The organism is Pseudomaricurvus sp. ABR4_320 (assembly GCF_056159445.1).
This window is the reverse complement of sequence record NZ_JBSWVF010000003.1, coordinates 519,044-575,840: the sequence shown is the minus strand read 5'-3', so window position 1 is coordinate 575,840 and position 56,797 is coordinate 519,044. Positions and strand designations below refer to the sequence as shown.

Annotated in this window: 56 protein-coding genes and 1 tRNA gene (1 of these 57 only partly in view); 29 read left to right on the top strand and 28 right to left on the bottom strand. The window is 50.3% G+C overall.

Annotated features, from left to right (window positions below):
- The 6 genes from ACXAFR_RS08730 to ACXAFR_RS08705 form a co-directional block, all read right to left on the bottom strand.
- A protein-coding gene (locus ACXAFR_RS08730) for a sulfotransferase domain-containing protein (RefSeq protein WP_475175678.1) crosses the window boundary here: on the bottom strand, positions 1-113 show its start. It extends 808 nt beyond the left edge of the window; only the first 113 of its 921 coding nucleotides appear in the window; its start codon is at positions 111-113; its stop codon lies beyond the left edge, outside the window.
- Positions 103-1,302 carry a glycosyltransferase gene (locus tag ACXAFR_RS08725; protein ID WP_475175675.1) on the bottom strand — a complete coding sequence of 400 codons (1,200 nt, stop codon included), beginning with the start codon at positions 1,300-1,302 and terminating at the stop codon, positions 103-105. The genes ACXAFR_RS08730 and ACXAFR_RS08725 overlap by 11 nt, the downstream gene beginning before the upstream one ends.
- On the bottom strand, positions 1,299-2,636 hold the full coding sequence (locus ACXAFR_RS08720) for a lipopolysaccharide biosynthesis protein (protein ID WP_475175673.1): 1,338 nt from the start codon (positions 2,634-2,636) through the stop codon (positions 1,299-1,301). The genes ACXAFR_RS08725 and ACXAFR_RS08720 overlap by 4 nt, the downstream gene beginning before the upstream one ends.
- A 10-nt stretch (positions 2,637-2,646) precedes the next feature.
- Positions 2,647-3,897, bottom strand: a complete 1,251-nt coding sequence (locus ACXAFR_RS08715; RefSeq protein ID WP_475175672.1) for a glycosyltransferase — start codon at positions 3,895-3,897, stop codon at positions 2,647-2,649.
- A gap of 59 nt (positions 3,898-3,956) precedes the next feature.
- A complete protein-coding gene (locus ACXAFR_RS08710) occupies positions 3,957-5,390 on the bottom strand; it encodes an undecaprenyl-phosphate glucose phosphotransferase (protein ID WP_475175669.1) in 1,434 nt (477 codons plus the stop codon).
- 654 nt (positions 5,391-6,044) lie between these two features.
- Positions 6,045-6,218, bottom strand: a complete 174-nt coding sequence (locus tag ACXAFR_RS08705; protein ID WP_475175666.1) for a hypothetical protein — start codon at positions 6,216-6,218, stop codon at positions 6,045-6,047.
- Between the two features lie 247 nt (positions 6,219-6,465).
- On the opposite strand from ACXAFR_RS08705, the gene ACXAFR_RS08700 reads away from it, so the two are divergent.
- Entirely contained in the window at positions 6,466-6,792 is a 327-nt protein-coding gene (locus ACXAFR_RS08700; protein ID WP_475175662.1) for a hypothetical protein, read from the top strand.
- 32 nt (positions 6,793-6,824) lie between these two features.
- Here ACXAFR_RS08700 and ACXAFR_RS08695 read toward each other — a convergent pair whose 3' ends face one another.
- Both ACXAFR_RS08695 and ACXAFR_RS08690 read right to left on the bottom strand, forming a co-directional pair.
- Positions 6,825-8,246, bottom strand: coding sequence for an MBL fold metallo-hydrolase RNA specificity domain-containing protein (locus ACXAFR_RS08695; RefSeq protein WP_475175659.1), 1,422 nt, complete (start codon positions 8,244-8,246; stop codon positions 6,825-6,827).
- Positions 8,247-8,310: 64 nt separating this feature from the next.
- Positions 8,311-9,120 (bottom strand): sulfotransferase family protein, encoded by an 810-nt coding sequence (locus tag ACXAFR_RS08690; RefSeq protein ID WP_475175656.1) that lies wholly within the window; start codon positions 9,118-9,120, stop codon positions 8,311-8,313.
- Between the two features lie 239 nt (positions 9,121-9,359).
- On the opposite strand from ACXAFR_RS08690, the gene ACXAFR_RS08685 reads away from it, so the two are divergent.
- Positions 9,360-9,797 carry a low molecular weight protein-tyrosine-phosphatase gene (locus tag ACXAFR_RS08685; RefSeq protein ID WP_475175652.1) on the top strand — a complete coding sequence of 146 codons (438 nt, stop codon included), beginning with the start codon at positions 9,360-9,362 and terminating at the stop codon, positions 9,795-9,797.
- Positions 9,798-9,886: 89 nt separating this feature from the next.
- Here ACXAFR_RS08685 and ACXAFR_RS08680 read toward each other — a convergent pair whose 3' ends face one another.
- Complete coding sequence (locus ACXAFR_RS08680) at positions 9,887-11,656, bottom strand: vanadium-dependent haloperoxidase (RefSeq protein ID WP_475175649.1); 1,770 nt, start codon at positions 11,654-11,656, stop codon at positions 9,887-9,889.
- 279 nt (positions 11,657-11,935) lie between these two features.
- Here ACXAFR_RS08680 and puuE point away from each other — a divergent pair, with 279 nt between their 5' ends.
- The 5 genes from puuE to ACXAFR_RS08655 all read left to right on the top strand — a co-directional run bounded on the left by puuE (position 11,936) and on the right by ACXAFR_RS08655 (position 16,531).
- Complete coding sequence (gene puuE / locus ACXAFR_RS08675; protein ID WP_475175645.1) at positions 11,936-12,847, top strand: allantoinase PuuE; 912 nt, start codon at positions 11,936-11,938, stop codon at positions 12,845-12,847.
- A gap of 117 nt (positions 12,848-12,964) precedes the next feature.
- On the top strand, positions 12,965-13,738 hold the full coding sequence (locus ACXAFR_RS08670) for a ferredoxin--NADP reductase (protein ID WP_475175641.1): 774 nt from the start codon (positions 12,965-12,967) through the stop codon (positions 13,736-13,738).
- A gap of 403 nt (positions 13,739-14,141) precedes the next feature.
- The gene (locus ACXAFR_RS08665; protein ID WP_475175638.1) at positions 14,142-14,957 is read left to right on the top strand and encodes a DUF1194 domain-containing protein; all 816 of its coding nucleotides are present in this window, start codon (positions 14,142-14,144) and stop codon (positions 14,955-14,957) included.
- A 296-nt stretch (positions 14,958-15,253) separates the two neighbouring features.
- Positions 15,254-15,745: an MOSC domain-containing protein gene (locus ACXAFR_RS08660; RefSeq protein ID WP_475175635.1), complete on the top strand. Its 492-nt coding sequence runs from the start codon at positions 15,254-15,256 to the stop codon at positions 15,743-15,745.
- Positions 15,746-15,844: 99 nt separating this feature from the next.
- Entirely contained in the window at positions 15,845-16,531 is a 687-nt protein-coding gene (locus ACXAFR_RS08655; protein ID WP_475175632.1) for a TetR/AcrR family transcriptional regulator, read from the top strand.
- Positions 16,532-16,543: 12 nt separating this feature from the next.
- On the opposite strand, the gene ACXAFR_RS08650 is transcribed toward ACXAFR_RS08655, so the two are convergent.
- Positions 16,544-16,840 (bottom strand): hypothetical protein, encoded by a 297-nt coding sequence (locus tag ACXAFR_RS08650; RefSeq protein ID WP_475175629.1) that lies wholly within the window; start codon positions 16,838-16,840, stop codon positions 16,544-16,546.
- Between the two features lie 14 nt (positions 16,841-16,854).
- Complete coding sequence (locus ACXAFR_RS08645; protein WP_475175626.1) at positions 16,855-17,754, bottom strand: DMT family transporter; 900 nt, start codon at positions 17,752-17,754, stop codon at positions 16,855-16,857.
- A gap of 207 nt (positions 17,755-17,961) precedes the next feature.
- On the opposite strand from ACXAFR_RS08645, the gene yghU reads away from it, so the two are divergent.
- Positions 17,962-18,870 carry a glutathione-dependent disulfide-bond oxidoreductase gene (gene yghU, locus ACXAFR_RS08640; RefSeq protein ID WP_475175625.1) on the top strand — a complete coding sequence of 303 codons (909 nt, stop codon included), beginning with the start codon at positions 17,962-17,964 and terminating at the stop codon, positions 18,868-18,870.
- 67 nt (positions 18,871-18,937) lie between these two features.
- On the opposite strand, the gene ACXAFR_RS08635 is transcribed toward yghU, so the two are convergent.
- Positions 18,938-21,040 (bottom strand): TonB-dependent siderophore receptor, encoded by a 2,103-nt coding sequence (locus ACXAFR_RS08635; RefSeq protein ID WP_475175622.1) that lies wholly within the window; start codon positions 21,038-21,040, stop codon positions 18,938-18,940.
- Between the two features lie 803 nt (positions 21,041-21,843).
- A tRNA-Leu gene (locus ACXAFR_RS08630) sits at positions 21,844-21,930 on the bottom strand.
- Between the two features lie 236 nt (positions 21,931-22,166).
- On the opposite strand from ACXAFR_RS08630, the gene gspC reads away from it, so the two are divergent.
- The 13 genes from gspC to ACXAFR_RS08565 all read left to right on the top strand — a co-directional run bounded on the left by gspC (position 22,167) and on the right by ACXAFR_RS08565 (position 34,518).
- On the top strand, positions 22,167-23,102 hold the full coding sequence (gene gspC, locus ACXAFR_RS08625; RefSeq protein WP_475175621.1) for a type II secretion system protein GspC: 936 nt from the start codon (positions 22,167-22,169) through the stop codon (positions 23,100-23,102).
- Entirely contained in the window at positions 23,102-25,114 is a 2,013-nt protein-coding gene (gene gspD / locus ACXAFR_RS08620; RefSeq protein WP_475175620.1) for a type II secretion system secretin GspD, read from the top strand. Before gspC ends, gspD begins: the two co-directional genes overlap by 1 nt.
- Complete coding sequence (gspE, locus tag ACXAFR_RS08615; RefSeq protein ID WP_475175846.1) at positions 25,104-26,663, top strand: type II secretion system ATPase GspE; 1,560 nt, start codon at positions 25,104-25,106, stop codon at positions 26,661-26,663. Before gspD ends, gspE begins: the two co-directional genes overlap by 11 nt.
- Before the next feature lie 17 nt (positions 26,664-26,680).
- Positions 26,681-27,913, top strand: a complete 1,233-nt coding sequence (gene gspF / locus ACXAFR_RS08610; protein ID WP_475175617.1) for a type II secretion system inner membrane protein GspF — start codon at positions 26,681-26,683, stop codon at positions 27,911-27,913.
- Positions 27,914-28,017: 104 nt separating this feature from the next.
- The gene (gspG, locus tag ACXAFR_RS08605) at positions 28,018-28,497 is read left to right on the top strand and encodes a type II secretion system major pseudopilin GspG (RefSeq protein WP_475175614.1); all 480 of its coding nucleotides are present in this window, start codon (positions 28,018-28,020) and stop codon (positions 28,495-28,497) included.
- 33 nt (positions 28,498-28,530) lie between these two features.
- Positions 28,531-29,118, top strand: a complete 588-nt coding sequence (gspH, locus tag ACXAFR_RS08600; RefSeq protein WP_475175611.1) for a type II secretion system minor pseudopilin GspH — start codon at positions 28,531-28,533, stop codon at positions 29,116-29,118.
- Entirely contained in the window at positions 29,115-29,507 is a 393-nt protein-coding gene (gspI, locus tag ACXAFR_RS08595) for a type II secretion system minor pseudopilin GspI (protein WP_475175608.1), read from the top strand. The genes gspH and gspI overlap by 4 nt, the downstream gene beginning before the upstream one ends.
- Entirely contained in the window at positions 29,488-30,321 is an 834-nt protein-coding gene (gspJ, locus tag ACXAFR_RS08590) for a type II secretion system minor pseudopilin GspJ (protein WP_475175607.1), read from the top strand. Before gspI ends, gspJ begins: the two co-directional genes overlap by 20 nt.
- Positions 30,321-31,361: a type II secretion system minor pseudopilin GspK gene (gene gspK, locus ACXAFR_RS08585; RefSeq protein ID WP_475175605.1), complete on the top strand. Its 1,041-nt coding sequence runs from the start codon at positions 30,321-30,323 to the stop codon at positions 31,359-31,361. Before gspJ ends, gspK begins: the two co-directional genes overlap by 1 nt.
- Before the next feature lie 47 nt (positions 31,362-31,408).
- Positions 31,409-32,659 carry a type II secretion system protein GspL gene (gene gspL / locus ACXAFR_RS08580; RefSeq protein ID WP_475175601.1) on the top strand — a complete coding sequence of 417 codons (1,251 nt, stop codon included), beginning with the start codon at positions 31,409-31,411 and terminating at the stop codon, positions 32,657-32,659.
- Between the two features lie 15 nt (positions 32,660-32,674).
- On the top strand, positions 32,675-33,163 hold the full coding sequence (gspM, locus tag ACXAFR_RS08575; RefSeq protein ID WP_475175598.1) for a type II secretion system protein GspM: 489 nt from the start codon (positions 32,675-32,677) through the stop codon (positions 33,161-33,163).
- A 47-nt stretch (positions 33,164-33,210) separates the two neighbouring features.
- A complete protein-coding gene (gene gspN, locus ACXAFR_RS08570; RefSeq protein WP_475175595.1) occupies positions 33,211-33,966 on the top strand; it encodes a type II secretion system protein N in 756 nt (251 codons plus the stop codon).
- Between the two features lie 18 nt (positions 33,967-33,984).
- On the top strand, positions 33,985-34,518 hold the full coding sequence (locus ACXAFR_RS08565) for an O-acetyl-ADP-ribose deacetylase (protein ID WP_475175590.1): 534 nt from the start codon (positions 33,985-33,987) through the stop codon (positions 34,516-34,518).
- A gap of 150 nt (positions 34,519-34,668) precedes the next feature.
- Here the strand turns inward: ACXAFR_RS08565 and ACXAFR_RS08560 are convergent, their stop codons facing one another.
- Positions 34,669-35,070 (bottom strand): hypothetical protein, encoded by a 402-nt coding sequence (locus ACXAFR_RS08560; RefSeq protein ID WP_475175585.1) that lies wholly within the window; start codon positions 35,068-35,070, stop codon positions 34,669-34,671.
- Positions 35,071-35,191: 121 nt separating this feature from the next.
- Between ACXAFR_RS08560 and ACXAFR_RS08555 the strand changes: the two genes are divergently transcribed.
- The 5 genes from ACXAFR_RS08555 to ACXAFR_RS08535 all read left to right on the top strand — a co-directional run bounded on the left by ACXAFR_RS08555 (position 35,192) and on the right by ACXAFR_RS08535 (position 40,325).
- On the top strand, positions 35,192-35,371 hold the full coding sequence (locus ACXAFR_RS08555) for a hypothetical protein (protein ID WP_475175582.1): 180 nt from the start codon (positions 35,192-35,194) through the stop codon (positions 35,369-35,371).
- A gap of 84 nt (positions 35,372-35,455) precedes the next feature.
- Positions 35,456-36,103 carry an MBL fold metallo-hydrolase gene (locus tag ACXAFR_RS08550; RefSeq protein WP_475175576.1) on the top strand — a complete coding sequence of 216 codons (648 nt, stop codon included), beginning with the start codon at positions 35,456-35,458 and terminating at the stop codon, positions 36,101-36,103.
- 199 nt (positions 36,104-36,302) lie between these two features.
- Positions 36,303-37,187, top strand: coding sequence for a lysophospholipase (locus ACXAFR_RS08545; protein ID WP_475175573.1), 885 nt, complete (start codon positions 36,303-36,305; stop codon positions 37,185-37,187).
- 105 nt (positions 37,188-37,292) lie between these two features.
- The gene (gene pdsR / locus ACXAFR_RS08540; RefSeq protein ID WP_475175570.1) at positions 37,293-38,006 is read left to right on the top strand and encodes a proteobacterial dedicated sortase system response regulator; all 714 of its coding nucleotides are present in this window, start codon (positions 37,293-37,295) and stop codon (positions 38,004-38,006) included.
- 33 nt (positions 38,007-38,039) lie between these two features.
- Positions 38,040-40,325 carry an ATP-binding protein gene (locus ACXAFR_RS08535; protein ID WP_475175566.1) on the top strand — a complete coding sequence of 762 codons (2,286 nt, stop codon included), beginning with the start codon at positions 38,040-38,042 and terminating at the stop codon, positions 40,323-40,325.
- A 20-nt stretch (positions 40,326-40,345) separates the two neighbouring features.
- Here the strand turns inward: ACXAFR_RS08535 and panB are convergent, their stop codons facing one another.
- The 9 genes from panB to dksA form a co-directional block, all read right to left on the bottom strand.
- Positions 40,346-41,173: a 3-methyl-2-oxobutanoate hydroxymethyltransferase gene (gene panB / locus ACXAFR_RS08530; protein ID WP_475175562.1), complete on the bottom strand. Its 828-nt coding sequence runs from the start codon at positions 41,171-41,173 to the stop codon at positions 40,346-40,348.
- 94 nt (positions 41,174-41,267) lie between these two features.
- A complete protein-coding gene (locus ACXAFR_RS08525) occupies positions 41,268-41,939 on the bottom strand; it encodes a deoxynucleoside kinase (protein WP_475175559.1) in 672 nt (223 codons plus the stop codon).
- A 24-nt stretch (positions 41,940-41,963) separates the two neighbouring features.
- Positions 41,964-42,446: a 2-amino-4-hydroxy-6-hydroxymethyldihydropteridine diphosphokinase gene (folK, locus tag ACXAFR_RS08520; RefSeq protein ID WP_475175554.1), complete on the bottom strand. Its 483-nt coding sequence runs from the start codon at positions 42,444-42,446 to the stop codon at positions 41,964-41,966.
- A 3-nt stretch (positions 42,447-42,449) separates the two neighbouring features.
- Positions 42,450-43,748 (bottom strand): polynucleotide adenylyltransferase PcnB, encoded by a 1,299-nt coding sequence (gene pcnB / locus ACXAFR_RS08515; RefSeq protein WP_475175550.1) that lies wholly within the window; start codon positions 43,746-43,748, stop codon positions 42,450-42,452.
- 935 nt (positions 43,749-44,683) lie between these two features.
- Positions 44,684-46,111: a sigma-54-dependent transcriptional regulator gene (locus tag ACXAFR_RS08510; protein WP_475175545.1), complete on the bottom strand. Its 1,428-nt coding sequence runs from the start codon at positions 46,109-46,111 to the stop codon at positions 44,684-44,686.
- A complete protein-coding gene (locus ACXAFR_RS08505; RefSeq protein ID WP_475175541.1) occupies positions 46,104-49,121 on the bottom strand; it encodes an ATP-binding protein in 3,018 nt (1,005 codons plus the stop codon). Before ACXAFR_RS08505 ends, ACXAFR_RS08510 begins: the two co-directional genes overlap by 8 nt.
- Positions 49,111-49,287 carry a hypothetical protein gene (locus ACXAFR_RS08500; RefSeq protein ID WP_475175535.1) on the bottom strand — a complete coding sequence of 59 codons (177 nt, stop codon included), beginning with the start codon at positions 49,285-49,287 and terminating at the stop codon, positions 49,111-49,113. Before ACXAFR_RS08500 ends, ACXAFR_RS08505 begins: the two co-directional genes overlap by 11 nt.
- A 50-nt stretch (positions 49,288-49,337) precedes the next feature.
- Positions 49,338-50,237, bottom strand: a complete 900-nt coding sequence (gene gluQRS, locus ACXAFR_RS08495; protein ID WP_475175529.1) for a tRNA glutamyl-Q(34) synthetase GluQRS — start codon at positions 50,235-50,237, stop codon at positions 49,338-49,340.
- A gap of 17 nt (positions 50,238-50,254) precedes the next feature.
- A complete protein-coding gene (gene dksA, locus ACXAFR_RS08490; protein WP_475175526.1) occupies positions 50,255-50,698 on the bottom strand; it encodes an RNA polymerase-binding protein DksA in 444 nt (147 codons plus the stop codon).
- 261 nt (positions 50,699-50,959) lie between these two features.
- On the opposite strand from dksA, the gene sfsA reads away from it, so the two are divergent.
- Positions 50,960-51,670 (top strand): DNA/RNA nuclease SfsA, encoded by a 711-nt coding sequence (gene sfsA, locus ACXAFR_RS08485; RefSeq protein ID WP_475175522.1) that lies wholly within the window; start codon positions 50,960-50,962, stop codon positions 51,668-51,670.
- A gap of 5 nt (positions 51,671-51,675) precedes the next feature.
- Here sfsA and ACXAFR_RS08480 read toward each other — a convergent pair whose 3' ends face one another.
- The 4 genes from ACXAFR_RS08480 to ACXAFR_RS08465 all read right to left on the bottom strand — a co-directional run bounded on the left by ACXAFR_RS08480 (position 51,676) and on the right by ACXAFR_RS08465 (position 54,570).
- On the bottom strand, positions 51,676-51,993 hold the full coding sequence (locus ACXAFR_RS08480; protein WP_475175519.1) for a Rieske (2Fe-2S) protein: 318 nt from the start codon (positions 51,991-51,993) through the stop codon (positions 51,676-51,678).
- A 26-nt stretch (positions 51,994-52,019) separates the two neighbouring features.
- Entirely contained in the window at positions 52,020-53,096 is a 1,077-nt protein-coding gene (locus ACXAFR_RS08475) for a S1C family serine protease (RefSeq protein WP_475175517.1), read from the bottom strand.
- The gene (gene htpX / locus ACXAFR_RS08470; RefSeq protein ID WP_475175515.1) at positions 53,093-53,992 is read right to left on the bottom strand and encodes a protease HtpX; all 900 of its coding nucleotides are present in this window, start codon (positions 53,990-53,992) and stop codon (positions 53,093-53,095) included. Before htpX ends, ACXAFR_RS08475 begins: the two co-directional genes overlap by 4 nt.
- A 278-nt stretch (positions 53,993-54,270) precedes the next feature.
- Positions 54,271-54,570, bottom strand: coding sequence for a TfoX/Sxy family protein (locus ACXAFR_RS08465; protein ID WP_475175514.1), 300 nt, complete (start codon positions 54,568-54,570; stop codon positions 54,271-54,273).
- A 127-nt stretch (positions 54,571-54,697) separates the two neighbouring features.
- Here ACXAFR_RS08465 and ACXAFR_RS08460 point away from each other — a divergent pair, with 127 nt between their 5' ends.
- Positions 54,698-55,381 (top strand): M15 family metallopeptidase, encoded by a 684-nt coding sequence (locus ACXAFR_RS08460; protein ID WP_475175511.1) that lies wholly within the window; start codon positions 54,698-54,700, stop codon positions 55,379-55,381.
- A gap of 103 nt (positions 55,382-55,484) precedes the next feature.
- On the top strand, positions 55,485-56,309 hold the full coding sequence (gene cysE / locus ACXAFR_RS08455; RefSeq protein ID WP_475175508.1) for a serine O-acetyltransferase: 825 nt from the start codon (positions 55,485-55,487) through the stop codon (positions 56,307-56,309).
- 56 nt (positions 56,310-56,365) lie between these two features.
- On the opposite strand, the gene ACXAFR_RS08450 is transcribed toward cysE, so the two are convergent.
- Entirely contained in the window at positions 56,366-56,578 is a 213-nt protein-coding gene (locus ACXAFR_RS08450) for a hypothetical protein (protein ID WP_475175505.1), read from the bottom strand.
- Between the last annotated feature and the right edge of the window lie 219 nt (positions 56,579-56,797).

The following is a 56,797-nucleotide window of genomic DNA, read 5'->3' as shown; positions in this document are numbered from 1 at the left end:
CGCTTTCCTTCGACGATATTTGGATGATAGGTCAACCAAGTGTGCAGAGAGCTTGTGGCACACTTGGTAAATCCACAAATAAATAGTTTTGGAACTTTTCCGCTATATTCCATTAATTTCTTCCTCTGCCACACTATTATATTTATGCATCATATTCTCATAGCTATAGTTTCCCATATAATTATCAATCGCTTGGGGTGACATATTCTTTACTATTTTACTGGCATTATTTGAGAAATTTTCTAGAGTTGAGGCAATTTGTTTAGGAGTTATAGTTTCCAAAGTTTCACCAAAAGGAAATTTGATTAGTTCTTTCATAGCTCCTTGGGAAGAACCTATTACATAAGTTCCTCTGCTAATCGCCTCTATAATACTACGGCCAAATGGTTCAGCCCATGTGGATGTCACTAGTAATACATCGATATTATCCAAAAATTCTATTGCTTTTTTGTGGCCGAGGTATTCAATATTTAAGTCTTTCTTTAAAAAGTAATCTATAGAAATGCCTTGATTTTCCCCTGCTAGCTTTAACGTATGGCCCTTACTATATAGGTGTGAAAGCTCCCACCCTTTAAGAATTTCGTTGATTCCTTTGATAGGATGTAGTCTCCCCAAATAGCCGAATCTAATTCTACTTGAATTCTGAAGTTTGGGTTTTCTTGGGAGATTTATAAACTCGTCGGGTACGGAGTTGTATATTAATGTGACTTTATTGGGGTTGTAGTCAACGAAGTCCAGCGTAAGCTTTTTTGTGAAATCACTTATTGCGATAATTCTATGTGCTTTTGATATAACTTTTCTTCTAAGTTTGAAAAGTATTTTGCAGTCAGAACATAGTCCATTACATATTTTATTTTTTTTGAACATCACGCCATAAGTACAAAACCAGCCGTAATCTCTAATAATAGGTATATAAGGCACTCCGAATGACTGCGCTGCCATCATCATCATTGAGCCATGACCAGCGGGATTGTTAAAAAAAATGATATCTGGCTTATATTTCCGTAATAGATGAGTCGTTCGATGATAAATACTGAAGTCAACTTCGCCACGTAAATTCCACGTTGCCCTTTGGATAAAACTTCTATCTTTTGTTAGAGGGCTTTTTCCTATCTTAAGTCCCTCTAAAACCTCTATTGGAATATCGTCGCATTTTTCAGGGTATGGTTTGCTGCCATCGGAAACAATTATTCGAACGTCGTGGCCTAGTGATTTGAAACCCTTTGCTAATTGTCGAGCGGACCGCTCGGAGCCCCCTAGCTCATTAGGGTAATAGTTAAAGCATTGTATCCAAATTTTCATGATTTACTTTTCAATCGGAAGACGCAAAATAAGCTTGGATCTATATTTAGTTCTCTTTTACAGTAAATAACCGCTAGAAAATTCCATAAAGAAGTAGATAGTGCAATACATATTGCTGCGCCAATCTGTCCGAACTCTGTTGTTAGTAAGGGAAGCATTGCAATAGAGATTATGTTTGATATTAGTAATAATTTAAAAGCGTTTGATGATTGTCCGGTCATTTCCATTAATGCTAGGGTTGGGCCGCAGACTACATTTACTATATATCCTGCTGCGATAATAAGAAGAGCGCTATAGGACTTAGAGAACTCCTCGTTAAACATTTGTAAGAAATCCTTTCCAAATACCACTAAGATCAAGAAGACTAAAGTGGTAGCAGCGCTAGAAATGCATGTTATTAAAAAACAAATTTTTTGCGTTTCATTATAATCTTTATTGTTGTAAGTTTTAGATATAAGCGGTCCAGCAATTACTGTTGATGCAAGTAGGAAAATGTTTAGTAGCATTGCTATCTTCATCGCAGAAAAAAAGCTACCAGATTCAATTTCAGAAAAATAGAAGCCGAGGACAATCGGGGCTAAATTAGGCGTGGCTATTTGCGTGATAGACACCCCCCAAAGTGAAAGCGATTCAGAGATAATCGATTTATTTGGTAAGATCTTAGGTGTAAGAAGAAGGCTCGAGATTGAAAATAGGTTTTGCTTGAAAAGTTGGATGATGCAAGCGGCAATAGCAAGTAGGGCAACCATGTAGGTCGCATGTTCAAGGGAAAGCTCGTTGCCTATTAGATATATATATACACCACAGTAAATAACAATTGAGGATCTCCATAACACATCTCTTGGGATTTGGGAGAGTGCTATATTTTCTGATGATCTTAAGTAAAAAGATTGATACTCTAATAGAGATATGGATATGGATATAATAAATAATATCTGAAAATTCATCCATGTCAGATTTCCTTGATTTACGTAGATCACTCCAGAGGTTGCGATTGTAGTTATTAACGTTCCAAGAATAATAATAACGTAGCCTGAAGAAATTATTTTAAGTAGATTTTCGGTTTTGTTTTCAGATACAAAGATAGAAGCATGTCGCAGTGATAATGATCGTTGACCAAAACTACCTATTACTGATATCAACGTCGCTGTTGAAAATAAAATGCTGAAATTTCCATAGCCTGTAGCGCTCATGCTTCGCGCCAGAAAGAAAAACATAAAGAAAGACAGGGCTGCTCCTGCAAGTTTTATAGATATTCCTAAGAAAGCAGCCTTTTTTATTTTCTCTGAAGTTGATTTCTTCGTTAATTTTAGTTTGGTATTTTTGTTTGGCATGGTAAATAGTTTAGTAGTTTTTTACTAAAGCGTGTTTTCCTTGCAATTTTATAGGCTCAATTTTTGCCAGATCCGATTCTCTTTTTGTGGAAGAGTATATTGCTTCAGACCCCCACTTATTTTTAATTTCCTTCGTCAACAAATTGGAAAATTTTGATTTAAATTCCTCAGGCGAGAACTTTAAAGAATGCTCTCTACAATTAAGAGAGGATATGTTGCAAGCAATATTTTCAAATTTAATAACCGCATTTAGAATTGAGTCTGGAGTTTGTTCTTCGAAGAATATGCCCGTTGATTTTTTTCTGTTAGAGTCATGGTTAACGACCGTTTCTAGTGCTCCACCAGCCCCGAAAGCAATTACGGGGGTTCCACAGGCTTGTGCTTCAAGCGGGATTATTCCAAAGTCTTCTTCGGCTGCAAAAATAAATGCCTTTGCCCTTCCCATATAATCAATTAGTACCTCATCTGATTGATACCCAAGTACCTCTATGTTGTCATGGCCAGAAACGATGTTGTTGATTTTGGTCTCTTCAGGACCTTTTCCAATAATGACAAGTTTTTTGTTTGGTGTTTTGGTGAATGCTTCGGCTATCGCATCAATTCTTTTATAAGGAACAAGGCGTGAAGCGGTTAAGTAAAATTCTTCTTTTTCAGATCTATAAGTGAATTTATTGAGATCAACCGGCGGATATATCACTTCGGCAGTTCTTCTATAAGTTTTCCATATTCGTTTTGCAATGAAATTTGAGTTTGCTGAAAAACAATCAACGCCATTTGATGTTCGATAGTCCCATACTCTAAATTTACCTAGAAGATACCTGGCTAGATGCCCTTTTAGACCTTTATTTAATCCTGTTTGCCTTAGATATTGGTGTGTTAAATCCCACGCATATCTTGCAGGGCTGTGAACATAAGAAATATGAAGCTGATCTGCGTGTGTAATAACCCCTTTTGCTACCGAATAGCTTGATGAGATTATGAGATCATATTTTTCTAGGTCGAATGACTCTATAGCACCGGGATATAATGGTAAGAGATTTCTATAGTACTTATTAACATATGGTAAACTGTTTAGATAGCTGGTGAAAATTTTACAAGATCCAAAGAGCTCTTTTTGTTCTTTGCTCGGCAAGAAATTGATTAATGTGTAGATGTCTGCATTTGGGACCAGCTCTATAATTTTTTGAAGAACTTTCTCTGCGCCACCTATTACAGGTAGGCAATCGTGAACAACTGCGACTCTTAAATTGCTTAAGCTCATTTCTTTGCCCTATTTAGAGGAGCGGTAAATCGCTCCTGTGTGATTATTTTAGGTTGCAACTAGTATGCATTTTTACCTGTGAATCCTTTGGTAAAGGTTTTCATAATGATGAGTATGTCCCACCAAAAGCTCCAGTTGTTTATATATTCCAAATCACACTCAACGCGCTTTTCCATTTTTTCAAGTGTGTCGGTTTCGCCGCGATAACCATTGATCTGTGCCCATCCAGTTATTCCTGGTTTTACTTTGTGTCGACGCATGTAGCTTTTAACTATTGAGCGAAATTCTTCATTGTGGGCTACGGCGTGAGGCCTGGGGCCAACGATAGACATTGTGCCCTGGAGTACATTAATAAACTGAGGGAGTTCATCTAAGGAGGTCCTTCTCAAGATTCGACCAATGCGAGTAATTCGGTCGTCATCTTTTGTCGCTTGACGGAAGCTTTTTCCATTTTCCATCACTTTCATGGTTCTGAATTTCCAAACCTCTATTGGTTTGCCGTCCATGCCATACCGATGTTGTTTAAAAATGACCGGACCATCAGATGTGATTTTTACCAAGTAAGCAATCATCAGCATCAAAGGGGATATTAAAGTGAGAATTATGCTCGATAATATAATGTCTTCTAGGCGCTTTAGAATGCCATTCAAGCCTCGGTTAGGTTCACCAATCAAGCTGATGGCGGGTAGACCATTTAGATCTATGCAGCGGGCATAGAGTAGATCAAATACAAAGAGATTTGGGACCACATAAACAGTCGCTGAGGAGTTTGATAGGCGAGTTACTAACTCTTTGATGCGCTTTTCAGCTCTCATGGGCATCGCAATATAGATGCTGTCGAGCTCTCCCTTTTCGGCGCGGTCAATAAGTTTGCTAAGATTTCCTGCAGGCTTTACGGTGCTTTGTTCGCTACCAGGATCTCGTTGGTCTATTTCAGATATCTTTTTTTCACTGCGATCGTCGTAGAAGCCCTGGAATTCATGCCCGGCCCAGGTTGATTGCTGTAGTCGTTCAGCAACCATTTGCGCAAGGTCACCTGTACCTATTACTGCTGCTGTGCGCGTATGAAAACCGTTGCGACGGCATAAGCGAAGTCCTGTGCGAACGATAATTCGCCAAATAAGCATAAGGGCCAATGCGGATACGAACCACTGAGCGAACATTGGCCAGGCAAAAAGCGTTTCTGATGTGGGGCCAAATTGGCCAACGAGGAAGACAGGGAAGAAGCTGGCAAGCCAGCAGATACAGACTTGGCGCGCTTCTGCCCATGGGGTTTCTGCGCGCCAAGAGCGATATATGTCAGTAAAGTCTGCGAAAATTTGATGCAGCATTCCGGCCGCCAAGCCTCCAACCCAATAGTTGCTATTGAGGTTGCTGCCCGAGTACCAGCCTACGATCGCAACGCCTGCTACGATCAGCAGGCAGTCCATGCATCGTGAAATGAATGCAAATTGTGACGCGTGGGGTTTAATCAATCCCTGACGCAATAACATCGCTGCGGCTCCCAAATTTAGGAAGTTGGCTCCATGCTCTTAGTAAAACAGGGTACCAGCTTCGAGGGATGACGATCCCTCATATGATTTTTTAAGCACAGCTCAACACGCTCTTGGCTGTCGGCTGATGCTAATAAAGCAGCGTTGTTGGAATTTTTATGTGGACAAGCCAGCGAAGAAAAGCGTGATCACTGATGCGTGTTCCTGCGAGATAGACAGCTCGCTGTTGAATGAATGTGAGCAATAAATACACCAATCATCAACATCGAAAAATTACCTACATTTAGTTCTTCAGTAGTTAATTTTGATAAAGCCTATGCCCCATGTATGAAACTTTAATGTCTGCAAGGAAATCTTGGCAATAGTGTGCTACGCAAAAAGTTCCCTTTTACGAATAAAGTATTGCCGGGTGCTATTTGAGTGTCGCTAAAACAAGTCCTTCTGCCGCATAAATCGTTTTTCTGTAAAGTTAGGTTGTGTACGATTCTGGTGCCTGGTAAGAATTAATGTGCGGCGCTGGTGCGTAAAAATGACAGCATGATGGATTAGGCGACAGGGTGCTGGCTATGATCGGCGTGGCGCGGTTTTCAGTCGTGGAAATAAAAAACGCGGCAGGCGCCGCGTTTTGAGGTTTGAATAAGGGCGTGGTGTTGCTTATTCAGTAGAGGTCGTCGATGTGGTTGTTGTTGTCGTGGTGCCCGTGGTGCTGGTTGTGCCAGCCGCACCTGTGTCGAGTGTGCTCGGAACCTTCTCCGTTTGTGCCAGTGTAGTGCCAGATAGCGACGCCAACAGCAGAGCGGCTGACGCGATGGCTGCATAATGTTTCATAAGCCTGTCTCCTTCGGGTGCGTCCTGCGCTTGGCCGGGACGATTGGATAATGTTCGTCTCTGGATACTATCACTGGTTGTTTATTGTTCATAGGTCAAGGTTTATTCGGGTGCCAAAAACTCTTGGTTTTTGAGTAAAGCTTCTGGTGGGCGCCCAGAGCTTGAACTATGTTTTCTCTGTTCTTTGGGTTTTGACAGTAGGCAGTCGTTGTACCTCATTTGGTGTTTACGCATAAAGGGAGGCAGTATGCGGGTCTTGGTGGTTTTGTTGTTTGGTTTTTGGGGGGCCGCATATGCGCATGCGGATGAGTGGACCGGGGAGGATAAAGAAAAGCATTTTTTGGTGTCGGCGGCGCTGGGTACGGCAGCCTATGCCTATACCGAGAATCGGACACAGGCGTTTATGATCGCCTTGGTGCCTGGAATTCTGAAAGAGGTTTATGACAGTCAGCAGGATGATAATGTGTTTAGTGGCAAGGACTTAGTGGTTGATGCCCTTGGCGCCGCGGTCGGCGTGCAGATTGGTCATTGGACGATTGGGCCAGATCGCATTACCTTTTTTGCACAATTTTAGCGGCCTGCTCAATTAGATCTTAATTTGGTTTTCTATTTTTCCGGAATGAGCACTCGTTTAATTCCCATGTGTTTGTACAGGTTGGCGAGTGTCTTCTTCGCCTTATCGTCGCCGTGAACAATTCGAATTTCTTGGGGCTTGTGGCGCATGCGCCTGACGAAGTTGATTAATCCGTTCTGATCGGCGTGGGCGGAGTAGCCGCCCAGTGTATCGATCTTGGCTTTTATGGTGTATTTCTTGTCGTCGAGCATCACGTAGCCTCCCCGTGGTCCCCAGGTTTGTATGTCTCTGCCGGGTGTTCCCGCGGCTTGATAACCAATAAAGAGGATGTTGGTGCGTGAATCTTCAATGAGTGCTTTTAGATAATTGGTGATGCGCCCACCGGCGCACATTCCGCTGGCGGCAATCACGATACACGGATGGCCAGTGCTCTTGATGTAGTTGACGGCCGTAATGTGTTGGTCGTGGTTTTCAACGGTGTAGAGCTGTTCAAAACTGAGTGGGTGGCGGCCTCGTCTCAGCCGCTGCAGAGCTTCTTTATCCCAATGCTGCTGGAGCTCTCGATATTGTTCGGTAAAGCGGGCAGCCAGTGGAGAATCTACAATGATTTCTAGCGTATTCCAGAGGTTGGTCTTCTTGCTTTTTGACGCTCTGTCGGTGTGGCTTTCATGTATCAGGGTTTCCAATTCGTAGAGAATTTCCTGGGTGCGCCCTATGCTGAAGGCGGGTATGAGAATGGCACCTCGATCTTCCAGCGACCGTTCAATGACTTGCTTGAGTCTTTGTCGCCGTAGCCGTCTGCCTTCATGCTGGCGGTCGCCGTAGGTGCTTTCGATGATGAGGGTATCTGCCTGATAGGGCGCTCTGGGGGCTGGCAGCAGAGGTGCGTGAGGGGCGCCCAAGTCGCCAGAAAAGACAATTCTGTGTTTTTGCTTAAATCGCCGAATGTCGCATTCTGCATAGGCAGAACCAAGTATATGCCCGGCAGGTTGCAGTTTGATACGCAGGTTGCTGTCGTTGTCAGAAATAATCGTTTGCCAGTGCTTGTAGGCAATCGGTCGCAGTTGTTGGTGAATCTTCCCCATAAACTGGCGGATCAACCGTTTGTTGCGTGTAACGCCAATCTTAAGGGCGTCTTCAAGAACGAGGGGTAGAAGCGCGGCAGAGGCTTCGCTGGTATAGATGGGGCCGTTGAACCCGGCAGCAAGCAGCCAGGGTATGCGGCCAACGTGATCAATGTGGACGTGTGTGACGATCAGAGCCTGAATATGTGCGATGTCGAAGTCGATGTGCAGCTGGTCGGCGCCCGCCTTGTTGGCAGAGGTTTCTGCGCCTTGGAACAACCCGCAATCGATCAGTATGCCGGGGCCTTTGTTGAACCTTAGTTCGTGGCAGGAGCCGGTCACACCGTTTATAGCTCCATGATGGTGTATGGAATAAAAGGTGTTGTCCAAGAGGGCCTTCCTGCGAAAACGTTGTTGGTTATAACAGGTTTAGCACAGGCTGAATTGAATGGCTTTAGGTGGAGCGCTGCAGGTAGATTTCTTTGTTGAGTCGCATCCGATTGCCGTTGAAGATGTATCCCGGATCGAGCGGTTGATTCTTTTCTAGTTTGGCGATGCATTCGTTTACAGGCAGGCCGCAATGTTCCTGTATTCGGTGCAGTGTCGGAATCGGATCGGCCACCAATGCGTCATAGCTGACGGGCAGTACGATGTCGTTACCCAGGCGTCGGGATGCCTGACGGCAAAGAAAATGAACCCCTGAATAGTAGAGTCGGGCCGATACTGGGTTCTTTCGTGGTTGTGCCAGGCCGACTTTCGAGAAGGACGCGATGACATCTCGTCTGCGCCTGTGTAGGTAAATGACCCGCAGTTGGACATTCTCAAGGTATCGGCTTAGGTTCAGGGCTCGGCCTGGGTTTTTCGATGAATCGATTAAAAAGCGGCTACCTGAGTGCTGAAAGATTAAGGAAATCAGCGTGTTTAATGCGGTTTTATAGTGTGCAGCTTCGGTTTTTGAGCTGGGTATGTTGGCGAGCCAACGCCAGGCGCTGGCGTTATCTTCGAAGTGGTGGGTGAGCTTGTTGAAGTCATCGAAAGAGGCTGCCGGTAGAGACGCCTGCATATCGCTGGTCACCTTTTGCCAGAAGTGGTGATTGTCCGTATTTGGTCCGAAACCGTTCGGGCAGCCGTTGAATTCGCTGTAATACATCAGTTCGCCCGTATTGGTTACGCCGGAGTTATTGCCCAGCATAATGTCTAGCAGGGTTGAGCCGCTGCGGCAGCAGCCCATGATGTAAATGAGAGTCGGTTTTTTCTGTGTCACGGTATTTCTGTATTTGTGGTGACCTTTCAGGAGTTCGAGCGGATCAAGGTTCTAAGAGGCTGCGTCGCCAGCGTATGTCGGCGAAAGAAATATTGCATGCCAGCAGTCTCTATCGAGTGTCGATACCTGTCAATGGCGGGCCGTTGATGTTTGTTCATTATTTGTCGGTCGCTGTTTGCGATTAGCCGTGTCCTGGACGTATTATCATTAGGCCAAGAGCCTGGTTTTTGAGTTGTTCGATGTTTAACTCCATTCTTTTTGTTTGTATCGGCAATATCTGCCGCAGCCCTACGGCGGAATATCTGCTGCGGCACAAGCTCGCGGCCAAGCCGCAGTTGGTCGTTCGGTCGGCAGGTCTTGGGGCGCTGGTGGATCAACCGGTCGAGGCAACGGCAGCAGAGTTGCTGTTGGAGCAAGGCATTGATCCTTCTGGGCACAAGGCGCGTCAATTGCGTACTGATCATCTGGTTAAGGCTGACCTTGTGCTGGCGATGGAGCCGGAAATGGTGCGTAAGATTCATCGGCTTGCCCCTCAGGTCAGTGGCAAAACATTTTTATTGGGCAAGTGGCAAGATAGCAGTCCGGTGGCGGATCCCTATCGTAAAAGCCGCGAAGCTTTTGTGCATGTCTATCATCAGATAGATCGCTACACAGACGACTGGGTAAAGTATCTATAGCGGAAGAGGTTTGGCGGTTTGGCGTTTTCGCCAGGCAAAAAAATGGGGGCCTGGAGCCCCCGTGTGGTAACTGGTTAAACGGCTTCTGTTCAGATGATTTCGACTCCGCCTTCGAATAGCGAAACGGAAAGAGGAGTGTCCGCCAGGCGGTCGCGTTTCTGTTCGGTCAATAATTCCAGCGCTATGGCTTGACCCATGCGCATGGATTCTAAATAGTCACTGTAATAATTAACGCCTGCCCAGCAGCGGCCTAGAGCAACATTGCTGGCGAGTTTGTCCAGCTCGTCGCCAACCGTTAGGGGTTTCGGCAATGTAAGAATGTTCAGTTTGCCGCCGTCTTCGCTGGCGACGAGAGCTTTGTTCGGGTTGTAGCCTGCGATGTTCAACGGGGCGGTGTGATCGAAAAGTGCTTTTAGCACGGTGACACAGGCGCCTGCGACGGTGGCATGAGCTGAGCCATACGCCGGTGACATGGGCGCACCTTCTGGAAAGGCAAGGGGCAATAAGCGGTTTTCGGCTTCTTGTCCGTTGGCGCCTATCGGGTTGCCCCAATCGCCAAAGTGCCCGCTGTCACACAGTGCGCCGATCATGCGACTCAGTGGCTGAATCGCAGGGTAGATCTCACTGTATTTTTCCATGAGTCCGGCAGTCGCTTCGGGGCGTGGGCGCCGGTGGATATGAAACTTGTGGTAGCGAGCCGCTTTTAACGCTCGGTTTGCTGCTTGTGACAGAAGCGCGATGATGCGTGTGGCGCTGATGCGGCGTTTGCCCTGCAAGCTCGGATCGAGTGGCAGCTCGTTGGCGAGCAGGATCAAGTTAGCGTTGAGGTAGGCTTCGTAAAACGTATCGTTGTGAACGTGGGTCGCCAGATCTCTGGGGGTTGCCAGAAAACGGTAGGAGGGCTCCTGTTCATACATGCCTTCCTGGTCAACTTCGACACCGTTTTGAGCGTCAAACCAAGTATCCCAGTCGGTAAGGTAGTCGTGGCCGCGGATGGCGTAGCGAACTCGCTGATCGATACGCAGGCTGCCAAATTGAATAAAGCCATCCGTCGCTTCGTGGCTGCAACTGTCTACGCCACGGGTGCCAGCTAACAGAAATTGGGAAATGTAAGGGCCCTGCCAATCTCCCGGGCTCACGCCGCGAAAAACGGATTGTGCGTTTAAAGGGCCGCGCCGACGATGGGCTTCGTCGGTACTGTCTGCTTTTCCGGTGCTCTTCGTATTAAAGCCGTAGCGACTGCCAAACCACTCCAATTGGTTAAGGCGAACAATCTCTGCCTGAACCTTCTGGTGTTCAGCTGGGTTGGCTTCTACTTGGGCGGCGATACCGGAATCCATAAACGCCGTAAATGGAATGTCTCGGAGTTTTGCCTGGCTGTAGAGTTCAGCCATTTCTGCAATCAGCTCGGGGCTGCCCAGGCGCGGTGGAGGTGGCAGTTTGTGCCGGGCAGGGTTGGCCGCGAGTTCTGCGAGCTGGCCAGTATTGGCCAGGGCTGATTTGGGTTTTTCGGCAAGGCGGGTTTCGCCGTAGTCCCAATCTTTTACTCTTCGTCCAGCGTGGACGGCAGCCTTCCAGCTGGGGGAAATGCGGTTGCCTTCCGGACCCATTGGGGTGCTGCGAAAGTCGTCCCCGTTTCCTGAATCAATGGCAGTGACAAGTTGTTGAAAATTTTCTGGTTTCTTTAGCAGCCCGGTGTTGTAGTCGTGGGGAAGACCTTTGGTAAAGCTGGCCAGATAGCGTCCGCTCCAGGCGTAGATCAACTCTTCGCCATTGGTGGAGTGGCCGGCCGGAGACCGCTGCAGTAGGCGCGCCGCCGTGTCTATAATTTCGTCCGTGCGGCCGGGATTGGCTGCCATGGGAACTCCTTTAATACGCTGAAACTTAGCGGAGTCGACACCGCCAGCGGGGGGATTCTGGCGGTGTATCCTTGAGGAGGTCGGTAGAAACCGACGACGCAAACTTATGTTAAGCGGCGATCTGGTTTTAGAATGTGAATTAGTGCTCCAAAAAAATGTGAATTATTACCATTTTTTGGGGGCGGGCTGTGGTAGGAGGTTGCAGGGAGAAATTGTGTCGCCAGCCCGTTGGCGTTAGTGTGGTCGTAAATTTCAGACCTATTCCACTCGGGAGCGTCAATGACCACAACGGATTATCCTCGCGATCTTATCGGCTATGGCCGTCATACCCCTGCTGAGCCTTGGCCAAACAAAGCCCGCGTTGCCGTGCAGTTTGTCCTCAATTATGAAGAGGGTGGTGAAAACTGCGTGCTGCATGGGGACGCCGGCTCAGAGACGTTCCTCTCTGACATCATCGGCGCTCAATCTTATCCTGCGCGCCATATGAGTATGGAATCTATGTATGAGTATGGAAGCCGGGCGGGATTTTGGCGCATTTACCGTCTGTTTGAAAAGAAAAAAATTCCTGTCACGGTATACGGTGTTGCTATGGCGTTGGCTCGCAACCCGGAGGCGGTGGCCGCTATGCAGGCGGCACATTGGGAAATCGCTAGTCATGGCTACCGTTGGATTGATCATCAATTTATGCCCATTGACGAAGAGCGGCGTCAGATTCAGACGGCCATTGAGGTGCATGCTGAGGTGACGGGGCAGCGGCCGCTGGGTTGGTATACTGGGCGTGACAGTCCCAATACGCGCGCTCTTGTGGTTGAGGCGGGAGGGTTTCTATATGACTCCGACAACTATGGGGATGACCTACCATTTTGGGATTGCAGTTTTGATAAGCCTCATTTAGTGATCCCCTATACGCTGGAAGCGAATGACATGCGCTTCGCGACGCCCCAGGGATTTCATAATGCAGAGCAGTTTTTCGTTTATCTTCGTGATGCTTTTGATGTTTTGTATGAGGAGGGAGAGACGGCGCCCAAGTTGATGAACATCGGTTTGCATTGTCGAATTATCGGCCGGCCTGCACGTTTTCGTGCTCTGCAAATGTTCTTAGATTACATAGAGCCGTACGAAGATGTTTGGGTTTGCACGCGGGAGCAAATCGCTCGTCACTGGCATGAAAATTTCCATCCGGGAAAGTAGCGATTGGTGATACTTCTTAATTGATAATTATTATCATTTGTGGTAGTGTTTGGGGCGGTTGGTGCTTCGGAGTATCTCTCCTGGCGCCAGAAGTCCACGAGCCCAAAAGAGTTTGTCGTGTCCAAATTTATCAATGAAACCGTTACCCATGTACACCACTGGAATTCCTCATTGTTTAGCTTTCGCACCACGCGACAGCAGTCGCTGAGGTTCGAAAACGGCCATTTCATTATGATTGGTTTGGAGGTGGAAGGTCGTCCACTGATGCGAGCCTACAGTATCGCCAGTGCAAACTATCAGCCCGAGCTGGAATTTTTCAGCATTAAAGTCCCCAATGGTCCGCTGACATCTCGCTTGCAAAAGCTAAAAGTGGGGGATTCTGTCATTCTAAGTACCAAGCCGACAGGAACCTTGATCTCAGGGAACCTTCTTGATGGTAAACATCTGTATTTGCTGGGGACGGGGACAGGGCTTGCCCCGTTCATGAGCATTATCCGCGATCCCGACGTCTATGAGCAGTTCGAGAAAATAATACTGGTACATGGTGTGAGAGAGGTTTCTGACCTTGCGTATCAGGATTTTATCGAGCGTGAATTGCCCAACGACGAATTTCTGGGTGAAATGATTCAGAATCAGTTGATCTATTATCCCACGGTAACACGAGAAGATTTTCGCAATACCGGTCGTATTACGGATTTGATGGCGAGCGGTAAAATGTTTCGGGATATTGGATTGCCCGATCCAACAACAGCAGATGATCGCTTTATGCTGTGTGGTAGCCCGAGCATGCTGAAGGATACCTGTAACCTCTTGGATGCCTTGGGGTTTAAAGAGTCTCGCCACGGGCATCGGGCCGAGTATGTTATTGAACGGGCATTTGTAGAGCAGTAAGCTGCGGTTGGCTCGCTTGTTTTCAAGATTCGATTTTTGAGCGTCGGTGTCTTAAAGATTTCATAAAAACGTTATTGCGTTTCTTAAGTAACAAGTGTTACTTTTTGTTGTAAGTTAATACACAGATCGACGAATGGATTCGGAATAGATTTGACAGGGATGTCGCTTCTCTTTTTGCCTTCCTTTTCCTTCACGTTTTTCTATTCGACCAGAGTTGAATGCCGGGTGATGACTCTGCGTTTATATGCGTCGTAAAGTCGTATTATTGGTGCGCGCCTGCGTAATAGTTGCAGGCCTTGAAGCGTCGTCATCACCAGTCCGAATGCTGGTGCTCAAAATCTCTTTGAGCGTATCTCTGCGCCCTTGTAAGAGTGGCGTAACTTAAATTGGAGGGGGACTCCTGGTGATCATAAAAAATGTAAGGCGTTTGGGAAAAAGGGCTGGTTTGATAGCCGCAGTAGGTGCAGCTTTATCTGGTGCTCATGCCGGTGCAGCGGACTATGGGCTGGCGCTGGTGCTGGATGGCTCTAGTAGCATTTACTCTTCAGATTTTAGTTTGCAGACCGGAGCCTATCAAAGTATTTTTCAGGATGATTTTTACAGTAATTACATTGTTCCTGGTTTGGATTCTGGCGATACCTTTATGGTGAGTGCGTACCAATTTTCCACGGGTGTTGTTCAGGAGATTGGATATACACTGATTGATAGTGATGCATCTGCCTATGATTTTGGTTCTGAGTTTTCTAATATATCTCAGCAGTATGGCAGTACCAATACTGCAGATGCTGTAGAGGTCGCATCTGCAGATTTAGTGGCGAGTGATTATGATGCAATGATCATCGATATCTCTACGGATGGGTACCCCAATTCTCAAGCTGCTGCTATTGATGCTGCTGAAATCGCCTCGGATCAAGGGGTTGCCGTTAATGCGCTGGGTGTGGGATTTTCGAATAATGCATTCCTTGACGAATCTACATCGGCAGGCGGTGGTTTTTATCTTGAGGCGGATTCGTTCGATGAGTTTCAAGATACATTGGCAGCAAAGCTAGCAATAGAGACTGGTTCCGGCGGGTTGCCGCAAAACCCTATGCCGCCTGGAGTGGTCAATGCTGTGCCAGAAATAAACGGCGCCACCGCATCGGTTGGGGGCTCGCTGGTTGCAATCTTAATGCTTCTGTTGTCGGAGCGTCGTCGCTTTTCTTCTGATTTTTCTGCCTGATTATCAGCGCCGAGGTGATGTTTGTCTCCTCGGCTTCTCAACTGCGCTCATTTCGCCTTTCGTAATTTTCCTTCGCTCATAAGCTTGCTGGCTTATTGCCGCATATCTGTCTAAGTGTGCTCTGAATATCCCTTTCGTTGCCATCGTTGTTTTGCGGGTGCTGCAAGTGCATTATTTCTCCTTTGGATGCGAGAGACGGGTCCGCCGATGTCTGACCATTTTCGTCATAGGTTTGTTGCTTTGGCAACGTTATTTGAGGCATCGTTAGCTCACCCGTGTTAAAGGAGAGTATGTGTATGCGTGGAAACATAAAGGATTTGATGGCGACCTTGCCTCAGCAGGGGAGAGTGGTTGATATCCTATTGCGTCCGGCGAAAGGTGAAATGATGTTGTCTGTTGAGAAGGTTGAAGCGAAGCCGGGAGAGGGTTTGATTGGTGATCGTTTCAAAGGTCGGATCGACAGCAAGCGGCAGGTGACGATATTTCAATATGAAAATCTCGCGGTTTTGGCGTCGTTCCTGCAGCGCTCTTCAATTGATCCTCGTTTGCTGCGTCGCAATTTAATCATCGAAGGCATAAATTTGCATGCCCTATCGGGGCGCACATTCAAAGTTGGAAATGTTTTGCTGGAAGGGGCAGCACAATGTCATCCGTGTTCAAAAATGGAAGTGGCCTTGGGTGCTGGAGGTTTTAATGCGATGCGGGGAATTGGTGGACTTTGTGCTCGTATATTAGAGGGCGGTGATATCTGTCGTGGAAATTCTGTTGTTGCTTATGAGAAATCGTAAAAAGTTTCAAGTTTTGCGTCAAAAGAGATCAAAACTGAATATACAAAATGGCATTGGTTCTCTAAAATTCTTATAAAGAATTAATGAAGTGGTAATGACATGGTGGGGCGGTATTCACAACAGGAAAAAGGGGGGCGCCCAGCAGGGCGTGAGCGTGGAAGCGGTTGGCAGGCCGAGAAAAGCGCAATTACTCGAAACGCGATTATGGAGGCGGCCGTAGAGTGTTTGATTGAGTTAGGATATTCGCGCACAACAACAGCGCTGATTGCACAGTATGCTGGCGTTTCTCGCGGCGCGATGATGCATCATTTTCCTTCACGAATATCTGTGTTTAAAGCACTGATTGCACATTTGCAGGAAGCTCGTTTACGCGAATATGCGGCGTTGATGGAAAATATTGATCAGCCTGCGCAAAATCTGACTCGTGATGATGTTTATGCAGGTATTACTGCTGCCTGGAAGTACGTTAACTTACCTTCTTTTACCGCGTTTCAGGAGTTGGTCGGCGCGTCGCGGACAGATCAAGAGTTGCGAGCCATACTTGAGCCCGTCGAAAAGGCGTTTGAAAAGCAGTTCATTGAAGCTGTGCGAGAATTGTTTCCCCATTGGTCGGGGCACGAATTTCTGGAAACCGCTAATGATTTGGTGTTGTTTACCATGAAAGGCGTTGCCGCGAGCATTGTTGCTCAGCGCAAAACAACTCGAGCGAAAAGTCTGATGAATTATCTTACAGATATGATTTGGGCTGGTTATACGCAAGGGACTGAGCAGCGCGTCGCCAGCTAGGCGTGGTGCTTGTTATTCGCTTCTAACGCGTTGTCGAGCGACCCAGCGGACATGCCGTTGTATGGCGTCGTCTTGCTGTAGGGCTGTCAGCGAATTAAATTCGCTGGCAAGCGTTTGCTCATCATAAAGTTTGTGCAGGCCTTTATGGCACGGCTGGCAGATCCAAATACCTTGGCTTAACTCCTCGCGATTATAGTGCTTGGCAAAACGCTTGCGTCTGTGCATTTTGCGAGGAATCAGGTGGTGAAACGTCAGGCGGGTTTGTCGCTGACACAGTTCGCAATGGGTTGCGTTTGGCTTTTTGGCCACGGCAGAATTGAGGGCTAGTTAGTGACGCGTCGGGTGGGGCGCCACGTTGATATTAAGTTTTGATGGATCACGAGTCCTCCAATAATCATGGATGCGCCGAGAAGCAGTCTTATCGATAGGGTTTCTTGCGCAAAGGTGACGCCAATCGCCAGTGCGACCATTGGGATAATCAGTGGTATGAGTGATACCGTCGCAACAGGCAGTGATTTCAACGCCTGATAGTAGGCCATAAAGCCAGCTAACGATGCAATCAATGCCAGATAGATCAACGACAGCATGCTGATCGGGGTCATTAGTGGCGGGCTGATGCCATCCCAAAGTGCCCAACTCACGGTTAGAAAAGGCAGAGCGATAATCATGGCCCCGTTGGTTTGCTCCAACGGGTGCACGGACTTGCCTCGGCTGAAACGCTTTATGAACAGTGCGCTAATACTAAACAGTAAATTGGCGAGCACGAGCAGTAGTGCGCCCATAAACCCTTCGGGGCTCATTAAGCTGTCATCGCCAAAAATCAATAATAATCCTGCGAACGCCAGCAGCAGAGCGATCCATTGGCGCCGGGTCAATGAGGGTTCGCCGAGTATAGGGATGGCGAGCAGTGCCATGATAAAGGGTGATAATCCAAAAAAGAGAGCGATTACACCGGAGGGCACATACTCCGCGGCGATGTATACGAGCACCATGTTGGGAAACAGGCTGAACGAGGCGGCGCTGTAGATTTTCCAGTGCTGCCGCCATCGCAATGATGTGCTGCTGCCCAGTAGTCGCGAGATAAGAAATCCAAATGCCAGTGCAATGGCAACCCGCCAGGTTAAACCCTCCAAGGGGGTTAATTCCCTGGCGCCAAGGGTAATGGCGAGTGGTGTGGTGGACCAGATGAAAATCACAGCCCAGTAGCAGAGGGTATTTAGCATGGCGTTGTGCGTTATGGTGTAATGCGTTCAGTGTAACCTGTTGGTCTTGGTTAAAGAACCGAGCGCGGTTGGAACACGTAACGTCAAGTTTGGTTGGGTTCTGCCAGTTTTCACGCTGCATGAGGTCCAATACTATTCATATATATCACTGAGCTATGCATTCGCCACAGATTCGTGCGGTGTCAGCCCAATGACAAGGAGACAGCAATGGCAGACGATCAGGCTGCAAACAATAATCAGCCGCCGGGATATGTTCCCCCGGCCGTGTGGACTTGGGATCAGGAGAACGGTGGCGAATTCGCGAGTATTAATCGCCCCATTTCCGGTGCGACCCACGACAAGGTATTGCCCATTGGTGAGCATCCTATTCAGCTGTATTCCATGGGAACCCCCAACGGTGTGAAAGTTACTATCATGCTGGAAGAGCTGTTGGCGTTAGGGCATTCCGGTGCTGAATACGATGCTTGGCTGATTAAGATCGGTGATGGTGATCAGTTTGGTTCCGGGTTTGTCGAGATCAATCCCAACTCTAAAATTCCTGCGATGATGGATCATTCCGTTTCTCCTCCTTTGAGGCTTTTTGAGAGCGGTTCCATGTTGATCTATTTGGCGGAGAAGTTCGGTGCCTTTCTGCCTCAGGATCTTGTCGGTCGAACAGAAACCATTAATTGGCTGATGTGGCAGATGGGCTCTGCGCCCTTTGTCGGGGGTGGTTTCGGGCATTTCTATAATTATGCGCCGTTCAAAATTGAGTATGCGATAGATCGGTACGCGATGGAAACCAAGCGTCAATTGCACGTGCTCGATACCCACCTTGCTGAGCGCGACTATTTGGCTGGTGATGCCTACACCATAGCGGATATGGCGATTTGGCCCTGGTATGGTGCGATTATGCGTGAAGCCTATGGTGCGCAAGAGTTTTTAAATGTGAAAGAATACACTCACCTTGATCGCTGGGTGGAGCGTGTTGGATCTCGCCCTGCGGTTCAGCGTGGGCGGATGGTGAATAGAACCTTTGGTGATTTGTCTGAGCAATTGCGAGAGCGGCACAGCGCAAGCGATTTTGAGAATAATCGTGAGGATCAGGTGCAGGCTCGAGGTGGTGAGCGCCTCTAAAGTGCGCGGAAAGAGGCAGGCCTTTGGTTTGCCCCTGACTGCATGTCTGCTGTCGAGAGGCGCAAGTTCAGAAGCTGAATTGTGCCGAGACGCTGATTTCCCGTGGGTTACCTGGATAAAGCCGGTAGTCGCGATTACCTCCGACAAAGTAATCTTCGTCCGTGAGGTTGGACAAGTTTAGTGCGTATTTCACTTTATCTCTTTCATAGTAAAAGCCCGCGTCAACCAGCGTATAAGAGGGAAGGCGAACGCGCAGTGTTTCGTCTTCATCTGTGTAGCGCTCCGATTCGTAGTTGATGCCCAGGCTGGCTCCGATTAGCCCTCCCAGTATTGGAGATGGGTAGTTGTAGCGCATCCATACAAAACCGTTGGTTTCTGGTGCGAAGGCGGGTGGATTGTGGCGCGTGTTATCGTCCAGTGTTGCGCTGACCTCTGCATCCAGTTGGGTCAACCCCGCTTGCAGTTGGAGATTGTCTGTCACCATGTACTGTAAATCGGCTTCGACGCCGCGGCTGGTGATCTCGCCGACGGGCTCGTTGTAGTCGCCGTTGTTTTCAACCACATCTTCACGGGTAATATCAAAACCACTGATTTGTAGGTTCAGTCGCTCGTCGAGTGCTGTCAGTTTGAAGCCTATCTCGAATTGCTCACCCTGTTCTGGATCCAGTTGTTCGCCATTGCGATCATAGGTGGCCACGGTCTGTGGGTTGAAAGATTGTGCGTAGCTCGCATACAGGGATGCTTGGGGGGTAATCTGATACACAGCGCCGCCACTGAAATTCAGGCTGTCTGTATCTGTTTCGTCATCGTCTGTGGTGTCTTCGTCACGATAATAAAGGTGGTAGTCGCCTTCTTGAAAATCTGCCCTGAGTCCAGCGACCAGGGTCCACTGTTCGTTCAGGTGAATTCGGTCGAATGCGTATAAGCCGTAGTTGTACAGATTCCACCGGCGAAAGCTGCCAGGATCATCTTCCAGTACGCGCCCGGTATACTCGGGATTGTAGATCGCAATATTGGCTCCGCGGGTGTCAAAGGCAATACGGTCGTATTGGCGGTACTCGTAGCCACCGTTGACGCCAATCAAGAGGTCGTGTGTGATGCCAGTGTCAAAACTGTAGGTTAGATTGGCATCGATAAAGTGGTATTCCCGCTCATTATACTGGTGGCGGTTGCGGCGACGTATGGTGTCGTCTTGTACGCTATTGCTTTCGTAGAGGTTGCGGTCATCCTCGTGCCAGACGCTACGCCATTTTACGTTTCCGACAAGTGAATCGCTAAATTCGTGCTTTAAGCTTGCGGCCACTACGTAGCCTTCATCGTCGTCACTGTCGCCAGGTTCTTGGTAGTAAGTGTCGATATCGGCTGCGGTGCTGAGATCGTGGTTGAGGACGAAAAGGCCGTCGTCGCCTGAGCGGTCTTCTTTTTGGTATTCAAACTGGATATCCAGCCGGGTCTCTGGGGCTGGCTGCCAGGAAACGCTGGGGTATAAATAGACGGTCTCCTCTTCGACATAGTCTCGAAAACTGTCTCCGCTCTCTGTGCCAGCGACCAGTCGGTACATCCAGGTGGCGTCTTGAGTGAGTGCGCCCGTGGTGTCTATCGATAGTTCCGCAGTTGCGTCGCCATAACCTGTAAACTGTCGATAGTTGGCGTTGAGTTGAGTGGCGCTTTCAGCTTCTGGCTTTTTCGTAATGATATTGATCATGCCGCCGGGATCCATCCAGCCGTAAAGGACTGATGCTGGCCCTTTCAAAACCTCCAGGCGTTCTACGTTGGCCGTCGGTGGGGAGCCAAATCGGGAGGCGAGGCCCGGTAGCCCGTCGACCTGGATGTTCTGTAAATCCGAGCTGATGCCCCTTACGGTAAACGCATTAGCATTGGTGCCCGCGCGAGAAAATCCGGAAATGTATCCGTAGGCATCTTCGAGGGTGGTGGCCTTCAAGTCTTGCAGCATGGTGTCATTGATGACGCTGACGCTAAATGGGGTATCCAGCACGTCGGCAGACATTTTCAGGGCGGTATCGCGAGACCGCTCGAAATACGAGGACTGGCGGCCAAACACGATGATCTGCTCCAGTTCCTCAGCTCCTTCTGCGGTATGGCCGCTCAGTGGTAGTAGGCTGGCAGGAAGATAAAGAAGGGCGACGAGCGAGTGCGGTAAATGTTTCATGTCGTTAAGTAGGAGGGAATATTGGGAGTTATCCTCATGTTAATTGTAATGATAATTACTATCAACTAGTGTTCTGGTGATTTTGATTGATGTTGGCGTGCTGGCCGTCGTGTTGTTAGGGCTGTCAAAAAACTTTTATATTTCTCCTGTAGGGTGAGTCGCCCCGATGGATCGCGCGCCAGTTACCTGTCAAATCCCGTTTGGCGGGTAGCGGTCTCCCAAATGGCAGTTTTCAGGCTAGATTTGGGGGTGTGGAGTGTAAAGTTGGCTGGGATCGCCCGGTAACTGGGAACTATTAAGAAATGTGAAGGGTCTGACTCTTGCGCTCATTAGAAGAAGATCGGAGCGGTGGCAACATGCTGGTATGCCGCTTTGATAATCTTCCTTTGCTTAAAGAGCCCGCCAAAGCAGTGGGCCATCGACAGAGTGTCGAAAAGCTGTGAGTGCGTTGTTTGAGTTTGTGGAGTTTATTTATGAGAAATGCAGCGTCTCACTATGCACGGGTCGCAGGCAGCGTTATTGCTGTGGGCGTGCGTATGTCTTCCGCAATCCTCTCTGCTGCGCTCAACGGGTTAAGTCTTTTTACTTGTTCTTCCGTCGCGATGGTCAAAGGCCTGCAACGCTGCAATACATCTTTTGCTCAGCGGCACGCGCTTAGTAGCACTGTTGCTGGTGAGCTTATGCATTGGATGATGGAAAGGGCTGGGTCTTCCAGGGCCGTCGTCAGACGCATGTTTGCCACTTCAATAGTAGCGTTTGCTGGCGTGAGCGAGTTAATTCAGCGGGAAGTAAACGATTTGAAATGGTGCCCAGGAGAGGACTTGAACCTCCACGGCCGTGAAGCCACTAGCACCTGAAGCTAGCGTGTCTACCAATTTCACCACCTGGGCATAGACGAGACAATACGTCGTCTCGGCGAGGACGCGCATATTAGTGCTGCAAAAATGCCTTGTCAATGCATCGAGCGGGATAATTGCGCAGATTATTAGGAGGGTTTTGGTAATAATCGGCTTTGGACGCCGGTTACATTCACAAGAGGGTTAATCGAATCTAGACTTATGTTACAGAGCACACATTCCGCCTATATAATCCTGCGCGGTTTTCACTTTCAAATCTTCAGGCAAAAATGCAGATAACCAATTTTTCCAAACTTCCCGGCAAATCGTTTCAGCTGGAAAATCTGTTTGGCAGTCGTCGTCTCCGGAGCATTGTCGTTCTGGTGTTGCTCCTTTTGCTGGGGTTTCTCTGTGCGCGTTTAGTCTGGATACTGTTGACTCCCGCGTCAAAATCCATTGAGGCTAGATTGGCAGAGCCTGTCAATGAAGTCGTGGCCACCGGCGGTGGCGGCGGTACGATTGACATCGCCTCACTCGAGTCGATCAAGCTCTTTGGTGAAGGCAGTGCTGATGCCGACGCCGATGGGGCGCTGGAAGAGCTCGAAGACGATATGGATTCCCGGGCGGTCGATACAAAATTACAGTTAACATTGAAAGGTGTGATGTATGATGGACGCAAGGGTGAAGGCGGTGCCATTATTGCACAGGCCGCCTCCCAGAAATTTTACCAGGTTGGTGATCAGCTGGACGTCAGTAGTCGCGTAAAGCTGGTCGAAGTCATGACCGACCGGGTCATTTTGGATAACAATGGACGCTTCGAACGCCTGTGGCTGTTTGATGTGGATGCGGAACCGCTGGCGACCCGTAATTCGGCTTCGCCACCGATCAGCCGTATGCAACGTGGCGTTTCTCAGGATGAGGTCGACGATCTCCTTAGCGATATTCAGACGGTGGGCTTTGATGCCATTTCTGAAGTTCTTAGGTTTTCTCCTGCAAGGGCCGATGGCGTTTTACAAGGCTATCGTGTGGCCCCTGGTCCCCAACCTGAGTTGTTCAAAAAGCTGGGTTTTCAGCCCGGTGACATTATTACTGCAGTAAACGGCATGCCTTTGGATAATCCTCAGAGCACGCTGGATGCCATGCGTGAACTACAAACTATCGATACGGCCAATCTGGATATTACCCGTGGTGACCGTACCCTGTCCCTTACGATAAGTGTTGAATAATGGTTAAGAAACTACTCTCCAAGAACTTTGCTCGGCCGCTTTCGGCGGGGATCCTTACGTTGATGCTGGCCGGACCCGTGATGTCCCAGGAAGAGACCTGGAATGTGCAGTTCCGCGATGCGGACATCAAACAGGTTATTCAATGGGTGGGCGACGTCACCGACAAAACCATGGTGATTGATCCAAGGGTTAATGGTCGGGTAGAGATTATCTCCAAAGAGCCGCTCAATCGCGTGCAGGTTTATAACCTGTTCCTGGCGGTTTTGGATATCCACGGTTTTACCGCGGTGGATGTGGGCGACATCGTGCGAATTATTCCCGTTAAAAATGCACGTACAACGCCGACACAATTTCTTGAGGCAAATGAGAAAACCGAAGAGGCGCAAGTCACTCGTGTCATCAAGCTGGAAAATATCGATGCGTCCAAGTTGATTCCGGTTATTCGACCGCTGGCACCTCAGCATGCTCACGTGGCGGCCTACGGACCTGCGAACGCGATCATTATTACAGACACGCCCCAGAATATTGAGCGCTTACAGCTTATTGTCGATCATATCGACCGGCCGTTTTCGACCGAACTTGTGCAACTGCAATATGCCCAGGCTGACAAAATGGTGGAAGTTCTGACCAAGCTTAGAGCGTCTGGCAATGCTGGCGGCGGCGGTGACACTGCTGAGGTGAAGATCATTGCTGACAGCCGCTCGAACGGTGTTTTGGTTAGCGGCGATGACGGCCAGCGTGCTGCAATTCGTGAGCTGATCGGCCGTCTGGATAAGCCAGGCCAAAAAGGCGGCGAAATTCAGGTGGTTTATCTCGAATACGCCCGCGCTGAGAAAATGGCTAAGGTGTTGCAGAATGTTCTGCAGAGTATGTCCAAGCTGAAAGGTAATGAATCGGCGACGTCTGATAAAGCCTCTGTCGAAGCCGACGAAGACACCAACTCACTGTTGATTACCGCCGACCTGGAGACTCAACAGTCTCTGATGACTGTGATCGATCAGCTGGATATTCGCAGGGCTCAGGTCTTGGTTGAGGCGATTATTGTTGATATCTCAGATATCTCCGGTAAGGAGCTGGGTGTGCAATGGTTGTTTGTCGATGGGGATAACGGTTTTGGTAGTTCTATCAATAGTGGTAGAGAGGATCTGATTACTGGCAGCGCATCGGCTCTGTTGGATGAAGATGGCGACAGCAGCGATCTGGTTTCTGCGCTTGGCTCTACGGCTGGGCAAGTGCTAGGTGTTGCTGGTAGCAGTGGTACGGACTTCCTCGCGATTATTAATGCTTTGCAGGATGAGTCTGGCGCCAATATCCTGTCGACGCCAAACATTCTCACCATGGACAATAACGAAGCGACTATTACTGTCGGTCAAGAAGTGCCGTTTGTGACGGGTTCATACACATCTACCGGTGATTCATCGTCAGTTTCCAACCCCTTCCAGACCATTGAGCGGGAAAATGTGGGTATTACATTAAAGGTTACCCCTCATGTTAACGAAGGGGATTCCATTGTTCTCGAAATCGAGCAAGAAGTTTCCAGCTTGAGTAATTCTGCGTCGGTTGATGCGTCTGACATTATTACCAATGAGCGCAAAATTACCACGCAGATTCTTGCCAAAGATGGGGCCACGGTGGTCTTGGGTGGTTTGATGTCTGATGAGGTTCAGACATACGAGCAGAGAGTGCCATTGTTGGGCAGCATCCCGGTTTTAGGGCACCTATTCCGCTCGGAGAGCAGCGGTGTGACTAAAACCAACCTGATGGTATTCCTGCGCGCCAGTGTTATTCGTGATGATGAAAAGCTCGCCGGTGCAACTGGCGAGAAGTACAAGTACATTCGCGAACAGCAGAGTGCCAAGTATGATACTGACGCGATCACTATTCGGGGCAAAGAATTTCCTATCCTGCCAGAGTGGAAGGAAACGGTGAGCAATCCTTCTGGTGCTCCGGTTGGTGGTTCCCCGTCGCCATACACTCCGAAGGAGACTGAAGATGGAACCGATGAAGAGTAATGCATTGGTCGCTGAAGACCCTTTGAGCGAGGCGCCAGTCGCTGGCTTGGATGGTCAGCCGGATGAGGATGCCTTGCCGCCGGATGAAGAGTCTTTACCCGCGGCAGCGCGACTGACTTTTGGTTATTGTTCTCGCCATGAGGTGCTGTTACAGGAAGATACTTTGTATCACACCCCTAAGATTACCGTTGAGGTACTGATGGAGCTGCGCCGGATGTTGGCGCGCCGTTTTGCCTTGGTGGAAGTTAACGAAGAAGACTTCCGTCGGCGTCTTTCTCAGCACTTTCAGATGGGTGATGATGCGGCTCGTCAGGCTGCGGATGAGTTGGATGCGGAAGACCTTTCCCGTCTCGTGGATGAGCTGCCGGAAGAAGGCGACATCATGGCGGATGGTGCCGATGCGCCGGTGATTCGACTGATCAACGCTGTGCTGTCGCGCGCAGTTCAGGATCAGGCGTCAGATGTTCACATAGAGCCTTGCGAGGATCGTGTGGCGGTTCGCTTTCGGGTCGACGGTGTTCTCAGTGAGGTGCTCTCCCCTAAACCGGCGCTGGCTGCGGTACTGGTGTCGCGACTTAAGGTTATGGCGCGGCTGGATATCGCGGAAAAACGTCTGCCCCAGGATGGCCGGATTACGGTCAGGTTGGCAGGGCACGCGGTTGATGTGCGTATGTCGACCATTCCTTCCGCGTATGGTGAGCGAGTGGTGTTGCGTTTGCTGGATAAGCAAGCAGGCCAGCTTTCTGTCACTCAGCTGGGTATGCCTCAACAGGTCAATGACGGACTGATAGGCGGTCTGCAGCGGCCTCACGGTATTATTCTTGTGACGGGGCCGACAGGCTCCGGTAAAACGACGACCCTATACGCGGGTCTGAGTCATATTAATGACCGCAAACGGAACATCCTGACGATCGAAGATCCGATCGAATACTTACTGGCTGGTGTCGGCCAGACCCAGGTCAACGCGAAAGTGGATATGACGTTTGCCCGTGGTCTGCGCGCCATTTTGCGACAGGATCCTGACGTGGTGATGGTGGGGGAGATCCGAGATGGGGAAACTGCCTCGATCGCCGTGCAGGCATCTCTGACAGGTCACTTGGTGCTGTCTACCTTGCATACCAATACCGCGATTGGCGCAGTGACGCGGCTGCTGGATATGGGGGTTGAGTCCTTCCTGTTATCTTCAAGTCTTGTGGGGGTGCTGGCGCAGCGTTTGGTTCGGCGGCTATGCCCCGAATGTAAAACCATGCAGGCACCCACAGAGCTGCACCGTAAAATGATGGACTTGCCAGCGGACTGCCAGGTAGGTGTGCCCCAAGGCTGTAGTCATTGTAATCACAGTGGTTATCGCGGTCGTCTCGGCGTCTACGAGATGATCAACATTAATGACGCCATGCGTCAGTTAATTCACGACAACGCCGGTGAGCAGAAATTGCTGGCTGAGGCGCGTAAAAACTGCCCTTCCTTAGAGGAAGACGGTCTGCGCCGGGTTCTCGCTGGTGATACCAGTGTGGAAGAGGTGGTCCGCGTGACCCAGATGTCGCGCTAGTTTATGGAATCCATATTGTGAGTGCATTCAGCTACCGGGCGCTGAATGAAGGTGGCCGGGTCGTCAAAGGTGTTATCGAAGGTGACTCCGAGCGTCAGGTTCGAACGCAGCTTCGAGCCAAGCGCCTCAAAGTACTGGCGGTCAAGCCAACGTCCGGTGAGCGAGTTTCCAGCAATGACTCGGGTAAGTCGTCAGGTTTCAAGCTCAGCTTTGCCAAAACGCTTAATCATCGCGAGCGTACTCTGGTTACTCGTCAGTTGGCTTCTTTGATCGCTTCGGGGTTGCCCTTGGATGAGTGCTTGAAAGCAGCAGCACGTCAGCATCGCAAAGCCCACGTTAAAGAAATTTTGTTGCAGGTGCGCGCGCGGGTAGTCGAAGGGATGTCCCTTGCTCAGGCCCTGACCGAAAACCGCAATTCTTTTGATGATATGTACCGGGCGTTGATTCGCGCCGGAGAGGCCGCCGGGTATCTCGGCCCCGTCATGGAGCAACTGGCAGAGTACACAGAATCCAGCCATTTTGCTCGACAACGGTTACGAATGGCGATGATCTACCCGATCGTTCTGTTGTTGGTGAGCGTTGGTGTCATCGGGCTGTTGATGACGTTCGTTGTCCCCAAAATTACTGGAATTTTCGAGCACAGCGAAGCCGCTCTGCCGCCATTGACCAGTGCACTGATTACATTAAGCCACTTTGCTGTCAATTATGGACTGTATACGGTGATCGGTGTCATCGCGTTTTTTGCAGGTTTTCGCGCGATATTAAAAAATCCCAAGCATCAGCTAACCTGGCATCGGTTCTTGCTAAAACTGCCCATGTGTCGCGGGTTAATCATTGAGTCCAACTCCACTCGATTTGCTGCCACCTTGGGTTTATTGGTTAAAAGTGGTGTTCCTCTGCTTGAGGCGCTGCGCATTGCGGCCCAGGTTTTGTCCAATCGCGTCATTCAGGATGCGGCAACCGAAGCGGCGGTCGCGGTGCAGGAGGGTTCCAGCCTTAGCCGTGCCTTGGCGCAAACCGATTTGTTTCCTCCGCTGTTGGTACAGATGGTCGCCAGCGGTGAAACAAACGGGGCATTGGCAGAGCAGTTGGAATATGCGGCGCGCAATCAACAGCGTGAACTGGAGCTGATGATATCGACAGCCCTGGGCATTATGGAACCGCTAACGGTGGTTTTTCTTGGCGGCATTGTGACCTTGATCGTGCTCGCCATTCTGCTGCCGATCTTTAAAATGAACACGCTGATTTAATGGGGCAGGGAGATTGTCGGCAGCCCGATACTCGAGTCCGGCGTTATAATTGGTGGCGGCAAGGTTAAAATGCCGATTACCCAATAGTGAGAGAACAAAGAATTATGGCAACACATAACAGTAAGCTGTCTCAACAGGCTCTGGCGCGCCAGGGTGGTTTTAGTTTGATTGAGATTCTTGTGGTCCTGGTCATCATGGGGCTGCTCATTAGTATCGTTGCGCCCAACGTTTTGGATCGTTCCGATGACGCGCGTATTCAGAAGGCCCGTGCTGATTTTAAATCCATCGAGACTGCACTGAAATTATACCGGTTGGACAATTTCACCTACCCAACCAGCGAACAAGGGTTGGATGCCTTGGTTTCCAAACCATCAATTGAGCCGGTGCCAACGAAATATCGCGACAGTGGTTACCTGGAATCCCTGCCGATCGACCCCTGGGGACGTAAATATCTCTTCCTCGCGCCAGGTGAAAGTGGCAAAGACTACGATCTCTATACGCTTGGCGCTGACGGTGTCCGCGGTGGTGAAGGACAGAATGCTGACCTGACCAACTGGGATACGCCTGACTCAGAAGATCAGTAATCACCGGTATTTAATCGGCAGGTTGCTGGCGTGATGAGCGTACATAAGCCCCAGGCTGTTCCGCGCCGTTGCAGTGCAGGGTTCACGTTAATCGAAATTCTGGTTGTACTTTTGGTGATCGGGATCGGCGTGAGCTTTGTCTCGCTTTCTATGAACTTGAATGATCCTGAGCAGCAAGTTGAGCAGGAAGTAGACGAGTTACTGGAAACCTTGCGATTCGCGGCGGATACTGCGGTTTTCAGTGGTGAGGCTCTGGGGCTTTACATTACGCCGCCCGCGACCAACGGTGTCTGGCGGTACGGTTGGATGCGTTATCGGGACAACGAATGGGAGCCACTAGAATCTGATGTTCTGCAAGAACATGAGTTGCCCGATTGGTTGGGGCTTGTGGCAACTGTTGAAGACCAGCCTGTGGACTTATACAAAGTCGCCGCAAAAACCGGAGATTCCAAGCCGTTAATCGCTATCTACAGCAGTGGCGAATTGACGCCCTTCATACTTGAATTTGAACCACTGGATACCGACAGTGACGAGGCCTTACGGCGCTGGGTGACTTTGGACGAAGATTCTCAGTTAGTGGTTTACGATCAGGACGATCCCAAACTGGATGATATTTTGTGAGCCGGATAAAGGTCGAGTCGCAGAGAGGCTTTACGCTGGTTGAAGTGCTGGTTGCGCTGTTTGTGGTCGCTGTTGCGTTGCCAGCGCTGCTGTCGCAGGTCATGGGACAAATCGATGGCGTGTCGATCTTGCGTGAAAAGGTCGTTGCGGAGTGGGTCGCTGAAAATCAGTTGGCTGAGTTGCAATTGGAGCGACAGGTCACTGATAGCTTACTCGACGGCAAAGAAAATGGTGAGACCGAGATGGCGGGGCAGGAATGGCATTGGCAAGTGGAAACGTCAACCACCGCTGTGCCGGGTTTTTTGCGTTATGACATAACGGTTAGTCGCGAAGACCAGAGTTCTCTGATTACATTGTCGGGATTTATCGATGCTCCCGAAGAAGAATAATCAGGGTTTTACACTGGTCGAAGTGCTGGTGGCCATTGCTCTTTCGGCATTGGTTGCTCTACTGGCGTATCAGTCGTTGTCGGCGGCATCCACTGCTGGTATTCGCGTGCGAGAGTCAACGGAATCTTTGCAGGCGCTGGATCGGACCTGGTTGTTTATGCAGCAGGATTTGCGTCATGCCATTCCGCGGCAGTCTTTAACCGGACAGGGTACAGAGAGCGATTTACCGAAGATTTTCGAAGGCGCCGGTTCGGTTGTCTCTGGCAGTTTTTATTTTGCCAGTGAAAGTATGTTTTTGCGCTTTACCCGTAGTGGCTGGGAAAATCCTCTGCTGCAAAAACGGAGTGAGCTGCAAGGCGTTGGTTATCAGCTGCAGGATGGCACTTTATATCGTTTCAGTTGGGCCGAGCGTGATGAGCAGGATAGTCTGTATGAGCGTATGCAGAGGCGTAAATTGCTCGAGGATGTAGAAGACATTGAATTGCAGTTTTTGCCTTCTGCTGCCACAGAGATTGAAGACAGTAATTGGGAGGAGTCTTGGCCAACCTATGACTCTTCTCAGTCTAGTAGTGAGGCGGCGCTGCCGAGAGCGATTAAAGTCACTTTAACTTTACAAGAGTTTGGTGAGATCGAGCGACTGTTTCTGCTTACGACGGGTGAGCCGGACGAGCTTGAAAATGATGACGGCAGTGGCGACGAAACGGGCGATACTGACAGTGACAGTACGGATGATTCGGATACCGGTGAAGATCTGGGCGATGAAGCCTTCGATGAGTCAAACGACGAATCCTTTGACGACGAGCTGGACTACTAATGCGTGGCGCTACGTCGGAAAAACAGCAACGTGGTGTGGTTCTTATCATCGCACTGCTAATTGTGGCCGTGGTCACGGGGCTAGCGGTCAATTTGTCGTTCTGGTTTAACCTGCATTTGGCCAAGGTTGAAAACCGTTGGTATGGTAGCCAGGCATCTGCGTATATGGATGGCGCAGAGAGTCTCGCCATTATGCTGTTATCAGAAGATGACGAAAACAGTGATACGGACGACCTGAGTGAACAATGGGCTCAGGATATGGCACCGTTTGCTATTGATGGCGGTTGGTTGAAGGCGGGTATTACCGACGCTCAGAGGTTGCTCGATTTAAATACCCTCGACGGTGAAATTGATGACATCGACGGTAAAACCGGCGAAGAACTAGCGAGGTCCTTCACGGAGCCTCAACGACAATTTATTCGTCTGCTACAGTCTTTTGAGGAGGAGCAGCCGATCGATACCAGTCAGGCCATTGAAATTTTGCAGGCCGTGGTGGACTGGATGGATGCAGATTCTGACGTGTCGGGAAGTGGTGGTGCCGAAACCTACTTCTATCAACAGGAAGAGGTGCCGTATCAGCCGGCAAATCAGCAATTTTATAGCGTCAGTGAGCTGTTAATGGTGCGCAATGTCACGCCGGAGCTCTACGAGCTGATCTCGCCATGGTTGGTTGCGCTACCTTCAGAGGGCAGTCGGCATTTGAATTTGAATACCATGCCGGCGCAATTGTTAAGGGTGATTGGCCTGCCGACTGTGTTAACACCGCTGAGTGAAGATGATGCCGCGACTCTTGATGTTGCGCGAATATCGCGAATGGAGCTGGAAGGAACCGGCTTTGAAAAGGTTGATACGTTTTTGGAAACCAGTGAGGCAGTTTCAGTGTTTGGCGAAGACGCGGAATCTGTCGCTGGAATTGACGTGGCTACGGACTATTTTACCGTCACCGCGGAAGTAACTATTAACGATCAGCGCCGCAGCCGAGAGGCATTACTGCAACGATCGACCAATGGAATTGTGGTGTTACAGCGCAGTGGTAATTGAACTGGCAGTCTTGGCGTGCGTGCCGATGCTGAATTTGAGGCTAGACCGTGAATAAACTTTTTTTAATTCGATTGTTGGAAGATGATGAGGGCGGCACCAGCTATCGCTGTGCCCTGTTGCCTGACCCTCACTTCCGCGAGTGGACTTTTTGTGCTGATCGGGAGGCTCTCGACGCTCATCATAAAACGTTGACCTATGACGAAGCCGCCGTGATTCTACCAGGGCAGCGCGTGGGGGCAACTCAAGTCGAAATGGCTCGTAGCGAACTGCGTCACATGGCCGAGCTGGTTCCCTTCCAGTTGGAAGAAGAGTTGGCGACCAGTCCCGACGCTTTGCATTTTGTTTACTCTGCGCCGCAGCGAGACACGGAAACCGGTCGCTATCGCATTAATGTCTACTGGTTGGATAGGGATTGGCTCGAGGATCATTACTCGGCGCTGGCGGATATCGGTATCTTTCCAAGTCACTGTTGGCGGGATGTAGATCTCGTCCCAGATCCCGAAGACGATCACTGGCGGTTGCAGTTGGAAGACAGTCTTTGGATTCGACAGCAGCCAGGGGCAGGTTATGCCGTAGATCAGGATATGGCGGCGCTGGTAATTGAAAAAATTTGTGGCAGAGAGCTGGCAGAAGGCCGCACGGCGCCTTCGGGCTTGACCCTCGTTGCTGCGGATGAAGAGCGACTGAAGTCTTTGGAAAACCTTCTTCCTCAGGCGTTACAGACTCAGACTCGGGAATTTGAAAAGCAAGGATTTGCCCCTGCGACTGATGACTTTCAGCGTGCTCAGGATCTGGCCACAGGACGTTTTGCCAAACTGCTGCCGTTTTCTGATTGGTGGCAAGTGTGGAGACCTGCACTGGTGTTAGCTGCGGTCACTCTGGTGGTTTATGTTGGCGTGAATGCGGTCGATATCTGGCGGATCGATAGCCAAAAAGCCAGCGTGGCTCAGCGTATCGAGGCGACGTTTCGCGAAGCCGTACCTCAAGGCGCAATGGTTGATCCTGAGCGTCAGCTTCAGCAGAAAGTCGGTGCCAGTGGCGGTGGCGAAGCGAGCCAGTTTGTGCCAATGATGGCTGCGGTCGCTCCGGTGGTGGGCGAATTGGCTGGAACCCGCATCACCTCCATGACTTATCAAGATGGTCGCAAAGAGATCCGGCTAAATGTAGAAGCGAATAATCTGTCTGATGTTGAGAATCTGCGTTCGCGGTTAAATGAGCATGGTTTGAACGCAGAGCTGATGAGTTCTACCACCACTCAGAATCGCCACCAGGCGAAACTTCTGTTGACCAGAAATTAAGAGAGGGGTTGGGATATGTTGTCTGGTGTTCGTGAACAGTTTTTGAAGCGCAGTCAGCGTGATCAAATGATGATCCTGCTACTGTCGATTGTGCTATTGGGGTATCTAAGCTGGCTGGTCGTTATCAAGCCTTCAGGACAGGCGGTCGAGCAAGAGCGCTTGCAGCTCAGTGCCATGGAAGAGAGTTTTCTGCGTGTACGCCGTCTCGCTGAACAGGTGAAATCTTTGGATTCAGCCGCGCCAACCACTTCGGTGGATGACAGCAGTTTGGCACAAAGAGTCGATGCGTCTCTGCGCCGCAACAGTATTGCCATTCAGGGGCTTCAGTCTGGTGCGAATGGCGACGTGCGCTTACGTGTTCAAAATGTCGACTATTCGAGCTTTCTCCATTGGCTCTACGATATGGAAGTGGAGCAAGGCGTCCAAATCGTTAACCTTTCCATTGTAAGTGGTGAGCAGGAAGGTCGAATTATTGCTAATGTACAACTGCGTCAGGTGGGTTAACGCTCGTTAACCCAGAGAAAATTAGCTCTGAACTTGAGGTAAGTTGATTGCGCCCGCTATGGTTTTTCATTGGATTCCTTGTTCTTGTTGTTATTTTAGCGGCCAGGGTTCCCGCCAGCTGGTTGGCATCGGTAGCGGAGCAGGCTCTTCCGGGGTGGGAAATCTACGGTGAGAAGGGAACACTGTGGTCGGGAAGCGCAGAAGATGTGACTGCAGCCATAGAAGGCCGTCGCTTGCTGCTCGGCAAAGTCACTTGGGCACTTGAACCCAGCTCGCTGTTAAGAATGCAAATGTGCGGTACGCTTTCCTCGCGTCTAAATCAGCAGCAAGCAGACTCGATATTTTGTATTGATCCCTCTGGGGAGTTGACCCTAACGGATACCAAAGCTCGCTTTCCTGCGGCGGTTATTGCCGGCGTGTCGAGTCTGCCGGTTGAATTGGATGGAATGATCGACGGCAGCTTTTCTGAAATGCGTTTACGCCAAGACGCTTTGATTTCGGCGACAGGCCAAGTCGATTGGACGACTGCACGTCTTTCTCAGGGAGCGGATTCCTTTTTGCTCGGGAGTTATACGGCGCAAGTGTCGACGCCTGAGCCCGGCAATATTGTTGTCGATGTTTTTGATACGGACGGCCCCATAGGTGTAGAGGTTCAAGCGGGATACGGTGAGTCATCGTGGTCGTTAAAGGGTCGTTTGTCGCCGAGAGGGCCTGCCGCAGGAGAAGTGGGTTACTTGTTAAATTCGTTTGGGTTTCCTCGACAGGGTGAGTCGTTTCTCGTCGATTTATCGATGAATTACTGATCTGGGAGTGGTGTGGTGATGGGTAGATTACAGATTCTACAAGGGGATATCACCACGGCAACGGGAGATGCAATCGTCAATGCTGCGAACAGCTCTTTGCTGGGAGGGGGTGGCGTTGATGGTGCAATTCACCGTGCTGCCGGACCTGAATTGCTGGCATGCTGCCGTCAGTTACCCGAGCTCAGCGGTGAGCGTTGCCCCGTCGGTGAAGCGCGAATCACACCAGCGTATCGCTTGGCGGTAGACTACGTTATTCACACGGTTGGTCCTCGATACGGTATCGACCAAGATCCTGAGACGTTATTGGCGTCGGCTTATGAGTCGAGCTTGGCTCTGGCACTTGAAAACGGATGTCAGTGCATCGCCTTTCCTGCGATTTCTTGCGGGGTATATGCGTATCCGTGGAACGAGGCGGCCAGTATTGCTTTGCGCACGGTGGCAAATTTTCTGAACGATCATACTGACGTTAGCGTTGTCTTCTATTTGTTCAGTGCAGATATGTTGAAGGTATGGGAAGAGGTTGCACGAGACGGTGATATTCCTCTGATGTGACCTTTTATAGGCCTGAGAGTTAGGTCTCAATGTTGTCGGTTGCTTCTATTCGCTTATTGATATCGTGTTTTCAGCATTCGCCCTGCAGTATGCTGGCGCTGCATGGTCACCGGCCGAGGCTCGGTGACCACAGGATAGAGCAGAAATAACTTAGTGGCTCATATCGTGCATTTTGTCTTCTGCATCATCCATGGCGTCTTCGCCGGCGTCCATCGCATCGTCGCCCGCTTCTTCTGCTTCGTCAGCTGCATCGTCCATCGCATCTTCGGTGGAATCTGCGGCGTCACTCACGGCGTCTTTGGTGTCATCCCAAGCGCCTTCGATCGCATTGCCAGCGTCGTCTGCCATTTCTCCGGCTTTGTCCATCGCATCGTCTGCCATGTCACCTGCCTGGTCCATCATACTTTCGGTGCCTTCTTCGGCATCCTGCATCATTTCACTGCCTTCTTGCTGTGCTTCTTCGACTTCGGAGCTGCCGTCATCGCTACAGCCGGCAAGTGCTCCGACCAAAACGAGAAGCGCCAGAGGAGCGGTGGTCTTCAAAATTTTCATAAATCACATCCTTTTTGGTTTGATTCTTTCAAGGTGACAGTTGCACGACTGCAACTCCAGTGTACCATCTTCTCCGTATAGAAAAAGCAGATCCACTGATGACTGCAGGTGCCAAAATTCTATGGTGTTACTCAAAATTTTACTCTTACTTTTTGTGGCGCTGGCGATCACCGTTGCTGCATTGCAGAAATGGGCGCCGCGCGAGCCCAGTCAGAAAATTGATGCCATGAGTCGCTGGGTTTTGCCTCTTGTGGCCTTGCTGCTACTGTTGCAGCTGGGCTTCCATTGGCTTGGGCCCTGACGACTTGCTAATCGGCATGCTATTCTCTGCCCGAAGATGTATACGCGATTGCGTACAAAAGTGGTTTGTGATTAAGGTAAATTCATGAAATTTCAGGTGATTCCGGTGACGTCTTATCAGCAGAATTCCACGCTGATGTGGTGTGAGGAGACAATGAAAGGCGCGGTGGTTGACCCAGGCGGTGACCTGGAGCGTATCGAGCAAGCGATCGCCGACAACGGTATTCACCTGGAGAAGATTCTTATTACACATGGACATCTGGACCATGTCGGCGGTGTTGCTGTGCTGGCATCGAAATTACGATTGCCAGTCGTTGGGCCGCAAAAAGAAGACAAGTTCTGGATTGAGCAACTCCCGCAGCAAGCCAAAATGCTGCAATTTCCGCCAGCAGAGAGTTTTGAGCCAGACCAATGGCTCGAGCAGGGTGATGAAATCTCTGTCGGAAATGAGGTCTTAGAGGTTCGCCATTGTCCGGGGCACACGCCAGGACATGTGGTTTTTTACCTCCGAGCCAGTCAGGTGCTGATTGTCGGTGATGTATTGTTTCAGGGGGCGATTGGACGTACGGACTTTCCGCGAGGAGATCATCAGACGCTGATTGATTCTATACAGTCTCAGCTATGGCCTCTGGGGGATGATGTGCGATTCATACCAGGCCATGGCCCTTTGTCGACCATTGGCAATGAGCGCAAATTTAATCCTTTTGTCGCAGATTCTGCTCTCAAGCAGTAAAGTTTGGCAGTCTACGATCTATGGTCGCTATCGTTGCATTGGTGCCGATTTACTATAAGTTGCCATGGGCGGCGAGGGATGAATGCGGGTCTGCGAAGGGCCAAAGGCGTCTTGGGTATCGCAGTGCGCGTAAAAGCATTTATGGCGAGTTACAATCCGCGATTTCCGGCACACGGAAAGGACGACAGGCAGCACGGGAATGGCAAAAGTGAAGTATAACGAAGGAACCCTGTCCGGTAGTGATGGCAACCGGATTTTCTACCGAACTTGGGAGCCTGCTCAGCAGCCTCGCGCTCTGTTATTAATCGTCCATGGTCTTGGTGAGCATGGCGGTCGCTACCAGTCGATGGCAGAGTATTTTGTCGCGCGTAAATTTGCAGTGGCGGCACTGGATCAGGTCGGCCATGGCAGTTCCGCTGGAGAGCGCTGTTACGTTAATCATTTTCGGCAATTGGTCGATACCCTTGAGCTTTTTCGCCAGAGGGTTGCCGGTGAATATGGCGCGATTCCTGTCGTGCTTCTCGGTCACTCCTTAGGCGGCCTTGTCGCTGCGAATTATCTGATGTTTCACCAGCATAAATTGGTGGGGTGTGTGCTCTCAGGTCCGACCTTTGCGCTTGGGACTAACCCCAACATCGCACAGAAGGCGGTCATTTGCTCCTTTGCTACTGTGTTACCCAAAGTGGGCGTTTTGCAATTGGATCCGAGTTCAGTCAGCCGCAATCCTGATGCGGTTCAGGCCTACGCCAGTGATCCTCTGGTCTACACGGGCAAGATCCCGGCTCGTACGATGGTTGAAATGCTGGGGGCGATTAAAACCACCCGTACTGGTGCGGGCACTATCCGGTTGCCCATGTTGTTGTTACATGGCAGCGATGACAGTGTTGCCAGCCCCGAGGGGACTAAGGCTTACCACGATCGTCTTGCTGCGAGCGATAAAACCCTCAAATTATACCCCGGCCATTATCATGATCTGTTCAGTGATGAGGATCGTGAGCAAATTTTTAAGGACGTTGACGACTGGATAGAAGCTCGCCTGCCAAAGCTCAACCGTTCCGAAAGTACGGCTCCATCAGCGTCTTGAGTAAGAGAATCTGATCGATTCTGCTGAAATGTGGCAAGGGCTATTTTTCTGCCGGAAATCTCCTAAAATAGCGGTATTGTTAACGTTAGAGAGAATGCTTCGCCTATGGCTCGATCCATAGCCATCGTTGAAGACGAGTACGCTATTGCCGCAAATTACCGAGATGCGTTGGTGCGGATCGGTTTCAAGGTCGATATATACGGTGACCGGCAAAGTGCCAGTGACGCCTTTTCCAGTCGTCTTCCTGACCTGGTCATTATTGATGTTGGTCTGAGAGACGAAGTCGAAGGGGGCTATCATTTGTGCCGGGATTTGCGTGCCCGTTCTGCTCAGCTTCCCATCATTTTTTTGACCGCGCGTGACAGTGAGCTGGATATTGTTTCGGGCTTGCGCCTCGGCGCGGACGATTATCTCAGTAAAAATGTGAGTCAGTCACAACTGGTCGCCCGAATTCTTGCATTGTTTCGGCGCTCGGATATCGCGGCCGAGGTCAGCGAGGACGATGCGGGGACGCTCGTGCGTGGTGCGTTGATCCTGGATATGGATCGCATGCGAGTGCAGTGGCGGGGTGAATTGCTGAATCTTACGGTCACTGAGTTGTGGATTTTGCAGTCGCTGGCTCGCCACCCCGGACATGTTCGCAACCGTCAGCAACTGATGGATGCCGCCAATGTTGTTCTCGATGACAACACCATCACTTCTCATATCAAGCGGATTCGCCGAAAATTTCTCGCCGTCGATCCTGATTTTAACGGAATAGAAACCGTCTACGCCATGGGCTACCGGTGGGTCGCCCACAGTGCTGAAAGCTCGGATTGATGGTTTCGCCGGACGGCACCGGCGAGGTGGCATGTGCGGTTAAAACACCAACTGTTGCTGGTCAGCACGCTTAGCTTGCTGTTGCCGTGGGCGGGTTATCAGTACATTCAAGAAACTGCCAGGTTACTGCGTATTGGCCACATTCAAGCGTTAAAGACGGCGACGGAAGCCGCGAGTAAGCGCCTGGGGGCGGATGCATTACTGGAGGCTCGCTTGGCAGAACCTGGCTGGCGAGAATATGCCGATCGACAGCTGTACCTCAACCCATTTCACTATCCCTTTTTGCTCGATGGGTATGCCGATGATTGGCGCCAGCTCGAGTTGCCCGAACAGCATTTCCAGCGACCGATACCTTTTTCCAATACCGATGCACTTATTGCCGATATTAATGGTCCTGTCGCCGAAGAAAAACACGATTTCACTCAGGGAACAGGGGCGATCGAGCTCGATGAAAAAGGATACGAGTCCACCCAAAAAACCGTTCCTACGAAAGCTGAAGGTGATCGCAGCCTCCCTTTAAAAATGGATATACAGATTGCGGAAGATCAGCAGAGGCTATTAGTGTTTTTGCGGGTTCGCGACAGTCGCATCACGTATTTTGATCCATCCCGGCCAGAACTGGTCAACGGCGATCATGTGCGATTGCGGTTCGGGGGTAAAGAGGGACGCTTTACCGACTATGTTTTTCGCAGTGGTGCGCCGGGAGAGGTGAGCGCCTATATTGATGCCGGTTACCCTCATGGGGTCATTGAACATCGTATTCGCGGTGTGTGGCAGCAAACCCTGGCGGGATTTCAGTTGGAGCTGGCGATGCCGTTGAGTCTTCTGCCTGAATTAGAAGATCCTTTGTCTCAGCCACACATTGGCATCGCTTATGTAGATTCCTCGGCCAATGGGAGATCCGTCTGGCTCGGTAATATCACCAGCAAATCGTCGCCACCTGCGACGGCAGGTTACAGCAGCTTGCTGACCGAGGCGTTGACACCGTTTGGGCGTCCCGATCTCCAGTTTTCCCTGTTTAGTCGGAATGGGTGGTTGTTGGCGAGCACTGGGGATCTTTCCGATGTGGCCAACTTGCCGGCAAAGATGCATCCATGGGTGCAGGCATTTTGGGGCTGGGCCCTCGGGAATCGCCGATTTCCCGAGCGAACACTGGCGAGTGCGAATGCCCGTGCGCAGGCAGAGATCATTTCGACGAGCCTGGCAAATGGGGAATCTGTAAGTGCCTGGTTTCGACAAGGTCAACAATTGCTGGGGCGGGTTGCCGTGCCTGTCTTCAGCGAACGGCCTCTAACCGATGGTGCGTCGTCTCCAGAAAATCGTGAGCCTATTGGCGTTTTGTTCGCGGAGCAAAACAGCAGTCTTTTGGATGCTCTCAGTTACAGTGCGGCTGGAAGGCTGCTGCGCTATTCCCTGATGTCGACGCTGCTCAGTGGTTTGATTTTACTTGTCTATGCAAGCTGGTTGACGCTTCGAATTCGCCGTCTCAGTCAAAATACGTCCAAGGCATTGGACGACCACGGGAACATCGTCATCGGGAATTTTGCGAGCCCTATGGATGACGAGTTGGCTGATTTAGGGCGAAATTTTCGGACACTTCTCCAGCGTGTGGCAGACAACACGGAATACCTGCGCAGTCTCGCGGCCAAGTTATCCCACGAATTGCGCACGCCACTTGCCATAATGCACAGTTCTTTAGATAACTTGGAGCATGAGCCTTTGCCGGAACCCGCTCGAATTTATGTATCAAGAGCACAGGCTGGCGCGCTTAGATTAGGTCGGATTCTGGATGCAATGAGTTCGGCGTCACGTTTGCAGGTGGCTATTGCCCAGGCTGAACGTGAGCCATTGGTGTTGGCGACATTTGTTCAGCAAATTGGTCAGGCCTACCAAACGATTCTGGATCGGCAGCAATTGATCATCAATGTGTCTCCAGAATCCGAAGGGGTAAATGTGCAGGCTGCTCCAGAGTTACTGGCTCAACTCTTGGATAAGTTGATGGAGAACGCTCGCGACTTTTCTCCTGAGGGGGCAGAAATCACTCTCTCGTTACAGCGTGATGACGACAGCCTCTTGTTAAGCCTGTCTAATGATGGGCCTTTGTTGCCGGTCGGAATGGAGCAGCAGATTTTCGCTCCTCTGGTATCGGTAAGAGCCGAAACCTACCAGGAAGGCGAGTTAGAATCTGAGTCTCACTTGGGGTTGGGGTTGCAAGTCGTTTCGTTAATTGCTGACTACCACGGCGGACAGATTCGAGCTCGTAATCGATCTGATCACCGTGGTGTCTGTTTTACCTTATCTCTACCAATTCGGCAGTGACGATTTCGGCAACCAAGAGATCAAGCGATTATCTGCTCGGCAGTTGGGAAGGTGCCTGCCCTCACTTCGTCAGCAAACTTGCGTATGGCGTCGGGGATATCGTCTGCTTCACGTAGAAAGTTTTTGGAAAATTTAGGCGGAGATTCCGTCATCCCAAGCATGTCGTTTACAACCAAGACCTGAGCATCAGTTCCGGCACCTGCACCTATGCCGATGGTAGGCATAGATACCGCTTCTGTAATTCGCTCTGCCAGGGCTGCGGGAACACATTCCAATACCAGTGCGTCGGCGCCAGCATCGTCAAGGGCGCAAGCGTCCGACAAAATCTGCTCTGCTTGAGTATCATTGCGTCCCTGAACTCGAAAGCCGCCGAGTTTGTTTACTGACTGGGGTGTAAGGCCCAGGTGTGCGCAAACGGGAATGCCACGGTCGCTGAGCATGCTTACGGTAGGCGCCAGCCAGCTGCCGCCTTCAATTTTCACCATGTGGGCTCCCGCTTGCATTATGCGCGTCGCATTTACCATGGCCGCTTCTGGCGTTGCGTATGTCATAAACGGCAAGTCACCCATAATCAAGGCTTTATCGCTGCCGCGTTTTACCGCTTCTACGTGGTAAATCATCTGCTCCATTGTTACCGGAATGGTACTGTCGTATCCGAGCACGGTCATTCCCAGACTGTCTCCGATCAGGAGTACCTCAATGCCACACCGCTGGGCCATCGCGGCCATGGGGGCATCGTACAGAGCAAGTGTAACGAATTTTTGCCCTTCGGCTTTCATCTTTCTCAGGGTTAAGGTTGTGATGGGCTTTGTCAGTCCGCTGCCGGGTTTTACCGTAGAATATGGCATAGATCTCTCTGTTAAATCGCGGTTATTGAAGGCTTTTAGCCACAAGTTTATCTGTGCACTTATATCATAATATGGCGCAGGAGATGATTCCGCTCTACAAGGTAGGGTTCGGGTTATAGTAATGGCGTCCGCTGGTGACGCTGGTTGCCATTTGCACTAATTGTTGGATGTGGGTGACGTTATTGGCCAGATCGATATCGCTGGCGTTGACGATTAGAAGTGGCGAGGCCGCATAAAAATGGAAAAATTTCATGTAGGCGGCATTCAGTGTCGCGATGTAGTTTGAGTCAATGAAGCGTTCGGCGTCTATTCCCCGCGAACGTATCCTGCTGTTGAGCACATCATCGGTTGCCTGCAGGTAAATCACCAGATCCGGGGCGGGTGCTTCTAGGGATAATCGCGAGGCCACTTGCTCGTAGATCGTCAATTCATCCCGGTCGAGAACCACCTCTGCGAAGAGGCGATCTTTATCCATTAAGTAGTCCGATACGGTGTTGCCGGTAAAGAGGTCTCGTTGCCGCAACTCTTCCAATTGCTGAGTGCGTTGAAATAAAAAAAAGAGTTGTGTAGGCAGTGCCGCTGCGCGAGGATTTTTGTAGAAGCGGGTTAGAAACGGATTGTCTGCGACTGATTCTTCCAGCAAATTGTAGTTTAAGGCTCTGGCCAGTTGTCGAGCTAGGGTTGTTTTGCCGACGCCAATAGGCCCTTCCACGGCAATGTACCGAGTTGCTGGCTTCTGTGATGGTGTGTCCCTACCTTCACTCATAACGCTGTGTCTTTTCCTGCGAAATCACTCCAGTCGTATTATGCCGTCTTGGTTACATTCGGCCAGTAGTTTTGCAATTGGATTTCCGGATGGCAGATGTAGTCCCGGTGCGATGTCGTATAACGGGAGCAAGACAAAGGCGCGTTCCTGCATGCGAGGGTGGGGGACGGTCAGTTCGGGAAGGTCGATTCGGCTGTCGTCGTATAGTAAGAGATCGAGATCCAAGGTTCTCGGCCCCCAGCGAAGGGTTCTCACACGTTGCTGGGCATGTTCTATGCGCTGAAGTTCTTTGAGCAGGGAGAGGGCTTGCAATCCTGTTTCGAGTTTGGCGACACCATTGTGATAATCCGGTTGCCCTTCAGGGCCGCCGACCGCAGGCGTCTGATAGATGGGTGACATGACCAGTAGTTGGGTTTCAGGCAGTTTTTCCAGCGCGGTCTGGGCCTGTTTCAGCTGGTGGCGAGGGTGGCCGAGGTTGCTTCCCAGCCCGATGTACGCGATTGCCACTGGCTAGCTGCCTGATGAGTCCGTATGCGCGGTCTCACTGTCGTCACTGCGACGTGGGCTGCGGCGTCGTGTTTTGCCTTTGCGAGAGGATAGCTGCTCTTGCATCTGCAGGCGCTCCTTGTGTCCCACTTCCTGATAACGGGTCCACCAGGCACCAAGCCCTTGGAGGTTTTCCCCCGACTGTTCCCGCATCAACAGAAAATCATAGGCTGCGCGGAATCGAGGGTGGGTGAAGTTCTTTTCTGCCTGCTTGCCCTGGCGCCGCTCGAGCCGGTGTTGCAAATCCCATATCTCTTTCATCGCCAACGTCAGTCGCTTGGGGATTGCCGTTATCTTGCACTGGTCGCTCAGAATGTTCTGGCAGGCGGTCAGATGGGCCTGGTATTTCGTGAGTCCTTCAGCCTCCAGTTGTGCCTGTGCTCGGCACAGCGATGTCCACAACAGTGCGGCAAAGATGAATGCAGGGGTGGCTCCGCGATCATTGCGAATTCTGTTGTCTGTACTGGTGAGCGCTTCGGTAATCAGCCCTTCTGTAAACTCTAAGCCATCATCAAGGGCTTTCTGTGTCGCCGGGAACAGGAACCGCAGGAGATTGTAATCGCGCAATAACGTAAAGACTGCCAGTGCGTGACCGTGCATAAACAGTTTTAACGACTCTTCAAAAAGGCGTGCGGGAGGAATGTTGTTCAGCAGTCTGCCCAGGGGCTCAATAGGACGTGCGCTGGTATTGGCGATTGAGAAGTCCAATTTCGCCGCGAAGCGCAATACCCTAAGCATACGCACAGGATCTTCCTGATAGCGTCTCTGAGGATCGCCGATGATACGGATTTTGCGACGATCGATATCCTGAACGCCGCCGGTAAAATCGAGAATGCTGCCGTCTTGATGTGAGTAGTAAAGCGCGTTGATGGTCAGATCACGGCGCTCGGCATCGGATTCGATATCGCCGTAGACGTTGTCTCTTAACAGCATTCCTTCATCTGAGCGGGCTGACCGTTGCGGCGAATGGGAGTCGTCATCGTGGTTGCCCCGGAATGTGGTGACTTCGATGATCTCTCGACCAAAACGAACATGCACGATTCGAAAGCGCCGACCGATAATGCGTGAATTGCGGAAAAGCTGGCGAATTTCTTCTGGAGTCGCATTCGTCGCCACATCGAAATCTTTGGGATGGCCTCCCAGCAGCAGATCACGTACACCGCCTCCCACCAAATAGGATTGATATCCGCCCTCCAATAGGCGGTCCATAACCTTTACGGCGGCGTTACTGATTTTATTCGGTGTGATTTTATGACTGTGCAATGGGATCTTCCGATGTTCAACGGGGGTTACAGGCGATAATTTCTTACTTATCAGCCAGTAGAATATTTTTGCCGGGATGCGGACTGGCAGGCGAAACAGCTACTTCAACATGTTACAAAGATTACTGGTTGCCCGAGCGTACAGTCGTTAGCATAGCAAGAGGAAGGAGATTGAGGTCGGGCGAATTAGTGGGTCGTTAATCGATCTAGTGCTTTAGTCTACCATGACACTGTGTTGATGGGTAAATTTTGGCAGGACTATCGTTGGCTGGGTTATAAAATGAAAACGGGAGAGCCATTTGACCCTCCCGCTAAAAATTCTGTTTTTATTTTTCTGGTGTAATCGGCTGCTTAGAAAATTTTCTGCGTCCCTGCTTGCAACCGTCTGCTCAACAGCAAACTTTATCTTCCATTGTTGGACAGTAATCAATGTTTATTGTTTTTTATTATTAGTTTTACTTTTTTATTATTGTTTGTTAGCTATTTATTTTTATTGTTAGCTGTCTTTTATTTTTATTATTTGTTTTTGTTATTCTGTCCCATATAAAGCATTGCCTGTGCCAGTTTTAAAAAAATGATAAATATCAATTGGTTATGATTTTTGTCAGCTTTTTGTCATGCCAAATTCCCTTCAGTCTGTTACCTATGGTTTCCCTTGGTGTTACCTCTTGAATGTTGAGGTAACACTTTCTTAGGGTAGTTTGCAGGCAAGTGTGATTGTTGATAACAGTCTTCGATTCGAGTTAAAAAAATTCTGTTTCAGTGACGATTCTTCGGGGAAGGTACCGGTCAATATGTGAAATCGTTTTCATTCATGTCTCGTTGGCTTTTGATAAAGCGCCGGGAAATAAGAGGGAGGATTTAAAAGGGGGCGGGCAACGAATCGAGTAGCGAGAGCGACGATTTGATCGTCACCGCTGCTTCTTAAGGGATTCGTTATTTACTGGTCGCTGCAGTCTTTTTGCGTGGGATGCCAAGCTTTTGGCGTCTTTCCCACAGACATTTTCTGCTTACGCCGAGTTTGTGGGCTAACTCTGTCTCGCTCATCGTGTCCTGATGTTCAAGAACGAAGCGTTGGAAGTAATCCTCAAGTGACAGATCTTCTTTGGGCTCGGGTGATTTGTGAATGCTGGTGGCTTTGGTTGGAGGCTGCGAGCGCTGGACCTGTTGGATGATGTCGTTGCGGTCTTCCCCAACCTCAATCAGGTCGAGATCGATCGATAACACTTCGTGACCAATTTCATGCTCGTCATCACAAAGAATCACAGCTCTCTGCATGGCATTTTCAAGTTCGCGAACATTGCCAGGCCAAGTGTAGGTGGTAATCGATTGAATGGCTTCGGGGCTGAGGGTCAGGGTCGGTTTGTCTAGGTCTTTGCAGAAGCGATCAATGAGGGTATCTGCGAGAGCAATGATGTCTTTGCCTCTGTCACGCAGGGGAGGAAGATTTAGTTGGAGAACGTTGATTCTGAAGTACAGATCTTCCCGAAATTTACCTTCTCTGCAAAGCTTTGCTAAATCTCTGTGGGTGGCGGCAACCAGCCTGACATTGACTTTGCGCGATTCTGTCGAGCCGATAGGGCGAACTTCTCCCTCTTGCAGAACCCGAAGCAGCCGAGCTTGGGCTTCGAGAGGCAGCTCGCCGATCTCGTCGAGAAACAAGGTACCAGTATCTGCGGCGGCAACAAGGCCCTCACTTTTACTGGCGGCACCGGTAAACGCGCCTTTTTCGTGGCCAAACAGTTCGGATTCGATCAAGGTATCGGGAATGGCTGCACAGTTTACGCAGATCAAAGGCTGTGTATGGCGAGGACTTTCTGTATGAATCGCCCGCGCGACCAGCTCTTTGCCGGTTCCCGTCTCCCCAAGAATCAGCACGGTAGCGCTGGTTGGGGCGATTTTGTGGATGTTGCTATAGAGATTTTGCATGACTGGGCTGTCGCCAATCATGCCGGGTATTCGATTGGGTTTTGAGCCGTCGTTGTTGGCTTTCGGCTGTTTTTGGCGGGCTTCGTTGGCCTTGCCAATGACCCGTTTTACCGAGGCAACCATCTCGTCGTGATCGAAAGGTTTGGCGATGTAGTCGACGGCTCCCAGGCGCATTGAGTCTACGGCTGAGCGCAGGCTGGCGTAACTGGTCATAATCAGGACGGGGGTTGCGTCGGCCAGTTTGATAAGGTCGGTGCCGGGCGCGCCGGGGAGTCGCAGATCACTGATGATCAGATCAAAAGCCGCGAAATCATATTTGGCGACCGCCTCTTTTACTGAGCCGGCTTCGCTGACGGTAAAGCGATTCCTTTCGAGAAGTTTGCGAAGAGCTGTTCTGATGATAGCTTCGTCTTCAACAATAAGGATCTTACTCATAGTTACGATCACCCGCAGGGTCATTTGCTGTGTGAGTGTCCACTACCTGTGATTTAGATTCAAGGTGTTTGGGCAGTTGGACAACGATCTCCGTACCATAATTTTTGCCGCGACGAGGGCTAATGATCTGCAGGTGGCCGTGAAATTCTTCCACAATACTGTAGACCATTGCCAAGCCTAGGCCAGTGCCTTTACCGGGTTCTTTCGTCGTAAAAAAGGGTTCAAGAACTCTGTCCTGTTGGGCTTTGGGTATTCCTTCACCGGCATCGATGATGTGCAGGTTAATGCTATCTTCGGTTTCAGAATGGCTCAGAAGGACTTCACTGTCACAGGGGCTTGCATCTCTGGCGTTAGCTAGGAGATTAATAAATACCTGTATCAATTTCTGTGGATCAGCTGTTACCAGTATATCAGCGGCAATTTCGTTTTTAAAATTGACCTGGTTTCTGTCTTTTTGTAACGACAAAAGTTGAATGGCTTCCTCAGCGCAATTCCATCCGCTGACTGGCATCAGTTGTGTTCGTTCCAGAGTTCCGGAATGGGAGAAGCTGACCAGGGATTGTACGATGCGGCTTACCCGTGCTGTCTGGCTGAGAATCTGTTCTGCTGTTTCGAGCACGGCTTGCGGGTCGTCAGCATCGTAACGAAGGTTTTGAGCCAGGCAGTCTATACCGGTTACTGGGTTGCCGATTTCGTGAGCAACACCTGCGGCCAGCCTTCCGACCGAGGCTAATCGCTCACTGTGAACCAGCTCTTGTTCAAGCAGCTGAGTTTCGGTCATGTCTTCCAGTAGTATGATTTGACCATCGGCGATTTCGGCGACAGGACCATAAATGTTGGCTTTGTGCAGGCTGAGCCAGTGGGGTTTCCCGCTGAGTTTAATTTGCTGTTTGTGCAAATGAAATTGATCGCTGTCAAGAAAGTTGTTGAGCAGTGACCGCCAGGGTGAAGGTAGGTTGTTGAGGTAAGAGCCGACAACTTGATCCGTCGGGATGCCAGTCAGCTCTTCCATCGCGGTATTCCAAAGTAAAATTTCACTGGCCTGACCCAATGAGCAGGCGGCGAGTGGAAGCTCTTCTAAGGTGTTGCGGTGATAGAGGCGAAGATTATTGAGTTCGGCGGCGAGGCCCGTTAGGTGGCTGCGATATTGTGCCAGCCGATTTTCGATCATGTTGATGTCTGTGGTATCGCTAAAATCCTCCGGCAGGTGATAGGGCAGCTGCCGATCGAGAATTTCACTGGCAACAGCTGTACCGACGAGGCCTGAGAGATTGGCTTCAAGTTTGTCGCGCAGCCTTCGCAGCGCGTAGGGGCGCCGTTCAGACAAATTGAGTTGCAGCTCCAATAGGGCTTTTTCCACTTCCTGGCGAGCGAGCGTCGGTCCGAGGCTTTTCCCCAGTTGGGTAATAAATTCCTCAGCGCTGCGCACGTCGAGAATCATTCGTAGCGGGTGGCTGAGTTCGTCTTCAGCACATAATTCGGCACTGTAACGCTCTTCCAGGGGGGTATCGGTCAACACGGAAATGAGAATAAACGCCCCGAGATTCAATGAGATAGCAGCCAGGGTAACACTGTCCCAGGCGTGTGTTCCCAAGGGTAACACTGTGCTCGTCAATGGTAACGAAAGCGATTCAAGTCCAGCGATACTGGGGATAATCAGTCCCAGTAACCAAACCGCTGTACCGAGACTTAGGCCGCAAATATAGCCTCGGCTGTTCGCTTTGGGCCAGTAGGTGACGGCCAGTAAAGCGGGCATAAATTGCAGCGTCTCCGAGAATGCCATAAAGGCAAGATCGGTGAGATTGAAGCGGCTGTAGATCACCTCATAGAAAATAAAGCTGAGCAGCAGTATTCCGGAAATGACCAGCGTGCGCAGGAGTGCGACACGGCGGTAAAGGTCCTGACGCCTGAGGCGAGTCGAAGGTAACAGCCAATGGTTGACGATCATGGTGCTGATGGCCAGGGCTGTGATAACCATGGTTCCCGATGCGGCACTGAGTCCACCCAGGAAGGTCAGCAGCGTCATCCATGTGGAATCCAGCTGCAAAGGAACGCCAAGGGTAAAATACTGAGTTGGCAATGGCAGAGTCTTGGCGAGACCCGCCCAAAGTATGGGAAAGAGCGGCAGAGCCATAACCAGCAGAATCAGTGGAAACGCCCAGCTCAATGTGGAAATCGTTGTGCGTGCTCTGTCTTCATCTTCCAGAATCGAAAATATGTGTGGAATCCCAACGACGGAGCCAACGAATACGAGCACGAGTAAATAATGAGGCGTGGCATGGGTGGGGTTATGCAGAATCTGAAGGTTTTCCGGGTGCGCCTGTAACCATTCATTCAGTGCGCCAAAACCACCGTAGATGCCCCATACCGCACCTATGCCGACCGCGATCAGAGCCGCAAGCATAACCAGACTTTGTAAGCCTAGAGCGGCAATCAGTCCCTGGCTTTGCTCGCGGCGGGCGCCGATTACCGTGACAAACAGCCCAATAGCGATGCAGTAGAAACCAGCGATCCAGGGTGGGGATGATCCTCCGGCAGTGGACACTTCAGGGTTTTCCAGCAGGTTCTGTAGAGACAGAAGGTAGGAGGTGTCGCTCATGACCTGCAGCTGCATGGCCATTAGCGGCATCGCGAGCAGCAGCATACATAACGTGCTGAGACTGCCGGCCTCTTGGCTATGGAAGCGAAACACCATCAGATCGGCAATATTGCGAATTTTAAACCGCACGGCGAGTTGCGCGATGGGAGCGAGAGCCAGAGGGGCGAAAAAGAACAGCGCCCCAGCGCCTAGGTAGTATGCCAGCGCGCCATAACCGTACTGAAAGGCGAGGTCGACCATGCCATAGAAGCTCCAGGCACTGGTCAATATGGCGAGGGATAAGATAAAAACTTCGGGGTAACGGGAAACCAGTCCCGGCGCTCCCAAACGCTCTGAATAGCGAGCGACAGCTGCCGTGATCGCGAGATAGCAGCTCACCACGAGAAAAAGGGTAAAGTAATTAATCCCCATTGCGATAACTGCGTCTCTGATAGGCAAAGGTAATGGCTATGACCAGCCCCCAAATAATATAAGGCCGGAACCAACTGCCTTCCGGGTTGGTCATCCAGGCATAGATCGTCGGGGAAAAAATGTAGATCATGATCGAAACGATCAGTAAAAGGCGCCGATTAAGCATGTTTGGGGTGATGTACCGGTTGTTTGAAGCTCATCTTAGCGAACCCACCTTTAACAATCTACGGTTGCTGATGGGAGGCAGACTGTAGCGATTCGACTTTTTCGGGTCCACTGTGAGGTCGCCCATGAGAGGATGTCCGAGGGGGATGTACATAAGGCGTCACTGGGTGGTTGTAGGCCGAGTAAGCGCATGGCAAGCATCAGGTTTTCGCTGGCTTGATTATCTTGCAGGGGGGGAGCGAGGTTTTGCTTGCTGAATTTTCTTCCCTGGGCATCGACGACCAGAGGTAAATGACCAACTTGTGGTGCAGGTCCTCCCAGCAGTTCATGTAGCTGCCCTTGAATTCGTGACATGCTGATGAGATCCCTTCCGCGGATAACATGATTTATCCCTTGAAAGTGATCATCGACAACGACTGCGAAGTTGTAGGCAAATATGCCATCGCGGCGTGACAGGATGATGTCGTCACAGGCGAGCTGTTCTGTTGTGATGTCACCTTCGAAAACATCCAGTTGCGTCTTATTCTGGTTTGCAATAGCGGCGCGCCGCAAGCGGACAGAATACGGCGGTTGTTGTGGCGGGTGTTGTAAGCAATGACCGTCGTAGTCCGGCAGGCTTTTTAGGCGTTTGCGCGAGCAATTACAGGGAAAGGTCAGTTGCTGGTTGGACCACTGCTCGAGAATATCCTTGTAGAGGTTTAAGCGCTGACTTTGGTAGCTGACCGCTTCATCCCAGAACAGGTGGTGTTTTTCCAGGGTGCGAAGTATCGCAGTCGTCGCGTCGGCTTGTACTCGGGGGGTGTCAAGATCTTCAATTCTCAGCAGCCATTTGCCACCTTGAGATCGGGCGTCTAGATAGCTGCCAACAGCTGTCAGCAGCGAGCCGAAATGTAAGCGTCCTGAGGGCGAAGGCGCAAATCGGCCCCTGTAGCCCTCAGTGATTTCTGTCACATCAATAGGTGTAGAAATTAACCGCTGACCTGACGCTCTTTGATTTCGTCGAGGGTCTTACAGTCGATGCACTGAGTCGCGGTGGGGCGTGCTTCCAAACGTCGGATACCGATTTCGACACCACAGGTCTCGCAGTATCCATAGTCGTCAGTATCAAGCAGCTCCATGGTGCTGTCGATTTTTTTGATCAACTTGCGCTCACGGTCCCGGGTTCTCAGTTCCAGGCTGAACTCTTCTTCCTGGCTGGCGCGGTCGGCAGGATCAGGGAAGTTAGCGGCCTCGTCTTTCATATGAGAAACCGTTCTGTCCACTTCCTCCATCAGTTCGTTTTTCCAGCTTTTCAGTAGCTGACGAAAATGCTCCTTTTGGCGGTCGTTCATGTACTCTTCGCCAGGTTCTTCCTGATAAGGAGTAAACCCTCTGAGCGAAATATTGTCGTTAGCTTTCATAGGTTTTGGCATCGCTAATCGCCTCGCAATTTCCTACCGGACGTGACAATTGGGGACTCATCCAGAAAATTTCAAGTACCGTTACGGCATTAAAAACCGAGATTTCTGGTAGAATCTTCAATAATTCTCCAAAGCGGGCGCGGATACTGAACTTAAAACGCAGAGCGTGTCAACAAAATACTTGTTTTTGGCGTGATTTTCCTTTAATGCTCGCCAAATTGCTTGCTTTTATAAGTTTGAGTCCAACTTTTCCCACCTCGTAATAACTTAAAAATGAAGTTTAGCCCTGTTTTTCAAAAAGGCACTTTTCTGCGCCGATACAAACGTTTCCTGACAGATATCGAGACATCTCAGGGAGATACCATCACAATTCACTGCCCCAATACTGGATCCATGAAAGCGTGTTTGGTTCCCGGTTCGCCGTGTTGGTATTCACAATCCGATAATCCCAAAAGAAAATACCCTCAGACTTGGGAAATTGCGACCACCGAGCAGGGGTTTATGGCCGGGATTAACACTGGACGTGCCAATGCCTTGGTCGAAGAGGCCATTACGGCCGGAATCATTCGTGAGCTAGGCGGGTATGACACACTGCGGCGAGAGGTGAAGTATGGAGAGGAGGGCAGTCGCATTGATTTTTTGCTGTCGAAAACTGGAGCAGCTGCCTGTTACGTTGAAGTAAAAAGTGTCACTTTAGAGGGAGATAACGGATTGGGGCTTTTCCCCGACGCCGTAAGCAGTCGCGGAGCAAAGCACTTAAGGGAGTTGGCGGGTGTGGTCGCAGCGGGCGCTCGAGGGGTATTGGTCTACTGCGTTCAACATTCAGGTGTTGAGAGGGTCGCTGTCGCAGAAGAAATTGACCCTGGCTATGCAGACGCTTTGCGGGAGGCGGTAGATAAGGGAGTTGAGGTTATTGCCTATGGAGCTGTCATCAGTCCATCTGAAATCGCCTTGTCTCGTCAACTGCCGGTAATACTGCCGTGAACAATTTATTCAACCAGCCAAATGACATCGTCTTTAACGGTAATCGTCACTGGCAGCAGATCTCTGCCCAAACAGGGACCGTGTACGCAGGTACCGCTGTCTAGAGTAAATAGGGCTCCGTGTGTCGCGCACTGTATTAGACCGAGTTCCGTGTCCAGAAACTGATCTGGGGTCCATTCGAGGGGCACGCCGAGGTGTGGGCAGGAGTTGCGGTAGGCAAAGGCTTTGTCGCCCTTGCGGACGACAAAGAAATGACCGCCCTGTAAATTGAAGCCTCGGCTACCTGGATCGTCCAGTTCGCTTAAGGTACAGAGTCGAATCATAGGTGCGTAACACTCTTTCCAAGGGATTAATCGACAGGGTCTGCCAGTACTAGCTGTCGCTCAAGGGTTTTACCGTCACGAATCAGCTGGACGGTGACTTTGTCGCCAGCTTTGTGAGCCTCAAGAGCGCTGAGAAGGTCATCATAATCATCTATCTGGAAGTTGCCCAGCCCAACGAGAACATCACCGAGAACCGCTGTGCCTACTGAGTTAACTTTGATCCCATTTATGCCCGCCCGGTCGGCAGGCGATCCTGGGCTGACTCTCAACACAGGGACGCCCTTCATGCCATATGATCTTGCCCACTGGCTGGGGCCAATTTCGACGCCCAGAGAGGGGCGCGTCAGACGACCATCTTCGATCAACATGGGGACAATGGTTTTCACTGTGTTGACGGGGATCGCGAAACCAATGCCCACGCTGGTGCCGCTGGGGCTATAGATCGCTGTATTGATGCCCACCAGCTCGCCGCTGGAGTTAATCAATGGGCCGCCAGAATTGCCGGGGTTGATCGCGGCATCTGTTTGAATAACGTTGCGAATGGTGCGCTGATTGCTCGCCTTGATTTCCCGGCCCACGGCGCTCACCACGCCGACGGTTAACGTGGTGTCCAAGCCGAATGGGTTGCCGATGGCCATGACTTTGCGGCCGACGGCGAGGTCACTGGAGTTGCCCAATGGAAGCGGTCTGAGTTCATCTTTGGGGGCATCGATGTGCAAGACCGCTAGGTCCTTCGATGGTGCCAAGCCGACGACCGTCGCTGGCCAAGACGTTTGGTCCTGCAGGGTAATTAATATCTGTCCCGCACCTTCGACGACGTGATAGTTGGTGATGATGTAGCCATTGGAATCCCAAACCACCCCTGTTCCGGTGCCCTGGGGCACCGCATGGGCATTCAGGGTGTAGCGATCTCGCACCACTGCTTGGTTGGTCACGTAGACGACGGAGGGGCTGGATGCACTGAACACTTCTGCAGTGTTGCGCTCGTCATCCGTCGAGAACTTCTGCGCAGAGGCTGAATCCGTAAAGCACCCGGATAGCAGAACGGTCAGTGCCAGCAGAAGCGTGGTAGCGGACAATCCTGAAAATGGCGCCAACTTCATGCTGGCTGCCTTTTTTGAAGCGCTTCAATGCGATCTTCCAGTGGCGGGTGGCTGGAAAACAATTTAGAGAACTGGGAGCGGAAGCTGCCGCTGATGGCAAAGGCTTTAAGTGTAGCTGGCATCGCGGATTCGGCTTGCGCGGAGGACTCCATTTGCAGTCTACGCAGAGCGTTAATCATCGCGGTATTACCCGCGAGATTGGCTCCAGCCTCGTCGGCTCGAAATTCCCGATAACGAGAAAATTTCATAACGATGATGGACGCCAATACGGCAAGAACCATTTCCGCGACGAAGGTAACGATATAAAAGCCTATACCGTGCCCGTTTTCATTTTTGAATACGGCTCGATCAATGGTATATCCGATGACTCTGGCGAAAAACATAACGAACGTGTTAATGACACCTTGGATAAGGGACAGAGTCACCATATCGCCGTTGGCTACATGTCCAATTTCATGGGCGAGAACCGCCTTGATTTCTTCCCGGCTGAAACGGGATAGCAGGCCTTCACTGACTGCAACCAGGGCATCGTTCCGATTCCATCCCGTTGCAAATGCGTTGGATTCCCGGGCAGGAAAAATACCCACTTCTGGCATTTTTATGCCCGCTTGTTGGGCAAGTTGATTCACGGTCTCAAGTAACCAGCGCTCGTCGGTGGTGCGGGGTGTCGTAATGATTTGCGTGCGCGTGCTCATTTTCGCCATAAACTTGGAGAGAAACAGCGAAATGAGTGAACCAGCAAAGCCGAACACGGCACAGAAGACCAGCAGATTGCCCAGATCTAGGCCGCCACCGTTGGCTTGCAGGTAAGAACCTACGCCGAGTAGATTGAGAGTAATACTGGCAACGAAGATTACCGCCAGGTTGGTAAGCAAGAACAAGCCAATACGTAACACGGGGATGACTCCTGAGAAAGAATACCGACCTATAAGATTGGTTCTCAGAAGAAAAATTCAATGGCGGTGAAGAGCGGAAAACAAGAAAAAGCGGCCACCTGATTAGGGTGGCCGAATAACCGTGATTAGCCTGTTTAAGGAGACGGGATGTTAATCCCACGCTGTCAGCAGCGACAGCAACTGAATGATAATTATTATCATTTATTGGGTCAACCCCTAAATGAGATTTATTTGTATTTTCTTTTGATTGATAAATTCCGCGCGTCGGCAGTCGATATTCAGCCAGCCGTCCTGCGAGAACTGTCTGAATCCTGCTCCTGTTGTTCTGCTGCTTCTATAAGGGTTTGTTTGAGACCGGGCTCCAGATCATTCCAGTGTATATCCAGGAGTGCACCTTCGAGTGCATACAGCAGGACTTTGGAGACATGAATACCGCGACATTTAATGCGGACGTAGGCATCCACAGACCCGACTTGTCTCAGGTCTTCTTGGGAATGAATTCCGATCGCGTGAAGAATGTTAACGGTGGCGGCACCGAGATTTTTCATATCAAGAAGATCACTATGACTTTGCGTCATAATTGTTTCCTTGTGGCCAGTTAGTGCATGTGAGTTATAGTTATTATTCAGCTGATACCAATAAGCCTTTGACTTATCATACCTGCAAACCCCAAGATGGCAACTGTTGTGCAGTGCAAGCGCGTTTATGGCAAAACTATCCTTAGAGGAATTGACGGGTAAAACCGAATCTCATCTGGTTGAAGGTTGGGATGGCGCGAAGGTTTGCAGAAATGTGGTTGTGCCCCTTCAACGATTGGGTGAATCGGCCAAGGAGGCTGGTTTCGATCTGGCCATAGCCAGCAGTTTCCGGGATTACGATCGACAAAAAGCCATCTGGAAAAACAAGTTGTCCGGGCGGCGGCCGGTGCTCGATCATGAAGGCAATACTGCCGTCGATATCTCTGGTCAAACAGACTCCGAGAGCCTGTTTACGGTGATGCGTTGGTCAGCCTTGCCAGGATTGTCCCGCCACCACTGGGGAACAGATTTCGATGTGTATGATCGTGCTGCCGTCTCGGCAGATTATCAGCTGCAACTGATTCCGGCTGAGTACGCTGAAGGTGGGCCATTTTATGGCTTTTATTGCTGGCTGCGGCAGTTTCTCCAAAGCTCATCTCGCGATGACTTTTACTGGCCCTATGACAAAGACTGCGGGGCAATAGGTCCAGAACCTTGGCATATCAGTTATAGACCTCTTGCGGAGCAGTGCGTCTGCAGAGTTAAAGACCCGGCGATTCTTGAGTGGTTATTGGCTGATCCAGATTTTCCTTTGTCAGAGACTGTAGCCTTGCATTATGGTGATATCGCCGCGCGCTACCTTTCGGTCTAAGTGGATTGGATGGCGTAAAAGGGTTAACCATTCTTCAACAGTTGTCTGTGATAATTGGGTTACCATACCGGTCTTTGTGTTACCTCAGAAAAGTTGTCTGTTCATGCCGATGCAAGAATCTCTTTCCCGTCCGATAACCGCCGCTACCGATGTACTCTGGCACACCATTCGCCGAGAAGCGTACGAGGTGAGTCAGCAGGAGCCCGTATTGGCGAGCTTTTACCATGCTGCAATCCTGAATCACGGTAGCTTTGAGTCAGCGGTTAGCTTCTATCTCGCCAGCAAGCTGGACAGTTCTACCGTACAGGCGATGACGATTAGGGAGGTTTTTGAAGAGGCGATGGCCGCCGATCCGGCAATTGCTGAAGCCATGCGTGCGGATATTCAGGCTCATAAAGATCGTGACCCCGCTTGCGATCGCTATTTAACGCCTTTTCTTTATTTCAAAGGATTTCACGCACTGCAAGCGCAACGTGTCAGCCACTGGCTTTGGAAACAGGGGCGGCGATCTCTTGCCAGGTATCTTCAGAACCAAATTTCAGAGGAATTTGCGGTTGATATTCATCCTGGAGCGCGGATCGGCAAGGGGATCATGATCGATCATGCGACAGCTGTGGTGATGGGTGAGACGGTAGTGATGGGGGATAATGTCTCGATTCTTCACTCAGTGACACTGGGCGGCTCTGGTTGTGATTGCGGTGATCGTCACCCAAAAGTTGGCTCAGGTGTCCTGATCAGTGCCGGCGCAAAGTTGTTAGGCAACATTCACATAGGGGATGGAGCCAAGATTGGCGGCGGGAGTGTGGTGCTGGCAGATGTGCCGGCTTACAGTACGGTAGCGGGCGTTCCTGCGAAATCTGTAGGAAGAGCTTCGCGTTTGCAAAACCCGGCATTATCCATGGATCATCAAATCCCGGAAGAGCAGTAAATATCGTTGAGTCTAATGAGTGTGTAAGTGTTTGAGAAAGGCTGGTTCGTGCGAGGTTATTGACTGGTATCCAGCCATTCCAGCACGGCTTGGCGGTGATTGATGATATATTCCAGGTGTTTCAACTCATTGGCATTCGGGCCGGGGTTGCGTTTCAACAGAGAAATGCGCCCGAACAGTTCATCGATTTCCGCCTGCAACTGAGTCTTCAGTGCATCACAGTCAATGTTGTCTTTACCGATATAGAGATTTGGTGTCTTTTCCGGCATAGCTAGCATTCCACATCCTTGTTGGTAAAACGTAGTTACCTGTTTGACCGACTTATTCTACGTTAGTTTCCTGTTTCTAAACTGGCGTTAATTCAGCCGCCACATCGAAAAAATCTCTGCTTTCGCATGTTCAAATTCCATGTATGTGGCAAGGTTGCGCGTTTACGTGGAATTCGGCGCCAGATTTAGGGCCTGGATTCTATCCTATAATATCAGCGT

What these genes read in the sequence shown, in the direction of transcription:
- ACXAFR_RS08725 (WP_475175675.1), bottom strand. Translation starts at nt 1,302, where the DNA reads ATGAAAATTTGGATACAATGCTTTAACTATTACCCTAATGAGCTAGGG.
- ACXAFR_RS08720 (WP_475175673.1), bottom strand. Translation starts at nt 2,636, where the DNA reads ATGCCAAACAAAAATACCAAACTAAAATTAACGAAGAAATCAACTTCA.
- ACXAFR_RS08715 (WP_475175672.1), bottom strand. Translation starts at nt 3,897, where the DNA reads ATGAGCTTAAGCAATTTAAGAGTCGCAGTTGTTCACGATTGCCTACCT.
- ACXAFR_RS08710 (WP_475175669.1), bottom strand. Translation starts at nt 5,390, where the DNA reads ATGTTATTGCGTCAGGGATTGATTAAACCCCACGCGTCACAATTTGCA.
- ACXAFR_RS08705 (WP_475175666.1), bottom strand. Translation starts at nt 6,218, where the DNA reads ATGAAACATTATGCAGCCATCGCGTCAGCCGCTCTGCTGTTGGCGTCG.
- ACXAFR_RS08700 (WP_475175662.1), top strand. Translation starts at nt 6,466, where the DNA reads ATGCGGGTCTTGGTGGTTTTGTTGTTTGGTTTTTGGGGGGCCGCATAT.
- ACXAFR_RS08685 (WP_475175652.1), top strand. Translation starts at nt 9,360, where the DNA reads ATGTTTAACTCCATTCTTTTTGTTTGTATCGGCAATATCTGCCGCAGC.
- ACXAFR_RS08680 (WP_475175649.1), bottom strand. Translation starts at nt 11,656, where the DNA reads ATGGCAGCCAATCCCGGCCGCACGGACGAAATTATAGACACGGCGGCG.
- puuE (WP_475175645.1), top strand. Translation starts at nt 11,936, where the DNA reads ATGACCACAACGGATTATCCTCGCGATCTTATCGGCTATGGCCGTCAT.
- ACXAFR_RS08660 (WP_475175635.1), top strand. Translation starts at nt 15,254, where the DNA reads ATGCGTGGAAACATAAAGGATTTGATGGCGACCTTGCCTCAGCAGGGG.
- ACXAFR_RS08655 (WP_475175632.1), top strand. Translation starts at nt 15,845, where the DNA reads ATGGTGGGGCGGTATTCACAACAGGAAAAAGGGGGGCGCCCAGCAGGG.
- ACXAFR_RS08645 (WP_475175626.1), bottom strand. Translation starts at nt 17,754, where the DNA reads ATGCTAAATACCCTCTGCTACTGGGCTGTGATTTTCATCTGGTCCACC.
- yghU (WP_475175625.1), top strand. Translation starts at nt 17,962, where the DNA reads ATGGCAGACGATCAGGCTGCAAACAATAATCAGCCGCCGGGATATGTT.
- ACXAFR_RS08635 (WP_475175622.1), bottom strand. Translation starts at nt 21,040, where the DNA reads ATGAAACATTTACCGCACTCGCTCGTCGCCCTTCTTTATCTTCCTGCC.
- gspC (WP_475175621.1), top strand. Translation starts at nt 22,167, where the DNA reads ATGCAGATAACCAATTTTTCCAAACTTCCCGGCAAATCGTTTCAGCTG.
- gspD (WP_475175620.1), top strand. Translation starts at nt 23,102, where the DNA reads ATGGTTAAGAAACTACTCTCCAAGAACTTTGCTCGGCCGCTTTCGGCG.
- gspE (WP_475175846.1), top strand. Translation starts at nt 25,104, where the DNA reads ATGAAGAGTAATGCATTGGTCGCTGAAGACCCTTTGAGCGAGGCGCCA.
- gspG (WP_475175614.1), top strand. Translation starts at nt 28,018, where the DNA reads ATGGCAACACATAACAGTAAGCTGTCTCAACAGGCTCTGGCGCGCCAG.
- gspH (WP_475175611.1), top strand. Translation starts at nt 28,531, where the DNA reads ATGAGCGTACATAAGCCCCAGGCTGTTCCGCGCCGTTGCAGTGCAGGG.
- gspJ (WP_475175607.1), top strand. Translation starts at nt 29,488, where the DNA reads ATGCTCCCGAAGAAGAATAATCAGGGTTTTACACTGGTCGAAGTGCTG.
- gspK (WP_475175605.1), top strand. Translation starts at nt 30,321, where the DNA reads ATGCGTGGCGCTACGTCGGAAAAACAGCAACGTGGTGTGGTTCTTATC.
- gspM (WP_475175598.1), top strand. Translation starts at nt 32,675, where the DNA reads ATGTTGTCTGGTGTTCGTGAACAGTTTTTGAAGCGCAGTCAGCGTGAT.
- ACXAFR_RS08565 (WP_475175590.1), top strand. Translation starts at nt 33,985, where the DNA reads ATGGGTAGATTACAGATTCTACAAGGGGATATCACCACGGCAACGGGA.
- ACXAFR_RS08560 (WP_475175585.1), bottom strand. Translation starts at nt 35,070, where the DNA reads ATGAAAATTTTGAAGACCACCGCTCCTCTGGCGCTTCTCGTTTTGGTC.
- ACXAFR_RS08555 (WP_475175582.1), top strand. Translation starts at nt 35,192, where the DNA reads ATGGTGTTACTCAAAATTTTACTCTTACTTTTTGTGGCGCTGGCGATC.
- ACXAFR_RS08550 (WP_475175576.1), top strand. Translation starts at nt 35,456, where the DNA reads ATGAAATTTCAGGTGATTCCGGTGACGTCTTATCAGCAGAATTCCACG.
- ACXAFR_RS08545 (WP_475175573.1), top strand. Translation starts at nt 36,303, where the DNA reads ATGGCAAAAGTGAAGTATAACGAAGGAACCCTGTCCGGTAGTGATGGC.
- pdsR (WP_475175570.1), top strand. Translation starts at nt 37,293, where the DNA reads ATGGCTCGATCCATAGCCATCGTTGAAGACGAGTACGCTATTGCCGCA.
- panB (WP_475175562.1), bottom strand. Translation starts at nt 41,173, where the DNA reads ATGCCATATTCTACGGTAAAACCCGGCAGCGGACTGACAAAGCCCATC.
- ACXAFR_RS08525 (WP_475175559.1), bottom strand. Translation starts at nt 41,939, where the DNA reads ATGAGTGAAGGTAGGGACACACCATCACAGAAGCCAGCAACTCGGTAC.
- ACXAFR_RS08510 (WP_475175545.1), bottom strand. Translation starts at nt 46,111, where the DNA reads ATGAGTAAGATCCTTATTGTTGAAGACGAAGCTATCATCAGAACAGCT.
- ACXAFR_RS08505 (WP_475175541.1), bottom strand. Translation starts at nt 49,121, where the DNA reads ATGGGGATTAATTACTTTACCCTTTTTCTCGTGGTGAGCTGCTATCTC.
- ACXAFR_RS08500 (WP_475175535.1), bottom strand. Translation starts at nt 49,287, where the DNA reads ATGCTTAATCGGCGCCTTTTACTGATCGTTTCGATCATGATCTACATT.
- dksA (WP_475175526.1), bottom strand. Translation starts at nt 50,698, where the DNA reads ATGCCAAAACCTATGAAAGCTAACGACAATATTTCGCTCAGAGGGTTT.
- sfsA (WP_475175522.1), top strand. Translation starts at nt 50,960, where the DNA reads ATGAAGTTTAGCCCTGTTTTTCAAAAAGGCACTTTTCTGCGCCGATAC.
- ACXAFR_RS08480 (WP_475175519.1), bottom strand. Translation starts at nt 51,993, where the DNA reads ATGATTCGACTCTGTACCTTAAGCGAACTGGACGATCCAGGTAGCCGA.
- ACXAFR_RS08475 (WP_475175517.1), bottom strand. Translation starts at nt 53,096, where the DNA reads ATGAAGTTGGCGCCATTTTCAGGATTGTCCGCTACCACGCTTCTGCTG.
- ACXAFR_RS08465 (WP_475175514.1), bottom strand. Translation starts at nt 54,570, where the DNA reads ATGACGCAAAGTCATAGTGATCTTCTTGATATGAAAAATCTCGGTGCC.
- ACXAFR_RS08460 (WP_475175511.1), top strand. Translation starts at nt 54,698, where the DNA reads ATGGCAAAACTATCCTTAGAGGAATTGACGGGTAAAACCGAATCTCAT.
- cysE (WP_475175508.1), top strand. Translation starts at nt 55,485, where the DNA reads ATGCCGATGCAAGAATCTCTTTCCCGTCCGATAACCGCCGCTACCGAT.
- ACXAFR_RS08450 (WP_475175505.1), bottom strand. Translation starts at nt 56,578, where the DNA reads ATGCCGGAAAAGACACCAAATCTCTATATCGGTAAAGACAACATTGAC.